The sequence below is a fragment of the Mucilaginibacter flavidus genome, assembly GCF_024055575.1.
GTDB classification, from domain to species: domain Bacteria; phylum Bacteroidota; class Bacteroidia; order Sphingobacteriales; family Sphingobacteriaceae; genus Mucilaginibacter; species Mucilaginibacter flavidus.
The window spans coordinates 57,672-115,342 of sequence record NZ_JAMXOE010000009.1 but is presented as its reverse complement, the minus strand read 5'-3'; the positions used below and the strand labels follow the sequence as shown (position 1 = coordinate 115,342).

The following is a 57,671-nucleotide window of genomic DNA, read 5'->3' as shown; positions in this document are numbered from 1 at the left end:
TGGCTGTCGTTGTACTGATAATTGCCAAAAGCATTCAGTTTGGGCAGGTAGCTCATCTGGCTGGATTTGATCATCAGACCGGATGCTTCAATGGCTTTTTGCATGGCCATAAAATCGGAACGGGTAGCAAATACGCTTTGCGTGTTGTCTATAGCCCGCAGGTTTGTTTGCGGTTCATCAGCAATGCTGTAAATTTTCCCGGTCGGCTGGCCCATTAACAGGCTGAGGTAATCAGAAGCGTTAAGGATACTGCTTATAGCTTTTGCCAGGTTACTTTCAACTGCGGTTACATGTACCTGGGCATTCAATAAGTCCGACTTCTGGATCAATCCCTGCTTGAAGTGATTGTCGGTGAAAGTATATACCGACTTTGCTGTTTGGCCTGCTTCCGCCAAAACCTTCTCTGCCTGGTAAGCCAGCTGTAGTTGCAAAAATGCTTTAGTAGTTTCGAAAGTGACATACTCCTGGGTACGCTGGGTTTTGTACCGGTAAACTTCGGTTTGCTTTTCGGCTCCCTTGCGTATGTACAACATATCGATATTGAGCAATGGCTGTTTAACCTCCATCTGTGCCATATAATCCGGTGTTGCGCCAGGATGGTTTAACAGGGTGGGGTTAAAATCATTTGGGGTGATATTAGCTTGCTGTAATTTATAACCGAAAGCGTTGAGTGGGTTGTTCGTGCTCATTGCGGTATAGGACAGATCTGCCTGTGGCAAGAAGATTGCGTCTGTTTGCCGGTAATTGGCCATAGCGATAGTTTCGTCCATTTTGGCCAGCTGGATGCTTTTATTGTTTGTTAGTGTAGCCTCAATTGCGTCATGTAGTGTCAAAATTTTGGTGTCCCCCTGGGCTAAAGCCATCGGGAGGAAGCCGATTGTCGATGCCAGGATACTGGCAAGGAACGTTATCAAATACTTATTACCGTTCATTAACTTTTTATTTGAAACAAAAGTAGTCCCGGCGAAAAAGTCAAACGGTAACATTTGTTACCCAGCACATAGAAGCGAAGATTAAATGTTCTAAAGGCTTTTTATCCTATCGAAACAAAACGGTCAAAATCAATCCTATTGTGACGAATATCACTTTTAAAATAAATAATAAAAGATACATTTGTCTTTTATTATTTAACAACTAAAAAAATGGAAGTATTAGACATTCTCGACGTCACCGTGATTGAGCCGCGTTTCAAACACCCGACGATCTTTGACAAGTTCGATTCACTTTTAGCAGGTGAAGCATTTATCATTCACAACGACCACGATCCCAAACCTTTGTATTACCAGTTATTGGCTGAAAGAGGACAGGCATTCGTTTGGGATTATTTGGAAAACGGCCCCGAAGTTTGGCAGGTGAAGATCGCCAAAAAGACTGAGGCAGAAAATGTAGAAACAATAGGTGAGATAGTAGCCAAAGACTACCGCAAGGCGCAGGTATTTAAGAACCTCGGTATTGACTTTTGCTGTGGTGGCAAAAAAACCATTGCCGAAGTTTGTCAGAAAAAAGGGATTGCCCCCGAAGAAGTAGAACGCCAGTTGGCAGCTATTAAAGGAGAAAATGCCAACAGTGAATCTGATTTTCAGAATTGGGACCTTGGTTTTTTAAGTGATTATATTATCAATACCCATCACCGGTATGTGAGGGACAACACAGCCTTTATCCTGGAGATAGCGCAAAAAGTAGCCAGGGTACATGGCGATCGCCACCCCGAATTGGTTAAAGTTGCCGAACTGTTTGAGCGAATTGGAAATGACCTTACCCTGCACATGATAAAAGAGGAAAAAATACTGTTCCCTTTTATTAAAGAACTGGCGCAGGTTTATAATACCGGCGGATTGCTGCCTTCGGCAAACTTTGGAAAGATATCAGTGCCAATACAAGTAATGGACTCGGAACATGAGCAGGTAGGCGGCGATTTTGAAACCATTCGCAAGATCACTTCAAACTACCAGTTGCCTGTGGATGCCTGCAGTTCATATACTATCTTGTTTAAAAAGCTGGAAGAATACGAAAATGACCTGCACCGCCACGTTCACCTGGAAAGTAATATTCTGTTCCCGAAAGCAATTCAGCTCGAAAAGGAATTATCTTAAAGGATAATTATATATTTTAGGTTTGTAAAATCAACAGCACAAAAAATGATACTATCCAAATCATGTGAATACGCCATCAGGGCGACCGTTTATGTCGCACTTAAAAGCAGGAAGAATGAAAAGACAGGCATCATCGAAGTTGCTGAAGCAATTGGTTCGCCTATGCATTTTACAGGCAAAATATTACAAACGTTGGTCCGTAAAAAGATTCTTTCATCTGCAAAAGGTCCCACCGGCGGTTTTTACGTTGAAAACGGAGAAAAGCTTTTCCTTATCGACATTGTCAGAGCCATTGACGGCAACGGGTTATTTACTTCTTGTGTATTGGGCTTAGAAAAGTGTTCGGAAACACAGCCCTGCCCTATGCATGACCAGGTGAAACCCATAAGGGATATGTTAATGGTTGAATTTAGCAAGAAGCCGGTTACCGAACTGGTGGAAGAGTTTCAACAGCATAATTACTTTTTGAAATAAAAAAATTTAACTCAATAAAAGACATTTTTATCTTTTATTAAAAATATGATATAAAATATATATTTTGGAAATAGAACTTAATGACTCTTTACTTGTCTCTGATCTATAATGTGATTTAAATCATATTTAAAACCAAGAGCGGTCACTTCTAAGCTCACTACTTCCTTCTACTTTTATCGTACTTAAAAAAAACAAAAATGAAAAATTTAAAGACCTTACTTCTGACGCTGCTTGTAGCAGGTATGAGCTTTTTATACGCTTGTGGTCCGTCAAACGGCGACTCTGCGACAGACAGCACTACGGCAGCTGCGCCGGCAGCAACGGCGGACATTGACCCGGCGGCCAAAAGTGACAGCAAAGGCATAGGCAAGTTCACTGATGTGAAGCTGACTGCCATTGACCCTGCCATGGCCGACAAAGGCCAGGTGGTGTTCAATGCGAAATGTGCGGCATGTCATAAAACCACCGACCAAAAGGTAGTGGGCCCAGGGCTGAAGGATGTTACAAAAAGACGCACACCCGAATGGATTATGAACCAGATTACCAACCCGGTAGAAATGGAGCAAAAAGATCCGGTTGGCAAAGCGTTGCTTGAAAAACACCTGACCCAAATGACTTTCCAGAATGTAACAGACGACGAGACCCGTCAGGTACTGGAATACCTAAGAAAAAATGATAGTAAATAAGATTTAAAGAATAAAACACGATGAAACTTTCAAACTATAAAACATTAGTGCTGGCTTTGTTAGCCGGCAGTACCATTTACAGCTGTAAGCCCGGAAAAGCCGGCTCTTCTGTTGATGCCGATGCAGCGCAAAAAGTATACGTTGCCCCCGGTAAATATGATGAAGTATATGCTTTTTTATCAGGTGGTTTTAGTGGTCAGGTAGCAGCTTACGGCATCCCTTCTGGTCGCTTGTTAAAGGTAATACCGGTTTTCTCGCAAAACGCTGAAAACGGTTATGGCTATTCGGAAGAGACGAAACCGATGTTGAATACTTCACACGGCTTCGTTCCATGGGATGACTCTCACCATCCTGAGCTTTCGAAAACAAACGGCGAGGATGATGGCCGATGGTTATTCATTAACGGGAACAACACCCCGCGTATAGCAAGGATTAACCTGGCGACTTTTAAAACGGTAGAAATACTCGAATTGCCCAATATCGGTGGTAATCACGCTTCTCCGTTTTGTACAGAAAATACGGAGTATGTTGTGGGTAACACCCGTTTTAGCGAACCGCTTGATAACAGTAATGGCGATGTTCCCATTAGCAGCTACAAGAAAAATTTTAAAGGGGCTGTATCTTTTGTTAAGGTTGACAAGGACAAGGGAGCCATGAACCTCGCATTTCAGCTAATTGTACCTCCATTTAACTATGACCTGGCGCATGCAGGTAAAGGCCCCTCACACGATTGGATATTTTTTACTTGTTACAATACAGAACAGGCAAACACGCTATTAGAGGTAAATGCAAGCCAACGGGACAAAGATTTTATAATGGCGGTGAATTGGAAAAAGGCGGAAGAATTAATAGCTGCCGGAAAAGGCGCGAAAATAACCGCCAAATACGCCCACAACATATATAACGAAAATACGCATACTGCTACGTCAGTTATGGAAACAGGAACGCAAACACTGGATGTTACCAAATTTCCTGGCCTCGTGTATTATCTGCCCTGCCCAAAATCTCCGCATGGCGTTGACGTAACCCCTGATGGAGAATACATGGCGGCCAGCGGAAAACTCGCTGCTGTTATCCCGGTTTTTTCATTCAAAAAGATGCTTGCTGCAATAGACAAAAAGCAGTATGATGGAATGATCGACGGTGTGTTACCTGTGTTAAAGTATGAAGATGTTCTCCATGGTGAAGTAAAAAAACCAGGTCTTGGGCCTTTACATACTGAATTTGATGGCAAGGGTTATGCTTACACCACCATGTTCGTATCATCCGAAGTAGTAAAATGGAAAATAGATAACCTTGAAATTATTGACAGGATACCTTCTTATTATTCACCGGGCCACTTGTCAATTGTCGGCGGAGATTCGAAAAAGCCGTTTGGTAAATATTTGCTTTCACTAAATAAAATCACCAAGGACAGGTACCTGCCAACTGGCCCGGAATTGGCTCAGGCTTGTCAGCTCATTGATATTACAGGAAACAAAATGAAGCTTTTGCTTGATTTTCCAACCATTGGAGAACCACATTATGCGCAGATGATACCGGCTGAAAAGATCCTGAAAAACCAGGTAAAATTCTTCAAGCTGGAAGACAATAAAAATGCGTATGTGACCAAATCTGAAAAGGATACTAAGGTAGTGAGAACCGGCAACCGCGTGGATGTATATATGACCGCGATCCGCTCACATTTAGCCCCCGATAATATTGAAGGGATTAAAATTGGAGACGAAGTTTATGTACACGTAACCAACCTGGAACAGGATTGGGATGTACCGCACGGCTTCGCAATTAAAGGGGCAAGTAATGCAGAACTGCTGATTATGCCTGGTGAAACCTGCACGCTAAAATGGGTTCCTGGCCTGGTCGGGATTGTTCCTTTCTACTGTACCGACTTTTGTTCCGCACTGCACCAGGAAATGCAGGGTTATTTTAGGGTATCACCTGCCGGCTCAAATGTGCCTATCAAATTCTCTATCGGCGAAAACCCGGTAACTCAATAGTTATTATTCATAGCGTATAGCGTCAACGAAAACGCTATACGCTTGTGCTAATCTGCAAATCATGAAACCGTTTACCAGAATATTGATAGTCATTAGCTGTATGCTAATGGCGAGCGCTTATGTTCTACCGCTCTGGCATATTTTGCTGGATGCACCTCAATATCCGGAGGGTTTAGAAATGAAAATTTGGCTAAACGGATTATCGGGTAACATTGAGCAAATCAACGGCTTGAACCATTATATCGGGATGAAGTTTATTTCGGTGAATGATTTTAAAGAGTTTAAGATTCTTCCTTATGTTTTTGGAGCGCTGACTTTGGTCGGCCTTGCTGCAGCTGTTGTCAAAAGTCGCAAGCTTTTATGGACATGGTTCATTGGTTTGTGCCTGTTTGCGATTATTGGCTTTAGCGACTTTTATATGTGGGAATACAATTACGGGCACAGGCTTAACCCGCATGCCGCCATCAAAGTGGAAGGGATGAACTACCAGCCACCGCTTTTTGGCTATAAGCAACTGCTTAATTTCACTGCCGGGTCGTTACCTGATACCGGTGGCATATTAGTGGGAATCGGTGGTTTGCTGGCCGCAACCGCACTTTTTTATAAACCGCGTTTATCGCCAAACAAAACCAAATGAAAACGCTGAAATCGACTATGCTCATAATGTGCTGCCTTTTGGCCGCCTGTAGCCACGCCCCTGAGCCAATTCAATATGGCAAGGATGCTTGTTCACATTGTAAAATGACTATAATGGACAAACGCTTTGCCGCTGAACTGATCACAGCAAAAGGTAAACTTTTCAAATTTGACGCAGCTGAATGCATGGCAGGCTTTTTAAAAGAAAACCCAGCTGTTGCAAACGATGCTAAAAGTGTGTTTTTAGTCAACGACTTTACTCAGCCCGGTCAATTTGCAGATGCCCGCAAGTCTTTTTTTCTGCGGGATAGTTCGTTTTCGTCGCCGATGGGTGGTAACCTGGCAGCCTTTGCTTCCAGGCTATCAGCAGAAGGCGCAAAAAAAGACAAATCAGCCCGGATTTATAACTGGATATCACTTTTAAAACAGGTAAATAATGAAGTCGCGGGTCGTTAAAATAGGGTTACTTTTTCTGCTACCTTTCCAGGTATGCGCAAATACTATAATAGTGGCTCCCCACACTAATGTTGCTACATTAAAACAAGCTTTAACGCTGGCAAAAAATGGCGACTCGATAATAGTAAAGAAAGGTACTTATGCTTCCATCAACACTGTGATTGATAAGGAACTGACTATTTTAGGCGAGAATCATCCCATACTTGACGCCCACTTCACGGAAGAGGTAATAACTATCACTGCCAGTCATGTCAAACTGGACGGATTTATTATCAAAAACTCCAAAACAGGTTCAATGCGCGACTTTGCCGGCATCCGCTTAAGTAATGTGGAATATGTAACAATCAGCAACAATATACTCGTCGATAACTTTTTCGGCATATATCTTTCCAATTGTTTACATATACAGCTGTTACATAACCTCATAACCGGATCTGCTAATATCGAAAACTCGGGGAACGGGATTCACTTATGGAAATGCAAGGAAGTTTTGATTAAGGAAAATTACGTAACCCGGCACCGCGACGGCATCTATTTTGAGTTCGCCAAAAAATGCCTGATAGAAGATAACCTTAGCGAAAAGAATATCCGCTACGGTTTGCACTTTATGTTCTCTGACGATGACACCTACCGCCACAATACATTTAAAAACAATGGTTCAGGCGTGTCAGTAATGTACACCAGGCGCATCGCCATGCTTGATAATACATTTATTGAAAACTGGGGAAGTTCTATCTACGGCGTGCTGCTGAAAGAAATTACCGATGCCCGTATTGAGGGAAATCATTTTATCCGCAACACCACAGGGATCTATATGGAAAACTCAGACCGGATAACTGTTACCCACAATGATTTTATCTCCAACGGCTGGGCCATGCGGGTGCTGGCCAGTTGTAATAAGGACCATTTCACTCAAAACAATTATAAAGGAAACTCTTTTGACGTAACTACTAATGGCACGCTAAAAGAAATTTACTTCAGCAACAACTACTGGGACAAATACGATGGCTACGACCTGAATAAGGATGGCGTTGGCGATATACCTTACCGGCCGATAAGTTTATACGCGCAAATTATCGAACAGAACCCGCAAAGCGTAATGCTGATGCGCAGTTTTATTGTAAACCTGATAGATAAAGTAGAACGTGCAATTCCATCCATCACGCCCGAATCGGTTAAAGATGACAAACCAGCAATGAAACCATGGAAAAAATAATAGCGATTAACGGGCTCAAAAAGTCATTTGGGCGCCTGGAAGTATTGAAAAACGTGGCCTGCAGTTTTGATGGCGGCGGTGTCGTTTCTGTTCTTGGCCCAAACGCTTCCGGCAAAACAACTTTAATTAAATCTATCCTCGGTATGGTGATACCCGACGGCGGCAGTATCTTATTTAAGGGTCAATCCATCTTTAATACTTTTGATTATAAAAGACATATCGGGTACATGCCGCAAATAGGTCATTATCCCGATAACATGAAGATAGGCCAGCTATTTAAAATGGTAATGGATATCAGGCAGCAGGATGCCGTGGATACCGATCTGCTAAAGGCTTACCAACTGGAAAGCATGTACCAAAAAACCATGCGCACATTGTCAGGCGGGACGCTGCAGAAAGTAAGTGCGGCACTGGCATTTATGTTTAATCCCGATGTGCTGATCCTGGATGAACCTTCTGCCGGACTTGACCCGCTGGCCGCAGAGGCATTAAAGGAAAAGATCCTGGAGGAAAAGACTAAAGGAAAGCTGGTTCTGATCACGTCACACATCTTAAGCGAGGCCGATGAGATATCTGATTACATTATGTACCTGTTTGAAGGACAAATCAGATTTTACAAGACCTTAACCGACCTGAAACGCGAAACCGGGGAGCAAAAACTCAGCAGGGCCTTAACTCAAATATTAAGTTCATCATCATGTTAAAGATCGCGAAATATATTATACTGGACATTGTGCGCAGTAAAGTATTGCTAGCGTATACGCTTTTGTTACTGGCCATCAGCCTAACTATTTTTATGTCGGATGCGGATGTGACCAAGGGTTTGGTCAGTATCACTACGGTCATACTTATTATAGTCCCGTTGGTGAGCATCGTTTATGCTACCACCTACTATTTTAATGCAGCTGAGTTTACCGAAATGCTGGTGTCGCAACCCATAAGCAGGCGCAATATCCTGATGGGAAAATTTATCGGGATCAGCAGTTCCATCCTGCTTGCCTTTATTATTGGGGTTTGCCTGCCCGTTAGCCTCTTTGCATTCTCGGCCACCGGCATTACTTTAATGATATCTGGTTGCTTGCTCACGTTAAGCTTTATTTCACTGGCGTTCTTTACATCAACCATTACCCGTGATAAAGCTAAAGGGATCGGCCTGGCATTAATGCTTTGGTTTTACTTCTCTATCATATTTGACGGGCTGGTTTTGTTGTTCCTGTACACGTTTGCCGATTACCCGCTTGAAAAAGCGATGATCGCCCTTACCGCCCTTAACCCAATCGACCTTGCCAGGATATTGATCCTGCTGCAAATGGATATCTCCGCATTGATGGGCTATACAGGAGCGCTGTATCAACAGTTTTTCGGTAGTGGAATAGGAATTGCCTTCTCGCTGGTGATGCAACTGGTTTGGATTGTTGTCCCACTATTTTTTGCACTAAGAATATTTAAAAAGAAAGATTTATAATGAAAAAACTTACACTCATATTCCTTCTAACCGTTACTTTTTCTGTGGGCAATGCGCGCGGGTTATATCAACATGAACCAGCTTCAGAAAAACTGGTGCTAAACAATGGCGCCAAATGGAAAGTGGATAAAATAACCTACAACAACGTCAACAATCTTCAGCAGATCGCGAAGCCCATCAATGCCAAATCTCTAAAAGAGTATCATATGGCAGGTGTTGCGCTGCAAAACGGGATAACTAAAATGATCCGCGAGTGCAGGATGAAAGGAACTGATCACCAGGCACTGCACAAATGGCTTGAGCCCTTGATGGAACTGGGTTCGAAACTTAGCCGGGCAACCGACGCAGCAGCAGCGGCGCGTTTATATAAAGAGACAACAGCCCAATTAAATCTTTTTAACCGGTATTTTCAGTTATAACATTTTAAAACAGTTAGCACCAAGGCTTTTAATTTTCCTGGTGCTCCCCGTTAATTACTCCCGGCCGTTTGTTTATGCAGGTTTTAAATTGAACCAAACTTGTAGCTTTTTTCTTTTGATGAATTATCCTATCATTACTGAACGATTATAAAAATCAAAGTCCATGAACAAATCCCAGAAAGGATGTGACCTCGAAAAATGTTTCCTGTGCAGTAATACCGTTCCGGAATGGCGCGAGGCCATCAACCTCCATAAACAAAACCTCAGATTCAAAAAAGGCGAAGTGATATTCAGTGAGGGGCAGGCGGTAACGGGGATTTACTTTGTTTATTCCGGCACGGCAAAGGTTCATAAAAAATGGGGTAACTATAAAGAACTGATTATCAGGTTTGCTACAGATGGTTCTATACTAGGGCACCGGGGATTGGGCAGCAAAATGGTCTACGGTGTGTCCGCCACCGCTGTTGAGCCGTTGGTGGTTTGTTTCGTTGATATCAAGTTCTTTGAAGCTTCGTTGAAAACCAATAATGATCTAAGCTACAAACTGATGGTGCTTTTTGCAGAGGAACTGGACATCTCCGAACGAAAAATGCGCGACCTGGCACATATGCCCGTCAAAGGACGCGTGGCCCAGGCCCTGTTGTCGCTGGGGGAACAGTTTGGTTTAAATAAAGATGGATGTATTAACCTTGAACTTTCCCGGCAAGACCTTGCCGCGTTTGCAGCATCAACTTATGAGACCGTGTTTCGAGTGATAATTGAATTGACAAAGGAGGATCTCGTAACTGTTAATGGGAAGCAAATCAGGATTATCGACCGCAAGAAACTCGCTGAGTTAACGACAGGCGGCTTTTAGTAAATGCATACAACATTTAGACGAATTTACACTCTAAAGTGAGCGTTTCGGAGATATAGACCACCCTATTATGTGCAGATTGTCCACCTGTTTGGCGATAGTTGGAATCAAATTTTTCTTAGCTTTATACCATCATTATTCAACCGGTCCCCTTGAGTTCATCGCTGATCTTGTTTATTATTCTGGCTTATTTTGCCCTGCTGATGCTTATTTCGTGGTTTACCTCGAGGCAAACCAAAGACAATAGTTTCTTTGACGGCGACCGCGCCTCCCCCTGGTTCCTGGTCGCATTCGGGATGATCGGTTCGGGCATATCGGCGGTTTCCCTCGTTTCTATCCCAGGCAATGTCGGGAACAACAACCTGTACTATTTTCAGTTTATCCTGGGCACCGTTGTAGGTTATCTCTTTATAGCCTTTGTGTTGACGCCCATCTATTACAAATTGAAACTGGTTTCCATTTATACTTATCTGAAAATCCGCTTTGGCAATGTGACCTATAAAACCGGGTCGCTGTTTTTCCTGGTATCGCAGTCGTTCGGTGCAGCGCTTAGATTGCTGTTGTCTGTCAAAATCCTGCAATACGCTTTTTTCGACAGCCTTCACGTCCCCTATTTTCTGACCATTGTAATCCTGCTGCTGCTCATATGGCTGTATACTAATAAATCGGGTATCAAAACTATTGTGTGGACGGATGCCCTTCAATCGTTTTTCCTTATCACGGTGATCATCGTTTCCATGGTCACTATAAAAAACTCCCTGCATTTGTCGGTGAGCGGAATGGTCGGGGCCATTATACACCATCCTTACGCTAAATTGTTCGACTGGAACATCAATTCAGGCTCCAACTTTTTCAAGCAATTTATCTCGGGGCTGCTGATCACGGTGGCACTGGTGGGGCTTGACCAGAGCATGATGCAAAAAACATTAACCATCTCTAATGTCAAAGGGGCGCGAAAAAATGTCCTGGCTTTCAGTTTTTTCATTGCGGCCGCACAAACGCTTTTCCTGGGTTTGGGTGTCCTTCTTTACACTTTTGTTGAAAAACAGGGTATCAGGCTCGAATCACAAAACGGCCTGCTGGTAAATACCGACGGCTTGTACCCTTATCTCACGCTCCATTATTTCGGCCAGATTGGCGCCATTGCTTTCTTTATCGGTGTTGTTGCCTCAACCTTTGCCAGTATTGATGCCTGCATAACAGCTTTGACTACGGCATTCAGCTACGACTTCCTGGATTTCGAAAATAAACCGCACGAACAGAAAAAGCAGATCAAAAACCGGGTATTGCTGGGTGTGAACATTGTGATGTTCGTCATCGTGATGGCTTTCTGGAGCAGCCAGGGCGCTATTATCAACACCATTTTTAAAATAGCAGGTTATACTTATGGGCCTATTTTGGGCTTATATTTAACCGGGCTGTTTACAAATATCCAATTAAAAGACAAGTGGACGCCGGTAGCCTGCGTTGCCGCCGCATTGTTTACATGGGTGTTGAACAGTATATTTATTAGCTATTTGAATTTCGATTTCGGATTCATGAATATCCTGGTAAATGCTGTGCTAACCATACTGTTTCTGTTCATCATCAAAACGAAAAAAGATGCCCACACCTGAGAAATATGTTGTAATAGAACAAACAACCGACCCTGTTGATTTTGCCACTTGCGCTGCAATCATGTCGCGGACAGATCCCTGGATTACGCTCGGTATGGGTGCTGAAGACTGTTCGAAAGCCTTCCCGGGCCTTTACCGCGAGGTGTTTGTGCTAAGAAGGGGCGATGAGATCGCCGGTTTTTTTATCATTCAGCCACAGGGTAGTTTCAAAGGCTATATCCAAACTATAGCCGTGGCTGAAGGCTACCGTGGCAAGGGTTATGGCACCCGGATATTGAAATTCTGTGAGGATCGTATCCTTAAGTACTCGCCCAATATTTTCATCTGTGTAAGTTCGTTTAACCAGGGCGCGCTCAATCTTTATACCCGATTCGGTTTTGAAAAAGTAGGCGAGCTAAAGGATTTTATAAAGATTGGATTTACCGAAATATTACTCCGCAAAACAGTAGGGCCTGCTTTCAATTATAAGGGTTCAGGTTAACGGCGTTTATTTTTCTTATATTTCGCTTTTCTCACCGTTCATTATGCGATTTTTAAAACACTCTTTAGTTGCCTCCATTATCAGTATGTGTTTAGTAACAAACTATTCGCACGCGCAAATGCAGGGTCATAAGAAACAACTGGTGCACACCGTTGATAGTATATTAAAAAGCCAGGTGAATGCCAATAAGATACCCGGGGCGGTAATAGAAATAAAAATAGGCGATGAAGTGATCGTTAAACAAGCCTATGGTTATGCTCAGAAATATGATTATAATCATCAGTTACTGGCCCACCCCGATACCATGGCCATAGGCACCTTGTTCGATATCGCTTCACTGACAAAAGTGGTAGGCACTACCACCTCGATCATGCTGCTGATTGATCGCGGCCTGGTGCATATTGATGACCCGGTTAGCAAATTCATCAAAGCCTTTGCCAGCCCGGATAAGTCTTCTATCACCATACGCCACTTGCTGACGCATACCTCCGGTCTGTACGAGTGGTACCCGATGTACTATCGCGCATCCGGCAAGGAAGAAACCTTTAAGTTGATCGGCGGGCTGCCCCTTGGATTCCCGGTTGGGGCTGGTCGCCATTACAGCGACCTTGGCTTTACGGTCCTGGGTGAGATCATTGAAAAGGTTTCCGGGATGCCGTTGGATCAGTTCGAAGAGCAAAATATATTTGTTCCGCTGGGCATGGAGCATACGATGTTTAACCCGCTTGCCAAAGGAAAACACTACAATATCGCCGCAACGTCATTTGGGAACCCTTATGAGAAAAGGATGGTATACGAGCCCTCGCTCGGGTACCAGTTCAAAGAGATCAAACACGACCAATGGGCCGGCTGGCGCCATTACGTGTTACGCGGCGAAGTAAATGATGGAAACGCCTGGTATGCCGAAAAGGGTGTGGCCGGCGCAGCCGGACTGTTCTCGACAGCGGAGGATCTTCAGAAATTGGTCGATATGCTGATCAATCACGGCAGGATCGGTTCAAAACAGTTTATTTCAGAGCAGACTGTTCAAACATTCCTTACTAAAGATCAATTCAGAAATGGCCTGGGCTGGATGATGGACCCGGAGAACCCCGTCATTGCCGGCGGACCGGCAGGTACGTTCGGGCATACTGGTTTCACCGGCACGAGTATAGCTGTTGTTCCTTCACTGAAAATTTCGGTGATCCTGCTTATTAATCGCCAGCACGAGGGACTAATCGATAACAAGGCCTACTACAACGTGAGTCCTGTTCGCGAAGAGATATTCAAAGCAGCGCTGAGGGCTGGAGAAAGGGTGAAATAGCTAAATCGCCGGGAGATCATATTTAGTTGCCCTCAATAGTTACTTAGATGTAGCAGATGAATTATTGGGTGTGGCTGATAGTCCTTCGACTGCTGCAGTCACGCAGGCTGGGCGAAAAGACAACTGCATGTGGCCGGCAAAAATAAAACTTAGTTCATGTTTCTCAGTTGGTTGAGCAACACGGCATCCCCATACAGATCCTAAAGAAATTGTTCGTTCCCCTGTCCATCCTTTAATCGTATAGCTCAGTCCCATCATTTTCCATTTGCAGTCGTTTATACCTTACTAATTCTTTATCGGATTATTGGCGGTTGAATTTTTAATTATGTTTCTGCCGGTACCAAAACAACAAATAGGTATATTCAAACAATGCCATTTATAAGGTATGTCTGCCTTTTATATTTACCAGGCGGCATACCGGTAACCTTTTTAAATATTTTCGAAAAATAAAATACATTCTCAAATCCCGCTTGTGCAGCGACATCGGAAAGTGGTAATTGCGTAGTGACCATTAGATATTGGGCACGTTCAATTCTTTTTTCATGAATGTATTGCAAAGGCCTTTCGCCCGTGTGTTCATGAAATAAACGGGAAAAATAATCAGGATGCTGGTTAGCTACTTCAGCCAGGCTATTTACCGTCAGGTCCCGGTGCAGGTTTAACTGGATATAACTCATGGCATCGAGAATCTTAACAGGGATGCGGCTTGTTTCGTGATACTTAAATATTCCGGGCGCCAGGAAACGGGAAACCAATTGCAAAAGAATACCTTGTGTTTCGGTAAAAGCAGACATGCTTTGATGATTATTTAATTCCTGGTATTCCCGGTAATAAATATTTTTCTCATAAACAATCGGATTGTCGGAGCGATTGATGCCCCTGCCCGGGTTAATTTCCAATAGTCGTTTGAAATTAAGGGTATCTACTTCCTTTGCTTCGATTTTAAAGATCTTACGGTTATTTAAAAAAAGCGAAATGCCGTCTGGCGAGTCTTCAAAAAACTGTACGAAATACTGGCTGAGGGCGTCCTGGCAGCTTAGGTTGCAGAAAGTAAAACTAGGTATTATATAAAGAAACCCGGCCTCCAGCTTTAACGTGGTGAAGACATCCGAAATTTCGCCCGCACCGGAATCAATATAATAAATCCTGAAATAGGGACTGATTACATTTTTGTAATTCCATTTACGACCAAGATGGACATGATCTACGTTTAATAATGTAAACGTATGCCTTAGCATTCTTTTTATCATAAGCACCCGTTTTAGTCTTTGTTGCAATAATAAGTAAAATGTCGGTTTTGTATAAAAAAAAGTCCCTTTAAATTAAACATTGGGGCATTTCTTCGGGCTAAATTTGATTTGCCAATCATCAACGCCCTTTAAGGATGTTGGGAGAACCAATTATTAAACGCCATGCTTCTCAATGTCCGGATTTTTTATGCCTGCTGAAGAAGGTGCAAACAGCAAATGAACAATATATTGAAACGTAGAAACCAATGAAAAGGAGAACACTTATTAAGGGAGCGCTGTCTGCAATTCCTGCGCTATATCTGCAAAAAACATTCGGGAAAAGCATTTTTTCGTCAGTTACCGAACCGCGTCTTGCATCCGGGCCATTTCAGCCGAACTGGGATTCATTAGCCCAGTACCAGGTTCCTGATTGGTTTCGTGATGCCAAGTTTGGAATGTGGGCGCACTGGGGACCGCAATGCCAGCCGGAGCGCGGCGACTGGTATGCCCGCGGTATGTACCAGGAAGGCAGCGATCAGTATAAATATCACATTCAAAAATATGGGCATCCCTCAAAATTTGGCTTTAAGGATGTTATAAACGAATGGAAGGCCGAGAACTGGGACCCCGGTGAATTAGTTGGCTTATATAAGCGCGCCGGCGCTAAATATTTTATGGCCCTGGCCAATCACCATGATAATTTTGATCTTTACGACAGCAAATACCAAAGCTGGAACTCTACCCGGCTGGGGCCCAAAAAAGACCTCGTAGGCGGCTGGGCAAAAGCTGCCCGTGAAAACGGCTTACCTTTTGGTGTAACGGTGCATGCCTCCCACCCCTGGACATGGTATGAAGTTGCACAACGGGCAGATAAAACCGGGCCTTATGCAGGTATCCCTTACGACGGCAGGCTCAGTAAAGCGGATGGCGGCGGCAAATGGTGGGACGGTTATGACCCGCAGGAATTGTATGCGCAAAAACACGCACTTAGCAAAGATAGCCTGGATGATAACAGCATGGGCCGCCATTGGGATTGGGGCAATGGGGCCAGCGTACCTGATAAGGCCTACTCCGATAAATTTTTGTACCGCACCATAGAATTAATCGACAAGTACGGCCCGGAACTGATTTATTTTGACGATACCGCCTTACCACTTTGGCCGGTAAGTGATGCGGGCCTAAAAATAGCAACGCATATGTACAATACCAGCATTAAAAAACACGGCAAACTACAAGCGGCACTGTTTGGTAAAGTACTAAATGAACAGCAGCGCAAATGTATGATATGGGATATTGAACGCGGACAAAGTAACCAGATAGAACCTTTGCCATGGCAAACGGATACCTGTATTGGCGGCTGGCACTATGATCGCCGCATATTTGATAATAAAGGCTATAAAAGTGCCAAAACAGTGGTGCATACACTGGTTGATATAGTAAGCAAAAATGGCAACCTGCTGTTGAACATCCCGGTACGCGGCGATGGCACCATAGACAGTGAAGAACGGACCGTAGTTGAAAATGTTGGTGCGTGGATGCAGGTTAACGGCGAAGCGATTTACGGCACCCGCCCATGGAAGGTATTTGGGGAAGGCCCGGCAACAGACTCGGCAGCACCAATCAGCGCGCAGGGCTTTAACGAGGGTAAAGGTAAACCATTCGGGGCCGAAGATATCCGGTTTACGGTAAAAGGTAAAACTCTTTATGCCATCATGCTGGGTTGGCCAACCGGAAATGAAACCCTTGTGAAAAAACTAGCCACAGGTGATGATACTGGTAGGGTAAACAAGGTAAGCATGCTCGGAAACGGTAATTTGAGTTTTGAGCAAACCGCAGCAGGCCTTAAAGTGAAATTGCCGGAACAAACTCATGGTAAAGATGCATTGGTTTTAAAAATAGAAGGGGCTATTTAATTCATATCATGAATTTGAAACTTTGTTATATATAAGGTACCGCCCTTTCATTGGCTGCTTTTGCACAAACTTTTAAGCTGGCATCGCCGGACAAAAAAACTGTTGTGAAGATAGCTAACGATAACCGGTTTCGACACACTGCTCCCAGTAACAGTTTAACTATTATCCGTCCTTCGTCACAGAAAACATTCAATCATGACAAAAAATAAAGCGCTTTTCCCATTTATATTGATTACCAGTTTATTCTTTTTATGGGGATTTGCTCATAACCTTGACCCGATATTGATCCCCCACTTAAAAAAGTCGTTTACGCTCACCACTGTTGAGGCTACACTGGTGGATTCCGCTGTATTTATAGCCTATTTTTTGATGGCGTTGCCTGCCGGATTAATTATGAAAAAATTTGGCTATAAAACCGGTATTATAACCGGGCTGTTGGTTTTTTCATGCGGTTCATATTTATTTATACCCGCTGCCAATACGCAGCAATACGCATTTTTCCTGGTTGCCTTGTTTATTATTGCCTGTGGATTGACCATCCTGGAAACAGCGGCGAATCCTTACGCCTCCTCGTTAGGAGCTCCGGAAACAGCTACACAACGACTCAATTTTGCGCAATCGTTTAACGGGCTCTCTACAACGCTGGCGCCTATCGTGGGTGCAAAAGTAATTCTTACCAAAGGCTTTACCCCGGCACAATTAGACAGAATGACAACAGGTGCGCGTAAATTAGCGCTTGCCGCCGAAGCATCATCTGTAAAAATGCCTTATTTTATACTTGGTAGCGTACTTGTATTAATAGCGATTCTTTTTGCATTTACCCGTCTGCCTAAAATTCAGCATCGTGAAGGTCATGCAGCGAGCAAGAGTATTTTTCATGCACTTAAACACCGCCATTTGGCATGGAGTGTTGTTGCCCAGTTTTTTTACGTGGGCGGGCAGGTTTGTGTTTTCAGCCTGTTTATCCTGTATGCGACAAAGGCAGCCGATTTGCAGGAGGAGAAGGCAGCATACTATCTGGGCGCATGCGGGCTGGCGTTCGTTATCGGCAGGTTCATCGGTACTTTCCTTATGCGGTATTACAGTTCAACAAGGTTGCTGGCCGCTTACGCAGGTATCAATATTTTACTTTGCACCGTTGCCATTTGGGGGCATGGCATGACAACTATTTATACCATCATTGTTATGTGCTTTTTTATGTCTATTATGTTCCCAACAATTTTTGCATTGGGCATAAAAGAACTGCGCGGTGATACGGAATTCGGCAGCAGCCTCATTATCATGTCCATTGTGGGAGGGGCAATTTTACCACGAGTATTTGGTTATATCAGCGATGCGACAGGCAATATCCAATACGGCTATGCTGTGCCGTTAGTTTGTTTTATAGTAGTGGCCTATTTCGGACTGAGAGGGCATCGCGTAAATGCAAGACAGGAGACATTAAGCGCGCCTGTGATTATTTAATAATGACCCAATTGACATCAACACATTGCAAAAACATGAAAAAATATTGTTTCGCCCTTGATTTAAAAGATGATCCTGAACTGATAGCCGAATATGAATATTGGCACAGAACTAAAAACGGCTGGCCCGAGATAAGAAAAAGCATTATGGATGCCGGAATCACAGATATGCAAATATACCGCACCGGCAACCGTTTATTCATGGTCATGGACACCTCCGACAATTACAATTCCTCTCAAAAAAAACAGATGGACGCAGGTAATCCCAAGGTTCAGGAATGGGAACAGTTGATGTGGAAATTTCAGCAACCGCTGCCCTGGGCAAAAGACGGAGAAAAGTGGGTGCAGATGGAACAGATTTTTCAACTTTAAATTTCAATTGCAAAATATGCGAATTATCACTTGTGAAGAACCCGGGAAACTGGTGCCAGGTCAAATAGAAAGACCGTTGATAAAAAAGCGGTATGCACAAATCAGGATCAGGAGAATAGGTATTTGCGGAACTGACCTGCATGCCTTTGAAGGAACACAACCTTACTTTAGTTATCCGCGTGTTTTAGGGCATGAACTTTCCGGTGAACTGGTTAATGCTAACGGCGCACCGGGGTTTACCGAAGGCGAAATAGTGACGTTTATACCCTATTTCAGTTGCGGCCTGTGCATCGCCTGCCGGTCAGGCAAACCCAATTGCTGTTACGCCATTACCGTTTGCGGTGTACATGCAGATGGCGGGATGGTGGAATTCCTGAACGTACCTGTCGACTCACTAATTCATGGTGAGGGGCTATCCTTCGATGAACTGGCATTGGTAGAACCATTGGCAATAGGGGCTCACGGCATAAGAAGAGCAAGTGTAAGCCCCAACGAATATGTATTGGTTATTGGGGCCGGGCCAATTGGTTTAGGTGCTATGGAATTTGCCCGCATTGCAGGAGCAAATGTAATAGCCATGGACATGAACGCAAAACGCCTGGAATTTTGCAAAAAACGACTCGGCGTTTCGCATACTATCGATGTAACACTAGAAAACGCAACCGAAAAGTTGTCTCATATCACAAATGGTGATATGCCCACAGTTGTAATAGATGCTACCGGCAGCTTAAAAGCAATCAATAACGGGTTTCAGTATATGGCCCATGGCGCCCGTTATGTACTTATCGGGTTACAGAAAGGCGAGATCAGCTTTAGTCACCCGGAGTTTCATAAACGGGAGGCAACCTTGATGAGTAGTCGCAATGCCACACGTTCAGATTTTGAACATGTAATCGCATCGATGAAAAAAGGCCTTGTACAACCCCATAATTATATTACACACCGCGTTCAATTCGACCAGGTAACAGAAGAATTCGAAACCTGGCTTGATCCGGCGAACGGTGTTATTAAGGTAATGATAGAATTACCTTGATCTCATAAAGTATGGACAAAGAAATAAAATGGCCTGAAGTAATTTTTGGTACCAGTGGCCTTGGTAATTTGTATGAGGCAGTTCCTTTTGAGCAAAAACGGGCTATTGTAAAAGCTTGCCTGCAGCATTCTGAAAAACCGGTGTGTTTTGATTCAGCAGGAAAATATGGTGCCGGCCTGGCCTTGGAAGCATTAGGCCGGTCATTAAAGGAACTTGGTGTAAACCGGGAAGAGGTACTAATCAGTAATAAACTTGGTTGGTTACGAACAAACTTAAACACGCCGGAACCCACCTTTGAACCCGGCGTTTGGCGCGACCTGAAGCATGATGCAATACAAAAAATAAGCTATGACGGGATATTGGAATGCTACCAACAAGGAAATGAATTACTGAATGGTTACAAGGCAGAACTTGTGTCGGTACATGACCCTGATGAGTACCTGGCAAATGCAAGAGATGCCGCCGACCGCAAAAAGCGGTATTGCGACATTCTTGAAGCCTACGGCGCTTTGTCCGAATTGAAAGCCTCCGGCAAAGTGAAATCAATTGGCGTAGGTTCAAAGGACTGGAGTATCATTAAACACATCACCAGCGAGGTAAAGCTCGATTGGGTAATGATCGCCAATAGCATGACGATCCACAGCCATCCAAAAGCCCTGTTGGCGTATATGCGGTCGCTCGAATCGCAGGGAATAGCTATCATTAACTCGGCTGTGTTTAATGGTGGCTTTTTAGTAGGTTCAGGCTATTATAATTACCAGTTAAAAGATCCTGTCACCGATAAAGGCCTGTTTGAATGGCGTGAAAACTTTAATCGGCTATGCGCTGAGCACGGGATTCGACCGGTAGAAGCTTGCGTCGTTTTTGGCAAAAGTGCGCCCGGCGTTAAATGCATCGCTCTCAATACTACCAAAGCCGAAAAAGTTGCAGCGAACATTGTATTAACGTCAAAAAAAATACCTGCCGAATTTTGGACAGCAATGAAGCATGATGGACTGATTGAGCCTTCCTGTACGTTCATATAAAACGATATTTTAGTCACTTTTTTCCGGTTCTGGAAATTGCCGCGTCGTTACCGTCTGTTCAGCAACGGCCTAGTCAGCCATTTTCACCCGTATCACACTGAAGGAATACGGTTTGAGCCTTAATTTTACGTGATTGTCATTAAACAGTATTTCACTTTTTAGCGGGCTAACGGTTAACGGTTTGTCCAATGAATTTACACTGGTCAGATCGTCACTTTGTAACAATGTCATCGTTCCGGTTGATCCCATTTTTATGCCGTTCACCACAAAATCAGCACTTTGCTCCTCTTTACCGGTATTCACCATTTTGATGATCAGTTCGTGTGTATGCATATCTAAAGCTGCGGTGCCAAAACATCCGTCCTGACCGGTTACAGTTTCATTGTTCAGAGTAAGCGGGACAACGTCTGTTCCCTTATTTAACGAATATAATTGCTGTACATAATAATTTGGTGTGCCGTAGGACCGCAGGTTATCAAACCAGATAAGATCAGGCGTCCATTGCCATCCTTCAACATTAGCAAAAAGCGGCGCGTAGGAAGCCATACTTACCACGTCGGCATTGCGTTCCAAACCGGTCATAAAAGCAGCTTCGGCCATGGCACATTCCCAGTTATTCTTATTTTCAGGACTACCTGTTGAAACGCTTTGCGCTGCATATTCACCTGCAAAAATTTTCGGACCGTTACGGTCATAATTATCATAGCGCTTTACATTTTGTAAGAACCATTTAGGCGAGGCATAATAATGTTCATCTAAAATAGATGCTTTAAGTTTTCGAAAGGTTTCATTTGCAAAATTAAATATATCGCCACCAGGGAATGGCCCAAGGCTGCTAACCAATTTTATCTGCGGGTATTTTGCATGAATGGCCTTCTCAAATATCTTATACCTTTCAATATACTGTTCACCCCATTGCTCATTGCCCACTCCCAGCATCTTTAAATTAAATGGTGCCGGGTGACCAAGACCGGCGCGTTTTTTACCCCATTTTGTATGAATCGATCCATTTGCAAACTCAATCAGGTCCAACGCGTCCTGAACATAAGGACCAAGTTGATTTACAGGCACCAGTTCGCAGGTGTTAAACTGACAGGCCATCCCGCAATTGATAATCGGCAGCGGTGACGCGCCTATATCCTCCGCAATCTCAAAATATTCCAGGAAACCCAGCCCGAAACTCTGGTAGTAGTCGGGAGCCGGGCGATGTGCAAATTCAGTATTCCAGCGATTGATGATCATCCTGCGGTTTGCCACATCCCCGATCGTTTTTTTCCATTGATAACGAGTATCCAGTTCACGTCCCTCAACGATACAGCCACCCGGAAAACGTAAGAACCCGGGTTTCATATCCGCAAGTTTTTGAACGAGATCGGCACGTAAACCACCAGGGCGCTGCTTCCAGGTATCCTGCGGAAAAAGTGAGACCATATCCAAATCAATCGATCCGGCGCCTTTTAATAAAACCTTAAGGCTGGCTTTAGGCTCTGTTTCTTTTGCAGTAAAACTGGCCGCATATTTTCTCCATTCTTTTGAAGATGGAGTAACTGAGGTGCTGCCAATAACTTCTCCCTTTGAATTGATCAATTCTATCTGCAGGCTAACGTTGCTCCCCATGGCCTGTTTCGCTAAAACAGAAAAATTATACTGGTCATCTTTTTTAATACCCATGCCATGAAAGCCTTCGTTACTTAAACCATAACCCTTAACTGACCTGGATGTTACATGTATAAATTTGGGATTATCGGGATTGACTGCGCCCCTGTTTAATATGAGGATACTTCCATTGGCGCCATCCTGTTTTAACTCGTTCCAAGCCATTAAAGGTTCTTTGAATTCAAACGAACGGTTTTTTACTAACTCCGCATATACCCCACCATCAGCCCCCATATTAATATCTTCAAAAAATATCCCGTACATAGTTGGCTGCACATGGGCTTTTATCTTACCTGCTTCAATGGTATAAACTTTTTCTGCACTGTTTGACTGGCAGTAAGCCGGCAAATAAAACACAGCTATGAAAAGTGTTAGAATGTATTTTTTCACGACGATAAATTTCGGTTAATTGTTTGTTTTCAGACTACTTCGTCAAAAATTTATAAGTAGTACCGGTATTAATATTTGGAAAAAGTGGTTATACGGCTTATAATAATTCAGACACCTACAACGTCTAATTAAAACCTAAGTAAAACAAAAATATTTTAATTGTGAAATAAACACTTAAAATAAAATTCAGATAATAAAAAAATGTGGAATCCTGTTCATTGCCCCGGAGGTCTGCTTATTAGATGAAATAGCCTATAAATAAGATATTTACATATCAAATAATAGCTAAACTACCCTTATATCATGAGATATCCGTCTTGATATTTTGCATGTTGCCGAATCTGAAATGTAATTCTGAAGGCCGGCTTTACTTATGGTCGTCAAACCCGACAATTTTAGTGTACGCATGTTGGTTACGGAAAATGACAATTTCCGCCGATGTCCCGCTGACCGACAGCCTTGCTTTTTGCAAATCCTGCAGGCTGTTCGTTGGCCTTTTGTTCAGTGACATAATTACGTCGTTTACCTGGAAAAATCGGTTCGGCCGGCCTGGCGCTACAGATAAAACCAAAACACCCCGGATATCATCCATTCCCGTTGCCGATTGTTCCCCGGGAGTGGTCAGCTTTTTTACTTTTGCACCCAGGAAATTAATCGTTTCACTTTCTACCGCCTGGCCTGGACCTGCAACATTAGAAAAAGTTACTTTCTTTGCTCTTTTTTTTAACCCCGGGGAAATCACACCAAAACTGTTCATTGCAATATTTTTGAAGCCAACAGAAAATGCAGCGGCGCCGGCTTTGAGCTGAAAATTCCCTTTTGCCGGGTTTTCAAATACTTGCGGCATGTATACTGAATGCTCATCAGTTTTTCTCGCCCGTGCTTCGGATAAGGAAGCAACATCAGGAAAAACGTTGTAATCAACTTCTTTCCCCCATGCGGAGATGCCGATGGGAAGATAGCCTGCACCGACGATATTATGCCTGAATATGTCATTGCTGTTTTTAAACCACACGTGGGGATGAAATGTATTATTTATCATAATATTATTTTCGACAACACGATTCACACCTTCTCTCAGCTTAATGCCTCCGTTTAAACACACGTTGTTGTAAATAATGTAATTACTGGAACCGTCATCCAGGTCAATATCCCACCCATGGTCGCAACGAAACCTGTTGTTGCGCAGGATGATTGGCCGGGTTACATCAAGCAGTGCCAATTCCGGGTATGCCGCCACAATCGAATCAAGTTTTCTTTTGTCGGGATGCCAATAGCGGTCCCGTCCCCAGGAATTAAAAGATCCATGGTCGCCGGTTTCTTTAACCGTATTAAAAACATCATTGTACTCAATAACATGACCGCCCCACGTCCCCTCACTTACATTTATACCCGCCCGGGGTACATCATAAATGGTGTTGTGGCTAACGGTGATATTTTGACACATGGACAATTCTACACCGGCAGATTGTTTTTCCACAAGTCCCAGGTTAAACATCAGGTTGTTGTATACACTGCAATCCCCCGGATAATCGTCCGTTTTGGGTCCTGGTATGCGATCCATTTTCGACAATGGAACAAACTCGTTATATTCAAAACTAGGGGAACGAACCGCAGCCGGATCGCCGACAAAACAAATCGCACTGGCTCCTGCATCCGAAATCTGGCACCCCGAAACAGCACAATTACGGTTATACATACTGAAAAATACGGCGTTACCTCCAACATTAACCAGCGTACAATTTAGCAACCGACAACTTATTGCACCTTCATACATAACGGCACCGCCCCGATAAATGGTCCAATCGCTTCGCAACAAAGGCTCTTTATTTTGCATAAAGGTCCGTGCCGTTTGGGTGAAGACCAAGCCGGATACGGTAATATTTTTAACCGGGTTTGTTTCCGTGCCGTGGAATTCAAACAGGCTGGCTATCTGTGGTGTCTCAAATCTTGCCGCCCGCAGGTCAAGGCCGGCAGGTGGATAATAATACAGCGTTTTGGCCTTCTTATCATAATACCATTCGCTGGTCGTATCCAATTCCTCAAAAATATTTTCAACAAACCGATACTTTTCACTCATACCCATGCGGCGGTTATTTTGCCATCCTCCTTCCAAAACAAGCTCCCCATTGTCATTTTTCCCGGTAATCAAGTAGTGAACATCACCCCATTGGGATGGGTGTAATGCGTGCACATACCCGCCTTCCGGCGATTTCCAGCGGGCGATACGCTGTGGTGATAACACATCCTCCGCAGTCCCGCCCAAATAATGGGCGGAAGGATCGTAATTGGGATACCGCGCCATACGCTGTAACTTCCCGTTAACAAACAACTCGTCGAACTGAACGCTTTGCGATACGGCGGCTTTCCAAATTCCATCCCCGTAAGGCTCCCATTTTAGCTGAAGTACTGCGCTGCCGCTTATAGTTACTTTTTGTTTCTTGTAACTGGTCAGCGTTAGTACGCTGCCGCTTGACCTTGAATCCCGGCTGGTAAATACAACAGGGCGGTCCAGGTGGTAAATTCCACCCATCAGGTATACGTTAATTTTACCGCTTTGGCCACGGGCTTTTTCTACTGCCCTGGAAATAGAGGCCAAAGGTTTTTCCTGCGTACCAGGAGCGGTATCATTTCCATGGGGTGACACGAAATAGTTTGTCTGCGAAAACAATCGCGCCGGACAAAGCAGCGTGACTGTAATCACCATGATCATTTTAAGTTTATTCATAAATAATATTCAGCATCCTAAAAAAAATGCTGCTATAGTGTTACTATATCTAATTCGGCATAACCCACCTCATTGCTATTTTCGGTGTTTTTCACAGCTCTTAGTTTGATATACCTGGCCTTTTCACGGGCAAATTTTATCGTTTGCCACAGGGGATTATTTTTAATATTAGGAAATTCACCATGGCTAACGAGTTTCCAGTCTGTAGCATTATCTGAAATATAAAACTCGTAGCCAGCAATAATACCGGGCCCCCACTGGCCCTGATCCGGCAGGTACCTAAACCCGGATAAACTTTCCTCTTTCCCCAAATCAATCACCAAATCAACCGGCATTTTTTTGTCTTTGCCCTGATGCCATGCTGTAGATGGGTCGCCGTCTAAAATAGCACCGGCTTTTTCATCATCAGTACCAACAATTTTCCAGCTTTTCCTTGAAATATCAAATTTTTCATGTGTCTCCGGGCTTCTTTTATGGGTAGCAGGGTCGTATACTATCGCGCGTATCTCGGGTTTACCGTCCACCAGGAAGGGGCCCTTATATTTTTTTGAACCTGGAACGGGGGTGTTACCATTTGTTGTGTAATAAATTACCGATTCCTTATCAGCTGGGGTTACAGTTATTTCACCGGCCTGGTTCCTGGTAACAGCGGGGGCGGCAAGTATCGGGGGAGCGTAGTAAGCCCCTACGTTAGCAATAACCAGGCAAGCTTTGGCATCCGTAATATGGAGCCGCACCTTGGTGGCCTTCACGGTCAGAAAGCTTACTATGCGCTTATAGCCGATAGTTGTGCCTTTTGCCATTTCCCGCCACCTGCCGTTAACGAGCGCTTCAACGGTAAAGGCTTTTACTCGTTGCCCTGATTGAATATGTTCCTGCGCCAAAAAGCGGTTAAACTTTGTTGGCGTGCCAAAATCAATGGTAAGTGAAGCCGCTTTAACACTGTCATCTGTGGCCCAGTAGGTGTTTTTATTATCATCGGTGGCGTTGCCTGCGCCAAATTCTTTGCTTCCGGCACGTACATTGGATGCCGTTGCCGGTTTGTTTTTCGCAAGGTTTACTGAGAATGCCGCTTTTACTGCTTTGCCGAAATCCAATACGCTTTTTTCATCCGTAGGATGGATGAGACCGTTCGGCATAATCGGGAAATTGAGCAGCAGGTTACCATTATGGCCAATGGAATTGTAATAGGTATCCATTAGTTGGGGCACAGCCTTCACTTTTTTATCTTCACTTCGGTGGTAAAACCATTCAGGCCGGATAGAAGTATTTACCTCAGCAGGCACCCACGCATCGCCGTTTTCCACCCCGTAATGCAACATATCATAAGGTACATCACCGGTGGCATTCAGCAGGCTCCAATTTGTTTCGCCGACAGATCCGCCCTCGGTTCCTACCCATCGCAGGTCAGCCCGTTCTCCGCCATCATTCCATATTACGATATTGGGCTGCAATTTGCGCACAAGTTTATAGGTATTGGCCCAGTCATAATAAGTTTTACGGTCAATCATACGGGTTTCGTTTGCACCGCCATAATAGCCGGAGCCACCGTTGGCGCCGTCAAACCAAATCTCGAAAATGGGGCCGTAGTTGGTAAGCAACTCCGTCAGCTGGTTGCGGAAATACGTTATGTATTCCGGCTTGCCATAGTCTGCCCGGTTTCTGTCCCAGGGTGACAGGTAAATGCCGAGCTTTAAACCGTACTCTTTACAGGCTTCTGCCATCTCACGGACCACATCCCCTTTACCATTTTTCCAGGGAGCATTTTTAACAGAGTAGTCGGTGTATTTGGAAGGCCAAAGACAGAAACCACAATGGTGCTTAGCGGTAATAATAATCCCCTTCATCCCGGCATTTTTGCAAATTCGGGCCCATTGTCGGCAATCCAATGCTGTTGGGTTGAAGAGTTTAACATCTTCGTTACCGAATCCCCAGGACTGATCGGTATAAGTATTCAACGATAAATGCACGAACGCATAGTATTGCAGTTCCTGCCATTTCATTTGATTTTCCGAAGGCACAGGTCCGTACGGCACAGGCGCATTTTTTTGTGCGTGGCCGCTAAAACACCAAAGGAAAAAGATGGTGGTAAGTACACAGGTTTTGCTTATTTTACGTATTTTCAATGTTTTATTTTTGAATTTTGAATCTGGCATTTTCTGAACTTTTAGGACTTCCGGATGTGCGATCGTCTTTTGTTTTAAAGCTAATTTATTTTTTTAGAAATGATTTGATATTTATTTTGGCCCCTGATAAACCTGGTGAACTAACGGTAAGCTTAATTTCACCGGCGCCGTGAGTACTCCTGATTACAACCAGTGCACGTCCGTGCCACGCTTTACGTGTATTTCCAATATATGGATCTGTGTCCTTCATATCCGCATTTGCAACTCCTGCAATTGTACCAGGCCCTTCAATTTCAAAATGAAGGCGGTTTGCGGCATTTGGTTGAAATATCCCATCCCTGTCAGTTATCTCTACAGTAACATAGGACAAGTCCTGCCCGTTTGCTGCTATTTCTTTTCGATCAGCACTTAGTCGAATTTTTGTAGTTTCGCCGGAAGTTTTCAAAATAGTGGATTCAACTTCCTTATCATTATCCATGCCTACGGCTTTAAGCACACCCGGCGAATAAGCCACAGCAAATTCAGCTTTAAATCCCTGTTCTTCGGTAGTTGCTTTTTCGCCAATTAGTTTATTGTTAAGGTAGAGTCTCACCTTGGGATACTTTGAATAAATTTCTACCTGGATGTTCTTTCCTGCATACCCCGGCCAGGTCCAACTTTCCCATGTTGGCCATACAGACCAAAGTGTTTCTTTAATTTCACCGGAAGGCGGGTTCGGCTCTTTAACCGCCATATAGATCTTTTCGCTTTCGTTGTAAAGCAAACTGCGGTAATGCGAAATTGGTTTCCTCCATCCTATCAGATCAACATCTCCGCAATAAGCGCCATGAAAGGGATAAAAATCGTGCTCCCAATGTTCTCCCGCCGTCTCGCCGGGATAATAATACCGGCCAATACCTGATTCACCCAGGTAGTCTATCGCTGTCCACACAAAGTCGCCAATGATATATTTATTTTTCTGAACAAGTTGCCAGTTGGCAAGTGCATCGCGCGGATAGGATTCCGTTTGAACAATTACGCGGGAAGGAACTCTTATATGATCGGCGGCGGCGCGAAACAGCTGATAATTATACCCGCATACATCATGCGCTGCCATCAGCGGATCGAATATATTCCAGTCCTGGTCCCAGGTTGTCATGGCTGATGTTACAGGGCGGGTAGGATCAAGCTCATGGATACAACCTGCGAGCATTTTAGCAGTAGCTACAGCTTGTGGTTCCTTTCGTTCTATGATCTCATTGCCAATACTCCACATGATAATAGATGGATGATTCAAATCCCGCTTTACCATCGAAGTCAGGTCGCTCTTCCACCACCGGTCAAAATAAACGGAATAGTCATATTTGTTCTTGCCTGTTCTCCATCCATCAAAAGATTCATCTATCACCAACAGGCCTAATCTATCACAAGCATTCAAAAAAGCTTCCGAAGGGGGATTATGTGAAGTTCGTACAGCATTGAAACCAGCAGCTTTTAGCAGCTCAACCTTTCGTTCCTCGGCCCTGTCAAACGCAGCGGCGCCCAGGCAGCCATTATCATGATGCGCACACCCGCCATTAAGCTTAACCGTTTTTCCATTAAGCTGAAACCCGTTTTCGGCAGAAAATTTGAGAGAACGTATGCCAAAACTGGCTTCAGTCTCGTCAACTATATTATTAATTTTTATGATATGTATTTGCGCATTGTATAAATGGGGCGTTTCCGGTGTCCATAGCAAAGGAGTCGCTACGATTATTTTTTGCGTCACTTCCTTCTCACTATTGGCCGCCACTTCAACGTTTATTCGATTATAGCCCGCATCTTTAGAATTAGCGTCCCGCAACCGGGTGTTAAGTACAATGCTTTGAGATAAACCAGTTTCGTTTTTTATTAACGTTTTTATTTCAACAGTTGCTTTTTCAGAAGAAACATCGGGGGTTGCAATTGCTAGGCCCCATTTAGCAATATGCACTGCGTCGGTAACCATCATCCAAACATGGCGATAGATACCCGAACCGCTGTACCAGCGACTATTCAACTGCTGCGAATTGTCAACCCTTACAGCAATCACATTTTCGCTATTAAAATCCAGGTAGGGCGAAAGGTCATAACTGAATGATGAATAACCATAAGGATAAATTCCAAGCGATTTCCCGTTGATAAAAACTTCAGAATTCATATAAACGCCTTCAAAATAAATGGAGACTTTTCTGCCTTTCCATTCATTGGGAGCCTTAAAAGTTTTGCGGTACCAACCAATGCCAGCAGGGAAGTATCCGCCTGCTCCGCCTGTTGGATTTTTAGGACCTATTTTCCCCTCAATACTCCAATCGTGCGGCAAATCAAGGCTACGCCAGCTTATATCGTTAAAATCCTTTGATTTTGCCGCGGTCGTATCCCCCTGGAAAAACTTCCACTTGTAATCAAAAAGCTGTTTTCGCTCAATTTTCCCTGGATTTTGAGCCTGGCATGCGATATTGCCAGCCAAAAGCAGGAACGCTGTGATTATCGTTTTTACGTTATACCCAACATTGTAAATATTATGCTGTTTCATAGTAATCTGTATTTTTTTAAAGAAAAGTTATTGAACTTTAATAATTAGTTCGGCGCCTTTGAGCGTTTCGGAAGAAGCTTTTAAGCGGATTTCCCCGGCCTGTTTATTTGTTTGAACCAGTACCAGGCAATATCCATTGAACGCCATCCTCTGACTGGCTTTATCCGGCTCGTGGCTGCTGGGGTTACCGTTACCGGTGCCAATGATTTTACCCGGCCCTTCGAGCGTAAATTTTACCAGGTTATTGGCTGTCGGGTTAACCCTTCCTTTTTGGTCTTCTATCGACACCCGTATTACAGCCACATCACAACCATCTGCTTTAACTATATTAGTATCGCTCTTAAGCGTTACTTGTGCCGGAGCTGTTGTTGTTTCAACAATGTCCCGGGTTACCAGCTTTCCGCCTTTATAACCCCGGGCTTCCAGTTTGCCGGGCTTATATACAAGCTTCCATATCAGTTTGGTATAGGGCACTGCTTTTTGTCTGCTTATTTTTTTGTCATTAAGGAATAACTCCACTTCGTCGCAGTTGGTGTAACAATGAACCTGTATGCTGTCTCCCTCCTTACCGGGCCAGTTCCAATGCGGAAAAATATGGACGACAGGCTGGTTAGTCCAGGCTGCTTTATATGCATAATAGCCGTCTTTGGGGAAGCCGCATATATCCATAAACCCGAAATGAGACGTAACACAGGGCCATTGGTATGGTGTTGGCTCGCCCCGGTAGTCGAAACCTGTCCATACAAACAAGCCTCCGAGGTACGGATATTTAACAATGTCAGCCCAGTCTTCGCCGGGCAGTGGCCCCCAGTTTGGCTGCCATAGCCCGAGGTTCGAAACATAGCCCTTTCCCCAATCGTTCTGATACTCGCCGCGGGTTGAAATAAAACTTGTGGCTTCTGTACAAAACTCAATTCGCCGGGGGTATTTTTCATGGTCTTTCACATAGGCCAATCCCTTGTCGCCATAGTTATATCCCACAACATCCAGCACATCACTATACCCGCCTTCGTTCCGTCCATGATTCATGGCAGCAGTTACAGGGCGCGTTGGGTCAATTTGATGCGTAATGTCAACCAGTGTTTTAAGTATCCTCGCGCCGGTTATCGTGCCCTGGATCCCTTCTTCATTTTCCATACTCCACATAAATATGGACGGATGGTTCCGATCCCGGTAGAGCATGGTTGTCAAATCCTTTTTCCCCTCTTCAGAACTCGACAACACGCGATTTTCGTCGAGTACAAGCAAACCCATCCTGTCGCACATATCAAGCAATTCCGGAGTCGGGGGATGATGGGAACAACGATAGGCGTTGCTTCCCATTTCTTTGAGCAGCTTTAATTTGTATTCGTTTATTTTATCAGGAAGGGCCACACCAATCCCGGCAAAATCCTGGTGGTTGCAGGTACCCTTCACCGGATAAAGTTTTCCGTTTAAAAATACCCCATTCCGGTTTATTTCGATTGTCCTTACCCCGAAAGAGGTCTCATAATTGTCCACGATAATCCCATTTTCAGAAACCTCAGTCAGTACTTTATAAAGGTTTGGTGTTTCGGGCAACCAGAGTAAGGGGTTTTGAATAGCTCCTTTTTGTGAAAATTCAGTTGTGCTAAACGGCTTGATTGCCTGCGATGAAGTTTTTGTATCGAGCACAACGCCTTTATTGTCGACAACCTTAGAAATGAGGGTAATGTTTTTAACTACTCCGTATTCGTTTTTTATATCGGTTTTTATGTCGACAACTGCTTCCGCTGGCGAAACGACCGGTGTAGTAACATAGGTGCCAAATCGGTCAACATGCACCGGGTCGGTTTTGTTGAGCCAAACATGCCGGTAAATTCCACACCCTTCATACCACCAACCTTCGTATTCGGTAGCGTCCACCTTCACAAGAATCGCATTTTCGCCTTCGTTACCGTAACGTAAAACATCTGTCAAATCATAATTTGAAGGTGTGTAGCCGCTTTGGTGATTGCCCATAAGCTGACCATTAACCCAAACCGTACTGTTTCTAAATATCCCGTCAAATTCTATAGAGATCTTTTTTCCTTTATCGGTTTCGGGTATTTCAAATTCCTTTCTATAAAAGCCTATCCCACCAGGCAAATAACCGCTTACAGCAGGCGCGCTCCCGATTGACTTATCGTTAACAAAAGTCCCCTCCACACACCAATCATGCGGAAGGTTTACTTCCTTCCAGTCTTCAGGCTTGAATATCGCTGCTTTATCCACATCAGTATAAGCAATAACGGCTTGTTTATTTGTTTCAATTTTTACGTTGATATCCGTTAACCCTCCATAACCGGCAGCTTTCACCGCGCGTTTGATAGCGATATCGCCTTTGTGAAATTGCCAGGTAAAATCAAAACAGTCCTTCGATCTTTTTGAAAGACTTGTTTGCTGCGCTATCCCCTTTATCGCGCACAGCAATAAAAAAAAGTAGATTCCACAATATTTTATTAAGCTTTTAAACATTATAACTTATATAAATTTCTATTTCCAATCTGTTGAAACTTTAAATGTTCATCCTACTATTATTCCAAAGGCTCTCAGTCAATTTCGATAAGTTCCGGCTCTTCTGACGGCAATGTAAAGCTATCGACAAATTTTTTGCCTGTCAGTATACCTTTAAAAGTGCCTTTCAACTGGATTTCAACCGCATTCCTGTTAGTATTTAGATACAAGATATGTTTCGCGTCTATTTGACGAGCCATAACACCTTCGGGTGCCCGGGGTCCTTTTTTAATACCCAGCTCATCTATCAGTCCATCAAGCAATGGATTCAATACGTCGCCCCCGGCAGGTAATCCGATGTAAATTGCCCTGCCTTTGCCGTATTTATTCGAAGTTATGATGGGGTAATCTTTATCTAAACTGGTTATACTTCCCAGAACTTCAGCGCCTTTGGATTCGATAACGTCATACCGGGTCGATTCAGTTCCAATAGTTTTTCCTTTATAATTTAATTCAATTTTTTTGCCTTTCAACCCTGCACGGGAGATTTCGTTCATCTGTTCTGTCTCTTCATAACTTGCTACCCGTATGCCAAACACATCATTTAAACGGCCCGGACGAGTGGATGCAAACACTTTCCCGCTTTCGTCAACCACAGCGGAATTGCGTGTCATAACAACCGTTCCGCCGTTTTTTACAAAATCCCGAATTTTGTTGGCTGTTGTTTCATCCATCACAGTTACACCGGGCACAAAAAGTAATTTATAATTTAATGGGCTTTTACTGATTTCAACAACGCGGGAATCCATGTTGCGGTAATAAAACAGATTCCAACAGGCCTGTAATTGTTGATCCTGTGCCTCGGGAAAATAGCTGCTGGCTATCTGGCTGGGAAATGAAAATGCTAAGCCAACTTCGGGACTGGCCTTATAAGGAAAGAATTTTTCGATCTTTTTAAACTCGGTGGCTATCTTTTTGTACTCCTCATATTTGCGGTTCGGAATTCCATCCCAATCAAGCATCCCTTCCAGGTATTGTTCTTCGCCTGCCCACATGCTTTGCCAGGTCCATCCGCAAACCATTTGATTGCCATACATGAGCGTGGCATAGGCCGATTTTCTGATGGAATTTGGCACCGCCGTCATTGTTGTAAACTCACTGCACCAGAAAGGGTTTGTACTTTCAAACTGAATACGGGATATTCCAAACAAGGCGTTCATCACCCCCCAATTGGTTGTTAACGAATTCCCGGGATAAAAGCCTGCCCCTTCACGTGCCATTTTGCCGGAATAGGCAATCTGTGAATAGTCGAAATATTTTAACGAGCTATAATACCAGGCGTTTGTATTAGTTAAGGCATTTGGCGCGTTGGTGTTAACCACGGCAATCACTTTAAAAAGCAACTGGTTGACCTCATCAGAAACAAAACGCCTGAAATCAAGCATACGTTCGGGCACATCGGTATTGTGGGTCGCAACAGGCAAACCAATTTCTTCAAACTGGTTGAGCCTTCTCGACCAGCGTTGCATGGCCCATGCCTTGTTTAAACTATCCAACGTTAAATATTTATTTTTCAACCAGGTGATGAAGCGCTGCCGCACAGTCTCCGAGTATGAAATCGGGCCGTCTCCTGATTCATTGTCGATGCCAAAAGCCAGTAATGCCGGATGATTTCCATACCGTTTTGTAAGCGTATCAGCATAGCGCAAAGCATATTTCTGATACATCGGGTCTCCGATATCCTCCATGTAACGATGATTGGGATAATGCATATCTCCATTGGCATCGACAATATTTATCGAGGGGTATTTATGATGCAGCCAGATAGGTGCCGGACGAATGGCGATATCAAGTATTACTTTGATGCCCGCTATATTCATCATGTCCATCACAAAATCAAACCATTTAAAATCGAACTTGCCTTCAGATGGTTCGTAACTATCCCATGCCAGGTGGCCCATCCGGACTACAGATAACCCGCCTGCCTTCATCAACATAATATCCTTCTTTATTTTTTCCTGATCTTTATCATCGTGGGGATGATAATTGGCGCCGACGTATAATGTTTGAGCTTTAAGGGACAACACCGCAAGCAGGAGCGTTGAAACGATCAAAAGCCGTTTGATTCTTATTTTCATTTATTTGACTGAAATTTTACTGTTTTTGAAATACTGCATGATGAATTACCTAATTGCGGGACAAATTCGCCGGCTTCAACGTTCCATGATTTTTTTAGCCGTCATAAAAAGCCAAATCCCCAACTCTTACATTTAATCGAATTGTTTTCATTAGTTTCTAGGTTTCAACTTATTGCTAATTTGCTGTTTGCTATTTCTTTAGCAGACATAGCAAATCCCGACAGAAAGAAGCATGGCGGTTAATAATTGGTTGCCCACTACATTCTTATAAGGAATTTATAATTGGTGAATCAAATTTAGTCTGAAGAAATGCCCTAATGTTTAATTTAAAGGGACTTTTTTTTATACAAAACCGACATTTGTTTATAAGCATCGGTATTACAGGAAATGATGAATATCAGGTAAAATAGTGACCAGCTTCACACGTCGCCACCAAGTTAAAACCTAAGTTTGTTTTACCCGATGGATGGAATTTATTCCTGTTTCGGTAAATGTGCGGGGGAATTCCTTCGAGGATGACAATGGCACATTATGGAGCCCGGGGACCCCGGTTCCATTTTTTAGCGGTTAAGGAGAAATACAGGCAGTGAAAACATTGAATGTGACGTCGTTTTCACCTGGACTGCATGCCATCAGTAAATAAAAATGCCCTGGTACCTTATCTGTGATATCCGATGATGTAAATTACAATGAAATGAAGGTGACTAACTATTTTATTGCTCTTATATTCTTTATCAGTGCATGTTCAGCTAAAAAAGATCATACTAACGCCGTTGTAAAGGACATCACTGTATCGTTGTATGCTTCTGCAAATGTTAAGGCAAACAATCAGTACACCGTACTATCAACGGTGCCGGGGATTATTAAAAAAATCAATATAGAGCCTGGGGATATGGTTAAAACAGGCGACTTACTTTTTGTATTGGAAAATCGCGAGGCCGTATTAAATGCAGATAATGCCCGCCAGACCTTAAATTTTACAAAGGCAAACAGTCAGTCCGACTCTGAACGACTGCAGGAAGCCAAATACCAGGTGCAGGCGGCTAAAGAAAAATATCAACTCGACTCGTCCTTTTATTACCGTCAAAAGAATTTATGGGAGCAAAATATAGGCACCCTTTTAGATTTTGATCAGCGCCACCTGGCATTTACTACATCAAAAATAAATTATGATGCGGCAGCTAAAAGCCTGGCGCAATTGAAAAAGCAACTCATGAACGATCTGGCACTGTCTGAGATTAATTATAACATTTCAAAAAAGCGGCAAACAGATTACTTAATTAAAAGTGAAATTGACGGAAAAGTATTCGATGCGATTCAAAATAAAGGCGAGCTGATCACCACTCAAACCGCGCTCGGTATTTTAGGAAAACCCAATCAGTTTTACCTGGAGATGGATGTTGATGAGAAGGATATTACAAAGGTTAAACAAGATCAGCAGGTTGAAATTACCATGGACAGCTATAAGGGCCAATCATTCCGGGGCCGGGTTAGTAAAATTTATCCGATTATGGATGAGCGGTCGCGCACATTTAAGGTTGAAGCTGTGTTTTTGAACCCTCCCGGGAAACTTTACCCTAATTTAACGGCGGAGGTCAATATCGTTGTCAGCGTTAAAAAAAACGCTGTTCTTATACCGAGGGCTTACCTGGATAGGGACAATTGCATATGGTTAAAAAATGGTGTTAAAAGAAAAGTGACAATCGGCGCGCAGGACGAAAGTAATGTGGAGATATTGAAGGGACTGGGTATACAGGAGACCATTTATAAACCCGAATAAATGAAAACAGGACTGCTTTTAAATATTGCCCTTGCCCTGTTGATGGCACGCCTGAAGCAATCAATAGTGGCTGCTGCGGGCGTTACTTTTGGCATTGCCACTTTTATAGCGCTTGTTAGCTTTATGACTGGTTTAAACAAAATGTTAGATAGCCTGATAATTAATCGCACCCCGCACATCAGGCTGTACAATGCCATTGCACCTTCAAAAACTCAACCTGTTAACAGGGCAACCGAATATGCCGGATTCAAGAACTTCATACTATCGGTAAAACCAAAGGACGAGGGAAAGCAAATTTATAACGCAGGCCGCATTATCAAAACCATCAGGGCAGATGACCGGGTTATTGACGTTGCCCCCAAAATAAGCACAACTGTGTTTTTTACAAGCGGCACCATCCAATTGTCAGGTATAATTGATGGGGTGGATGTTGACCTGGAGCAGAAGCTATTTCATTTGAATGATAATATAATTGCCGGTTCTATTGCCGATTTGGGTACAGTAAGCAACAGTATAATAATTGGAAAGGGGCTTGCAGATAAGCTCATTGTTAAGATAGGGAATGTGATACAGGTTACAACGCCTGATGGAGACAGGGCAATGTTAAAAATTGTAGGCCTGGTGCAGTTCGGAATAGCCGAAGTAGACGATGTGCAAAGTTTTACCTCGATACAGACCGCCCAAAAACTGCAAGGCAAGCCGGCAAACTACATTACTGACATACAGGTAAAATTAAAGAATATAGCGCTTGCCCCGGCAGTTGCAAAGGAATATGCCCGGCTATTTGATGTAAGTGCAACTGATGTACAAACCGCCAATGCCCAGTTTGAAACCGGCACCACCGTACGAAATACGATAGCTTACAGCGTGAGTGTGACCTTGCTGATCGTCGCCGGGTTTGGGATATACAATATATTGAATATGCTGATCTATGAAAAAATGGATTCAATCGCAATATTAAAAGCCACGGGATTTTCGGGTAAAGATGTTAAAGCGATATTTATCCGGTTATCCATGGTGCTCGGGGTAATTGGCGGCATTATTGGGATACTATTGGGGTATTGTTTATCGCTTATTATCAGCCATATCCCATTCGAAACTTCCGCATTGCCAACTATCAAGACCTACCCGGTTGATTTCGGGGTCAGCTATTATTTAATTGGCATAGCCTTCGCGCTTACTACAACTTATTTAGCCGGGTTGTTTCCGGCCCGCAAGGCGGCAAAGGTTGATCCGGTTGTAATTATAAGGGGGAAATAATGGAAACAACGATTTTACAAGCGGTCAATATCAATAAGTATTTTTTAGATCCGGTGCGTTTTCGTGTGCTTACAGATATCAGTTTCTCTATCGGCCGCGGAAGTTTTGTTTCAATTACAGGCAAATCAGGTTGTGGCAAATCAACATTGCTGTATATCTTATCCACTATGGATACAGATTATGAAGGCGAATTATTATTAAACGATGAAGCACTTCGTCGAAAAAATGACGCTGAACTTGCCATCGTACGTAATCAAAAGATCGGGTTTGTATTTCAATTTCATTACTTGATTGAAGAATTTAATGTGCTGAAAAATGTGATGCTGCCAGCCATGAAACTGGGTAAATACACTAACGAACTGGTGGAACAAAAGGCAATGCAGCATTTAAAAATGTTAGGAATATATGACCAGGCCCTGAAAAATGTGAGTCAGCTGAGCGGTGGCCAGAAGCAGCGTGTGGCTATTGCGCGTGCGCTTATCAACGACCCGTTAATCATTATGGGTGATGAACCCACAGGAAATCTGGATAAAAAGAACAGCGATGTTGTTTTTGGAATTTTTAAAGACATTTGCCAGGAAAACAAACAGACTATTGTGGTAGTAACCCATGATCCGGATTTTGCTAAACGGGCCGACCGAACCATCCGGATGGAAGATGGAAAAATTATTACATAGCCTGCTTTTATTTTGTTGCCCTCAATCATAACGGCTCATTGCAGCTATTCAGGCAAATTCACGTAAGCCACGATATAAGTTTAACAAGGTCGGCTTTTTCAATTGTGACGAGCATCATTCCGAACACTGATTCTTATCATGCACTAACAGTTTTATCTTCAATTACTTTGCAGGTAAAATCTCAGTTATGACCAGCAAAAAAAATGGCGATACTCCAATACCCAAAGCCCCCCGGTACAACCGAAACCGGAAGTAAAGCCACTGGTTGAACCAGCTACGCCAGGTACCCCGGTTGAAGCCCCCTTTGTAAAGCCAGAGGAACGGCCTGGTGAAATATCGCCGTACAATTTTCCGCCGCCGGGAGAGGGCATCTTTCCGGAAATTTTTTGAACCAGTTTGAGGACGCCGAATTCATAAAACCATGAAATCAACAACAGTAAATCACGTGGCCTCCACCGAAACTTTGAAAACGATCTTTGAAAGAAGAGCGGTTAGGAAATACCTGCCTGACATAATAAGTGACGATATTCTTGAAAAGATAATTGATGCGGGCCGGATGGCGCCGTCGGCCATGAATGGGCAGCCGTGGAGATTTTATATTGTTACCCACAAGGATACGATTGCTTTGTTTTCAAGAGAAATTGCAAAAATCACTTCGAAAGTAGTGCTAAAAGCCGCAATCAAACATCCGATAAAAGCAATCAAAGCTCTTTTACATTTTTCACCCGGATCAATTGGACTGGAAGGTGAAGACCCTATATTTCATGGTGCACCGGTTGTTATTTTTATCACCGCGCCAAAAGATGATGAATGGGCCGGGCTTGATATCGGTATGTGCGCACAAAACATAATGCTGGCGGCAAAATCGCTAGGATTGGATAGCTGCCCTATCGGGTTTGCGAAATATATTGAACAAACACCTGTTTTGCACAAATTGGAAGTGCCGCGTGGAGAAGAAGTGCAGCTGGCCATTATTTTGGGCTATGGCGATGAAAAGCCTGAGCAGCATCCCCGGTTAAAAAACAATGCGATCTTTATTGACCGGATGGAATGTTGTTAGTGACGCCACACGGCTTGAATAACCTATAAATGATTTGAGCCATGGGATGTACCTGTAAGCGATATTTTGCTTATCACTGCCATCCTATGCCCCAATTAAATAATACTCATTTACTAATTCATTTTGGAAGGAAATACCAGCAGGGGCACCTTCAGTTCGGACAGGGCTTTTTTAGTTTTACTATGTGTAAACAGCCGGGCAAAAAATGGGCGCTGATGATGCAATAGCGCTAACAGCCCGGCCCCGGTTTCGGTACATAAATGATTCAACCTGTTAATTACGTCCTCCCCTCCGGCTTCGTGATAAGTTAATCCCTGGTATTTCAATTTGGTAAGCTTTTCTTTGAAAGCAAGTGCTTTGGCGCTTTGACCTGCCGCTTTCTGATCGGGTTTAATCACATGAATGATTTCAAGTTGATAATGGAAGAGTTTACCCAGCTTTACCAGGTAATGAATCGCCTTAAAGTCCGCCTCATCAAAATCTGTTGCGAATACCGCTTTGCGTATTTGTTTTAGGTCGGTTTTTGCAGGAACAATAAGCACCGGCCGGGTGACATGGTTTACTATTGAATTGGTGTCATCTCCGTATAAGGCGTCATCCCGGTCATGCGAACGCGCGCCCATAACAATTAGTTCAACCTCGTTTTTAACCAATATATCGGCTACATCCATTTCCAGGGAGCAGTCGTTTAATTCGAAAGATATAACAGGTTTACGGTTATCGGGCTCCAACTCACAGCTGAAGTATTCCAGGCCTTCTGTTAGTGATTCCAAGCCGCGCAAGCTGCTCTTTTTTCGCTCTGTAAACTCGTCTATAATCCATCCGGCACCTCCATAGGATGACATTGTTGCATAGTCAATATAGGTATTGAATAATAACAGGTCAGTATGCAACTTCCCGCTGAGCATTAATCCGGCTTCTGCGGCGCAAGTTGCGTTAGCAGAAAAATCAGTGAGCACCAATATCTTTTTCATGACATTTTTTCGTTGAATGAACTCCTTCATCAAAGAACCTGAATTTGACTGGTTTAATTAATGACCGCAGTCAAACTTTCCACTGATCGTGGTCATCAGCACCTTGGATACGCCACCTGTCCAACTGATCGCTAAACGTTCGGAGGTGCAACCCGAAGTAAAACGAACGCAAATTATACTTTAATCGTGATGATCATCAGTTAGTATAATGATCGCATTCATTTATTCGCAGGCATCACAACACATGGTTTCACCTGACGAATTATAATTTTTATCGAAAATCTGCCCTGAGGGCATAAAAAAAGCCCTTTTACAACTGTAAAAAGACTTTTAGAATTTGGGTCGGTAATGGGGCTAATTACGAATCAGTTTATAGCTGATTTACAGAAAATAGCCCGGATTTGAACACGTTGATCGTGCGAATCTCGAACCGGTCTAAAAATTATTGTATGGTCGTTTTTATAATTTATAGTGGCCTTCATACTTTTTACTAGAAAAATACCTGTCCGCAATCAGCGCAATTGGCAGGCCAATGGTTATAATTAAAATTCCCAATCCGATGGCTATTCCACCAATTTCCATGTGACTCCAGCCAATGCGGCTTAAAGGGACTATGACTAAGTGGGTGATAAGCCAGGCAATCAGCGCGAACACAACAGCAACCACATATTTGTTCTTTAAAAATGAGATAAACATGGGGTACATGACAAAAAGGACAGCCGTAATTGAATAAGCTATCAGGTAGTGAAAAAAAATCCCTGCGACAACCATTTCAAATCCCCCGGCAAATGCAGCTTTCCCGAATACTCCGCTTGCAATAAATTTAAAAACGGTTGCGGCCGGCATTTTGTGAGCCGACAGGATAGCCGCCACAGCATCAAGTGTACCTGTTAATAAACCAGCCCATGCAATAACTGTATACTTTCCGGGCTGTTTTTTGTCGTCGATTTTTTCCATTGATGTGATGATTAAAGTTGTCTGCATAAAAGTAATTGAAATATTTTATAAAAATATTTCAAAGCTATACAAGTTGGTTCATGTCCATTCCCAGTTTAAAACAGAAGCTTGTATATTTTCCCAATACCTGATTGCTAAAACATATAATCTGCATGAAGAAGATCAAAAAATGGATTCAAGACCTTAAGGTGCATTCAAACCAGCATACTGGCGATTATTGGCAAATTATTCGCTTTTCATTTATGATTAAAGAAAAACCTTAAAAAACATCAACAACTTCGAACTGCGTTTTTGGAGGCAAAAACGACTGTTAATGCATTAATATACAAAAAGTTATATTAAATAAAAAAAGAGGCAATCAAAAACTGACTACCTCTTTAAGGGTCGATAATGGGGCTATTTTCAAATAACTTTATAGCTGATTTAAAAAAAATAGCACGAATTTGAGGACGGTAATGGTGCAAGGTCGAACCACAAAACTATTGCGTGTTTATCTATATTAAATTTTTTGAGGCCCGGAAACCTCAGTCAGTTTTTCGTTAAACCTATTCAATTGCCAGAAGACGGATTGCTTAAAATCTTGCTGGGGCGGTTGCAATATCGTCAAAGAAATAGCCCTTCTCCGAGAAAATCTGTGATGCCCATACCTAGCGGATGATCTTGCGCATCAGGGTTGCCAAAAGACTAGTGTCATTACTATACTTTCTTTTGATCTCAATTTTCTTGCCGGTGCTGTCAGTGTATTTAATATCCTCGCTCAAGGGCTTTTTGAACAAAATATGTAAAGCTATCACCCCAATTCCCGCCAGTGAAACGATTAGTTCGGGAGTAAGAACGACATTCTTCTTGCCGCTTGTCTTGATAATCTTACTGACCATATCGCGGTATTCTACGGATTGCTCAGCCGTATTAATAAGTATAACACGAGCAAACTCTTCAATTTCGTCCATATGCGCCAGATAAAGCTCCGCATCGTTGTTATCCGTTTCTTCAGCTACATCGCCGGCAACAATCGCACTGACCGACAACGCGGCTTCAATTACTTCGGACCTGTTCAATTGACTAATTTGTTCGATCATTTTTTCCATAAGGCTAAATTACGCCTTTTATTACAAAAGGTGCCCAAAAATAAAAATGCGCAAACCGATCCCTTACGGCCAGACAAGCCAAACGATAGGCATCTCCACGGCTGACAGCTTCGGCGCGAAATTGGTAAAATTGCTCCAGCCAAAAGATTGCTGCTTCGTTGTGAATATCCCATTGGGGGCTGATCATTGTTAAAGTACCTTTAGCAAAGACCGCCTGTTCCAGCCCTTGATGTATCCCACCTTTTTGAATGGTCACCAAGCCGCTTGAACAAGCCATTGACACAAAAAGTTCAGGCGTGTTTTTAAGTCGCTCCAAATCTTTCCAGGTCAACAGAAAGTTTTTAAGAAATTGATGGTGACCAGTAGTCATTATTGGCGGTGGAAGATGTTTCCGATAAGCCAAACATATACCCCGGCCTTCAGTGCTATTACCAGATGCACCATGACAGAGAAAAACTACTTCGTCTGCCTGCTTGAGTTTGGTCATCACCACTTTCAGTGTCGCTTCAGTACCTAACGCAGAAACAGTTTCTTTGCCCATACTTTTAAAGTCCGCCAAAATCTTTTCATGTGTTTGGACTCGTTGTACATAGTCATCATTCGCCTTTGGTACCGAAACAACCATAACCTGACCTTCTCGCTTGGTGGTAGATTTCAAATGGCTCAATATCGTCACATTAGGCACCTGCGTAACATTATACACTTCCATCAAATACTGACCTTGGTCACTTCGAAGTAATTGCAATGGCAGATTTGCGAATGCCCGTCCCGGGCAAAAATGAATATGTTTTGTCGTACTACCTAAACAATTAACCACTGTTTTATAAAGTTGAGCTAGCATCGTATTGAAAGACCGAAGCTGTTGATCCAAAAATTCCGGAAAACCGGGAGATACATACTTAAAAGCCCGGACCACCTGGGCTTCTATTTTAGCGATGGCTTCCACCTCAAAAAGTTCTGGAAATAGCTGCAACCTGCCGCTGTTACTGTTAAAATGCAGTAAATGAACATACGGTCCCAATTCAAATACGACAAAGATGTCAGTATCCGGTGCTTTTTTAGAAAGTTCTTCGGTGAGCCTTTCTTGGCTTATCCTCTTACGCCGCTGAGCAATCTTTACCGCGATCTCCTGACCATATTTCAGGTCCACAGCAAGCAATAAAGCTTGCAAAGGAAGCAGGTTAAGCTCATAAAGGTGGTAAGCTATATGGACAAGTTGTTCCTGCATCTCATTAACGGATGTCAGCCACGCAGCAGCAAACTCCGCGTTATCTTGGGCTGGAATCTCTTGGTTCAGTGTTCTTAAAGTAAGCAAGAATTTTGAGGCCGCCGTTTCGAAATCTCCTGTTTCAAAATGAAATACCAATGCATAGTACATAGCCCTCCAATCCTGACCTAATAAGATATCCGGATGTTGCAAAGAGAGTTGCCGCGCCTTGTCCAATTCCTTATCACGTAGGTACTTGGAAAACAACAGCACAATTGTCATTTGCTTGTGGAGATTACTGGTAGAACCGACCCAGGCTTCTACTTCTGTTAGTGCTTGTTGTTCAGCTTCTAACTGGTCAATATATTTGTCCGATAGCATTAAGAAGATATTGAACATCTGGAACTTTAGGGCATCTTGAGCTTCTTTCATCTCCCTGAAGGCGATTGACAACTGTAAATAGGCCTGTTCTTCCTGCTGTTCCCTGATATAGGCCCAGGCAATCAGTGTAATAATCAGATAATGCTGAACATCAGTAACGGCTTTACTTTTTTCGTAAGGCAATAACAAAGGCAGCGCCTCCTTGCTAATATTGGCGATAATATAAACTTCAGCCAAGATCATCTCCAGGCCAAAATCCCCCGCTTGCAGTTTCAGTTGTTTGCGTCCGAGCGTTATTGCTTTTTTATAATTTCCTGTACGTTTATACAAAGTCATCTGGCGCGGTATCAGAACCTGATGCCAGTAAGCCTTCTCTTTTTCGTCAACATCATTACTTAACAGGCGGGTTTCGGCCAGTCGGCAAAAGTGAAGTGCTTGTTTCGTGCCAGCGTCGGCGTAAAAATGAGAAGCCTCAATATAATAAGCGACCTCTAACGAACCAGGCAATGTCGAAAGTTTTCCGGCAAATATATTCTCTGTATTGTGGACGATATCAGCAATGAGTTGTGAAGACAGATTAACACGGTAAGCTTTCGTCACGGCAATGTGCGTAATCATATACGCCACCCAAAAACCCTGAGCTTCATACGCATCCAGTACTTTTACCGACAACTCCATAGCTGTCCCGAAATTGAAGCTTCGCAGCAGCATGCAAAGATAAGTATGCAAGATATCTGCATTGTGATGAAGGACCGCCATATCACCAGCTTTTTGTACGTCCAGTTCAAGCAACGTATATAAATCAGTAGAAGGCTTGATCGGCTCACCACTGCCGTTCATCAAACGGGTAAAGTTGGATGCTGCATTGCCTAAACGCTGCGACCAACCATAGTGTTTCATGATCTCTAAAAGGCGGCTCAAATGAATAGCCTGCTCATTGGCCGCAGCCGCAAAAACGATATCCAAACAGCGGTCAATCACCACATCAGCTCCAACAAATAATTCCAGTATTTCGGCATTTAGTATCAACTGGCCAAAGTCAGTTGGATAATTTTCTTTAATGGAAGCCTCGTGTTTCCATACAAACAGCACCTTCATGACGAAATCGTCGACACGCGGATTTTTCTTTCCCGCCAAAAAGCAACCTATAGCAAAGGCGTATTCGCAAATCCACAACGCTTTGACGTCCTGCCAGTGAACACCCTCGGGAATACCAGCACAATTATCAGCCATCTTGGTTAACACTTGTTCTGTAAAACAAGCACTTGGAATTCCTGATTCCATACGTAAGAATAAAGCAGCGATCTCATTTCGCGTCATGCATTCCCTGATGAGCTCTCCGATTGTCGAAAGCACAATTTGTTGATAGACCTCTTCAATAGCCACAGGCTCACCAAACTCATCTTTTGCTTCGAATCTTACGCCCAGATATCCCCCGCAGAGTGCTAACATTCCTTGCAATTCAAACGGAGTATAGCTTTTTCGATCCATTATGCCATTACTTTTCGATATGTCGAAGCTGGAGAATAGTGGCTTTAAATCAGCGACGACCCAATTTCTAAGCTGAAATCGAAATTCAAGTTCATCCGTCAAGTTTTGCAGTACCGGATTTTCGACTTCGCGACCAACGTCACTGCTAAAAACAAAACCCTTACCACTACCGCTATTCAAAACAGAAATCTCAGTAACCAGATGAACAGACGCTTTACAAACAGGGCATATAAAGAGGTTAAATTTGCCGCTGATGAGACGAAATATCTCCGCATTATCTTTCGGATACAAGAAGTCACGAGGCCCAGGAATTACTGAAAATGGAATACTGCAATTCGGGCAGATGATAACGACCGAGGGATCACCTTCGCTGACGGATTTATGAGGCATAGTTTAGGGACATACTTAAATAAAAATTAAACCGATATTACACCATATTCAGAAAAAATGCTCAAATAACAATCTTAAGCATTATCGGGGAAGCGTAAATTTCAGTGTGAAGTTAACGACATCGCATCAAGCCAAAGAAATTTTCGATTCTTTATATCTCATTGCTAAAACATATAATCTGCATGAAGATGATCAATAAATGGATTCAAGACCTTAAGGTGTATTCGAACCTGCAAACTGGGGATTATCGGCAAATTATTCGCTTTTTTGCATCCGCAAACAAATAATGCTACAAATGTAATAAGACATATAGGTTTCATTGCAGGATGTTTTTTTTGACACAAATATATCTATATGACACAAAAAAAGCCTCCCATTTTCATGAGAGGCTATCCGGGTAAATGATGGGGCTCGAACCCACGACCCTCGGTACCACAAACCGATGCTCTAACCAACTGAGCTACATCTACCGTTTTGGAGTTTGCAAAAATAAGAATCTCCGGCTGATTTGCAAAGTCTTTTTTTGATTTAGTTTTTGCGAGGTTTAAATGTTGTAAAGTTTGAATGTCGGCGCCTGCCTCCGTAACAACTTTGTAAACTTAATCAACCCAATTCAACTCTATCAACTAAAATTACAATCTACTTACCCTTAAAACTTTAAACATATATAGCTTTGTACCATGGCAGAGCAATTGGTTGAATTAAACGTGACGGGGATGCATTGTAACAATTGCGCCCTGAGTATTCATAAACTTTTGGAGAAGAAAGGACTGCAAAATATTTTGGTTGATTTTGCCGGCGAGGAGGTGAAGTTTTCGAATAACGACCACATCGCGCTTCCCGGTATAATTAAAGACATTGAGGGTCTCGGCTTTAAGGTGGTCGACGACCCGGCAACCCAAATAACACCATTCTACGAAAAAATAGAGAATAAATTTGTTTTCTGCGCCGTACTTACTGCTCCTCTTTTATTGCACATGGTTTTGCCCTGGCACTTTCTGCACAACCCAATTGTTCAGTTACTACTTTGTCTGCCTGTTTTCCTGGTGGGATGCCTGCATTTTGGCAAAAGCGCTTTCAATTCAATACGCGGTGGTGTGCCAAATATGGATGTGCTGATATTTGTGGGTTCGACAGCCGCATTTATTTACAGTTTGGTTGGCACAATTGAAAATTTAGGCGAGCACTACGAGTTTTACGAAACCTGTGCCGCTATTATTACGCTGGTATTGCTGGGTAATGTGTTGGAAAAGCGGTCTGTTACACAAACCACCTCGGCGGTGAAAGATCTGATAAAGATTCAGTTGGTAAATGCCAACCGCGTGATTAACGGTGGAATTGAAATTATCAGCGCAAAAGAAGTGCGCCCCGGCGACACTTTACAGGTGAACCAGGGAGATAAAATACCTGTGGATGGCGAGGTGCTTTCTGGTAATGCATCAGTTGATGAAAGTATGCTCACGGGCGAAAGTATCCCGGTTGAAAAAGAAAAGTACAGTTCTGTTATTGGTGGCACAATTGTTCAGCATGGCAATATCAGGATGCTGGCAACCAAGGTTGGTTCAAATACTATACTGTCCCAAATAATTGACCTGATGAAAAAAGCACAGGCGGCAAAACCACCGGTACAAAAACTGGGTGATAAAGTTGCCGCTGTATTTGTGCCGGCTGTTATCCTGATTTCTCTGCTAACATTTGTGCTTACTTATTTTGCCGGGCATACCGGTATGCAAACGGCTTTAATGAATGCCATTGCTGTACTGGTAATTTCGTGTCCCTGTGCAATGGGCCTGGCCACTCCTACTGCCGTGATGGTGGGTCTGGGTCGTGCGGCAAAAAATGGCATCCTGATAAAGGGCGGTGACACTATTGAAGCAGTAGCAAACACTAAATACGTGGTATTTGATAAGACAGGTACGCTTACTACCGGGAAATTCCGGGTTAATGATATAAAAATTGCAGGTAAAATAAATCCGGAACTGGTACGTGGCGTCATAATGGCAATTGAGGAGCGCTCAAATCACCCGATTGCAAAATCGCTGGTAAGTGAATTGAAAACATTACCGATGGCCAAAGTAATTTTAAAGGCTGTTAAGGAAGAAAAAGGACTGGGCATGCGTGCCGAGGATGTGGAAGGCAATCATTATTTTTTAGGCTCAGGAAAGGCTACCGACGAAAGTGGATTTAACCTGTCGCTCTATAAAAACCAAAAATTGCTGGCTCAAATTGATGTTGATGACGAAATAAAGCCTGACGCAGCGGCCCTTATTGCTCAACTAAAAAAAATGGGTATTATCCCTGTTTTATTAAGCGGCGATAAAAAAGCCAGGTGCTTAAAAGTTGCACAGCAAATTGGCATCACCGATGTGCACGCCGAAAAGCTGCCTGATGAAAAACTGAAAGTGATAGACATCTACAAGCAAAAAGGCAAAACTATAATGATAGGCGATGGCATAAACGATGCCCCTGCCCTAACCCAGGCCGACGTTGGTGTATCAATGAATGACGCCAGCCAGGTAGCCATACAATCTGCACGGGTTGTGCTTTTAAACACCGACCTGCATTCGGTTATCAAATTTTTACAGGTAAGCCGCCACACGCTGCTTACCATCAAACAAAATCTTTTCTGGGCATTTGCATACAACATAATAGCTATCCCTGTAGCAGCACTGGGCTTTTTAAATCCGATGGTTGGCGCATTCACCATGGCCTTTAGCGACGTGGTGGTAATTGGAAATTCGTTAAGGTTGAAGCGGAAGAAATTAGGCCCCCCAGCCCCCTAAAGGGGGAGTAAAAAATGCCGTTTTAATTATTAAAACGTTTAATTTTACTTAATTTTGTTCCCCCTTCAGGGGGCTAGGGGGCATATGATTGAAATTTTTACAGACGGTGCATCAAGCTGTAACCCGGGGCCGGGTGGTTACGGGGTAATTTTACGTTCGGGTAAACATTACAAAGAGCTTTCGGAGGGTTTCCGTAAAACTACCAATAACCGTATGGAATTACTGGCCGTTATTAAAGGCCTTGAAGCTTTAAAATCGCTCAACCAGGATGTTACAATCTTTTCCGACTCTAAATATGTTATCGACGCCATCGAAAAACGATGGGTGAACGGCTGGCTGCAAAAAGGCTTTGCCGGCAAAAAAAATAAAGATCTTTGGTTACGCTATCTCGAAATAAGCAAGCTGCATAAGGTAAAATTTGTGTGGGTACGCGGTCACAATGGGCACCCTGAAAATGAGCGCTGTGATGTGCTGGCGGTGATGGCCGGAAAACAGAAAGGGTTACTTATCGATTCTGTTTTTGAGATGGAGAATGCTAAGGCAAACCTGCTTTAGCAAGTTGGCAGTATTGAGTACGCAGTTGGCAGTTAAAACGGTTGCAAACTGTACAACGGCAACCACAAACTACTTTCCCCCTAACTCAATAATCTGCAAATCCTGTATTTTATCCACATTAATTGCAAACCTGATTAGCGTGCGCACCTTTTGCCAGCCCTGTTTTCCCGCAGCGCCGGGATTAATGTGCAGGCAGTTGATTTTCTTATCGTAAATAACTTTCAGGATATGCGAGTGCCCGCAGATAAACAGCTGGGGCGGGTTGGTATAAATCTCCGGTTTTACCAGCGGACTGTACCTATCAGGATAGCCGCCGATATGGGTAATCCATACATCCACATTTTCGCATTTAAACCGCAGGTTTTCGGGGTAGGTTTTACGGATATCGCCACCATCAATATTGCCGTAAACACCTTTAAACGGCTTAAACGCCGCCAGCTTATCGGCAACTTCAATACTTCCAAAATCGCCGGCATGCCAAATTTCATCACATTTTTCAAAGTGTTTAAAAACTGCATCGTCAAGATAGCTGTGAGTGTCGGAAATGAGGCCTATTTTGGTCATTGACAAATATTAATAATTCAGGAAGAATGGCTGCAACAATATTTTGTATTCGCTGGTGTAAACTCCTGCGGCTTCGTAAATAGTTATGTTAGTTATCTCGGTTGTCTTCTCTTCAAACCCAAAACACACTATCTCCCTGTGCGGCTCTGAATGTCCGAACGACCGTATACTGATCTCCTTTTGCAAATACATTCCATTTTGAATGGCTAGCGACTTTATCAGTGCAACGGTCTGTACAGGTAAAATAAACCAGCAGGCTCCAGTCGGCAACAAATGTGCAGATACATCTTTCACCAAGCTTTCAAAAAAATCCGTATCGGTATGTTTTGCCAGTGTTGTTTTTGCTTTTGGTGATTCCAGCGAGTTAATAAAAAATGGCGGATTAGATACAATAAGGTCATACTTTTTAACGGGATGTTCATCAAAGAAAGCCCGAATGCTGGCAGGGAAAACGGTCATCCGGACACTGAATGGCGAATTTGCAAAATTATTGCCGGCTGTTTTAGCTGCGGATGTATCAATTTCAACCGCATCAATATGCGCATTGGTAAATCGTTGTGCCAACATCAAAGCTATAACCCCGGTGCCCGTTCCAATATCCAATATCGACGATGGATTTTCAGCTAAGACCATAGCGCCAAGCAATACGCCATCTGTGTTTATTTTCATGGCGCAACCAGTTTGGTCTACACTAAATTGCTTGAATTTGAACATACTTTAATTTACCAAACGCGGCAGCCTTTAAACAAGCGATGACAACATTAATTTCGGCTACCTTATATCCGACATTTTAGCATAACAGCACTGTGCATATGTAAATGCGCTGTCAATCTCAAAAACCTTAGTTTCGGTAACAGGTGCGCCGTTTAAGTTTTTAAAACTATAGGTATGCACTATTTCCCATCGTCCGTAGGCTCGCAGTGGTGCTTTTGCTCCCGGAAACATCCTGTCTTTTAATTTAACAACTTCCGAAAATCCATGGCTTTTGTAGCTGCCCGGATCTGCCAGGTGTTCATTTAAATAATTTCGTACCAATTCTTCGGCGGTACTTTGCCGCTTATCACATGAGGTAAAAAGAAATAGAAATGGGATGATAAATAGTAGTTGCCTGGTTTTTACTTTAATCACTTTACAAATTTTTAACGTTTCCAAATAGCGTGTTGCCTTGTTATATATTGAAGCTGCAAAAATAACAGAATCGGCATATTTAGTGCACGAATGACACCACATAACTTACCGCAAATTGTGACGGGTAGCTTTTTGAAGGCTGAATGACCAATTCTTCATCCTTTTGTTTCCATACCACGTCCCCTCCGCCTAACAACTTAATACCTGCTATTTTTCCATTCCCTGCTTTCATTCCCAAAGCTTTTATGGCGAGTTGTCCGTCCGGCAATCCTAAAGCAATAACGTATAAGGCATCGCCCTTAGTAGTAAAACGCACATCTCGCCAGGTAAACGGTTCTTTCTGATCAGCAAACGAGCCACTTGCAGATTTGGTTGGCCCCTCACCATATTCCTTCCATGGGCGGGTACCGTATATGGCTTCGCCATTAACCTCAAGCCACTTGCCGGTGCCCAACAGCGTTTGTGTTTCGCCATCGGTAATAGTACCATCGGCTTTTGGGCCGATGTTTAACAGCAGGTTGCCGTTTTTACTTACTATATCAATCAAATTAGTCACCACATAGCGGGCGTCTTTAAAGGTATTGGTGGTCGTATAGCCCCACGATTGGTTGCCGATGGCATCATCCGTTTGCCAGGCTTGTGGCCGAATGGTGCCCAGTTTACCCCGCTCCAGATCAAGCACCGCAACCCCATCAGGGAAGGAGCTGTTTTTATAGTTGATAACAACGCCTTTGTTCCAATCTAACCCTTTATTATAATAAAACGCAGCAAACGATTTGCGGTAGGGCGTTAGCGCAGGCTGCTCTATCCACCAGTCGAACCAAACCAGTTGGGGTTGGTAGTTATTCACTAGTTCGATGTCGCGCATCAGCCAATCATTCATATACTCTGGCGACATGGTTTCATTTTCCTCATGCGCAGGGCCATAATAATCATTGAATTTAGGATCGAGCACATCTGAGTCAAATTTCTTACCGCCATTCATAAAAAACCAATGCTCGATTCGGTGCGATGATAAACCAAAAACAAGGCCTTGCTTTTTTACCTCTGCGGCAAGTTCTCCCACTACATCACGGTGCGGGCCCATATCAAAGGCATTCCATTTGGATAGCGAAGTTTTATACATCGCGAACCCATCGTGATGCTCGGCAACGGGCACTACGTATTTGGCGCCGGCTTTTTTAAACAAAGCCACCCAGGCCTGCGGGTCGAACTTTTCTGCCTTAAACATGGGGATGAAATCTTTATAACCGAATTTACTCGGTGGACCATAGGTGGCGATGTGATGCTTATACTCATCCGAACCAACCTGGTACATCTGCCGCGGGTACCATTCCGAGCCAAATGCCGGCACGGAGTATACACCCCAGTGTATAAATATCCCAAACTTGGCATCGCGGAACCAGTCGGGAGTTTTGTATTTAGAGAGTGATTCCCAGTTGGCCTGGTACCTATCCTGTGCAAACACCGTTTGGCTAAAAGCGAAGATCACTAAACAAATTGAAATAGTTTTTTTCATGATTTTCATGGGATAAAATATTAAGGTTGATATTTTGATTAAGCCTAAAGGTTTCCCTTCTTCATCTCCCCCACCGCATAAGTCGCCGCCCTGGCCGTCAACGCCATATACAAAATAGATGGGCTTTGGTTACCCGTACTGGTCATACATGCGCCATCGGTAACAAAAACGTTTTTACAAAGGTGCAGCTGGTTCCACTCATTTAGTAATGATGTTGCAGGGTCTTTACCCATGCGGCAGCCGCCCATTTCGTGGATATCCAAACCCGGATTCTGTTTATTTTCATAAGTGGATACGTTTGTGCAGCCGGCCTTTTCCAGCATTTCTTTGCTTTGGGCCAAAAAGTCTTTTACCATCCGCTCATCATTGGCATCATACTCAACCGATGTTATTAATAGAGGTATCCCCCACTGGTCTTTTTGATCGTCGCTTAGCCTTACGTGGTTCGTTATTTTAGGAACTGTTTCGCCTTGCATATACATATAAACCGTCCAGCGGCCTGGTTCGGTAAGCGAATCTTTGTAAGTCGCCCCTATTTCGCCGTTCTGTGTTTCCACAGGGCCTCGTTCGCGGTTAGCACCCATAAAGGTGGTGAAGCCGCCAAAATAATCTGTTTCCTGCGTATTTAAGTTACGGTAATTAGCCAGAATCAATTCAGTTGGATTGCGGCCATAATAATAACTATCTAAATAGCCTTCCATTTCGCCACCGACCGATGCCCGGTAATTCTGGAATGCCACGTATTTGCCAAGCAAGCCATTGTCGTTCCCCAGGCCGTTAGGGAAACGCTTTGATTTTGAATTCAGCAACACTAAATTGCTGTTTAGCGCCGAAGCATTTAAAAATATAATGCGCGCAAAATAATCAGTTTGCTCTTTTGTGTTGGTATCAATAACCCTCACCCCTATTGCCTTACCCAATTTCTCATCATAAATAATGGAATGCACCACCGAAAAAGGCCTGATGGTTAAATTACCGGTGCGCTTAGCCCATGGCAGCGTTGAACTGTTCGAACTAAAATATCCGCCAAACGGGCAGCCGCGCATGCACAGATTACGCGCCTGGCATTGTACACGGCCCTGGTCTAAGTGTATTTGGTTGGGTTTGGTTAAGTGTGCCCAGCGGGCATGTACCAAATGCCTGTCGGGGTAATGTTCGTTTATTTTTGTGCTGATGGCTGCCTGCACCACATTCATATCAAACGGCGGCAAAAATTCACCGTCAGGCATCGATTCCAGCCCGTCCTTATTACCGCAAACACCGATGAACTTCTCGACGTGCGAATACCATGGCGCAACGTCGTCATATCCTATAGGCCAGGCAATACCATATCCATAACGCTCTGGATTAGTAAATTCATACTGGCTCCAGCGCTGGCAGGCGCGACCCCAGGTAAGCGATTTGCCGCCAACCTGGTAGCCCCTTATCCAGTCAAAGGGTTTTTCCTGTATGTAGGGGTGATCTTTATCTTTTACAAAAAAATGCGCGTTGTCTTCGCCGTAACCGGCAGCTTTGCTTATCAACGGATCTTCTTTTAACATTGCCGTTGTCATCCGGCCGCGATGCTTAAAGTCCCAGGGCGGCATGTTGGCGGTAGGATAATCTTTCACGTGTTCCACATTGCGGCCGCGCTCCAGCACCAGTGTTTTTAATCCCTGTTCACACAATTCCTTGGCTGCCCAGCCGCCGCTAATGCCCGAGCCAATTACGATAGCATCATACGTGTTTTTATCAATTCCTTTCGACATGTATTATAGGTTTCACCGCCCTGGTCAAAGCGTTACGCAATTTATTACTAAATGATGTGTTTAGGAAAATAATCTTTGTCTTGTGACCACAGAAATTAGGGTGTCATCCCGATGCCATGATAGGGAAATTTCAGTTTAGCGTTCCATTTTTCCACGCGGAACACCCGGAACGCTATGAAACACGCTCATTATCAGGCGCTCTAATTTTACCCATTCGCCAAATAACCGATGCTATTTGATAAATTTCACAAGGTCACACAAAAAACGCTTGGCCTTAACGGCATCATTTCTCATAAAGTTCAACCGGTAACCCATCCGGGTCGGCAAAAAAAGTAAAACGTTTGCCGGTAAATTCGTCTACTCTTATCGGTTCAATTTCAACGCCGAAGCTTTCGATATGGGCTATTGCTGCTTCGATATCATCAACCTCAAAAGCTAAATGCCTTAACCCTGCAGCCTCGGGCCGGGATGGCCGCGCAGGCGGATTTGGAAAAGAAAAAAGCTCAATTTGGTACTGGTTACCCACTTCCAAATCGAGCTTGTATGATTGTCGCGCTTCGCGATAAACTTCGCGCACTATTTTTAAACCGAGCACCTTGCTGTAAAAATGTTTGGACTTTTCATAATCCGAACATATTATGGCGACGTGGTGAATACGGTTTAGCTTAAGCATGCTGTGGGCTATTTTTTCATTAGGCAATTTACAAACCGGTCCTGCGGGAGACGCAAATATTGCGTCTCTACAAAATCGTTTTGACTTTAGACTCCCGACTAAAGACTTCGGACTCTTCCCTTACGCTCCTAATATCTCGTGCAGCACATTATTATACACCATCTTAATATCGGTGATGTGCCCAAACAGTTCTTCATCAACATTTAAAAAGCCGTTTGATACGGTTCCTAACAGGCTGAAATCAACCTCGCTGGTGGCCATCATTTCAATAAAACGCTCCTGGTCGGCTGGGGCAACGCTAACTACTACCCTGCCTTGTGCTTCACCGAATAGGAAAGCATCTTTACGAATAGCGCCGTCAGTTTCAATGGCAAAGCCCAAACCGTTTGGCATGGCCGATTCAACCAATGTAACGTACAAACCACCGTCAGCCACATCATGCGCTGATTGGATTACTTTATGCTGTATCAGTTGTTTTACCACCTGGTGCATTGCATATTCCTTATCCAAATCAAAATATGGGGCAGGCGCTTTTGTTATTTTATGGTATGATGCCAGGTATTGCGACGAGGCAATATCATTTACCGATTCACCTATCAAATAAATCAAATCATCAGGTTGTTTAAAGTCCGATGTCATCATGTTGTCCAGGTTATCCATTACGCCAAGCATACCGATGGTAGGTGTCGGAAATACCGGGCCGTCATCTGTCGACTGGTTATAAAAGCTCACGTTACCACCTGTTACCGGGGTTTCAAACTTTCGGCAAGCTTCGCCCATGCCTTTTATGGCGCCCACAAACTGCCAATAAACTTCTGGTTTGTATGGGTTGCCAAAGTTAAGGCAGTTGGTTATGGCAACCGGCTCACCACCTGCGCAGGTTATGTTACGCGCTGCCTCGGCAACTGCAATGGCAGTTCCTTTTTGCGGATCGGCGTATACATAGCGCGACTGGCAATCTACTGTAATTACTATGGCTTTATCAGTATCTTTAACAGCAACCACAGCAGCATCGCTTGGGCGATTGGTTGTCATGGTGGCTGTGCCTATCATCGAGTCATACTGGTCGGTTACCCAACGTTTTGAGGCAATATTAGGGTGACCGATCAAGTGCTCGGCAACTGCAATTAAATCAGCAGGCTCGGCAACATCCTCAATTTTAAATTTCTGATTTTCGGCGAAGTAAGCAGGTTCGCGATACTCGCGTTCGTAAACCGGGGCGCCGCCGCCCAATACCAAATCATCGGCAGGCACATCGGCAACCATTTCGCCGTTCATATAATATACCAGGCGTTTGGTATCGGTTACCTCGCCTATTATAGCGCAATTTAAATCCCATTTATCAAAAACGGCTTCCACTTCAGCTTCGCGGCCCTTCTGCACCACAATCAGCATGCGCTCCTGCGACTCAGACAGCAAAATTTCGTAAGGCTTCATGTGTTCCTGGCGCATTGGTACTTTATCTAAATAGATAATCATACCATGCTCGCCTTTAGCCGACATTTCGGAGTTAGAGCAGATAATACCTGCCGCGCCCATATCCTGCATACCTATAACGGCACCGGTTTTTATAACTTCAAGTGTGGCTTCCAATAATAGCTTTTCCTGGAACGGATCGCCTACCTGTACTGCAGGTAAGTCGTTAACAGAGTCTTCAGTGATGTCTTTTGACGCAAAAGCTGCACCATGTATACCGTCTTTACCTGTGGCTGAGCCCACGATATAAACCGGGTTGCCAACACCATAGGATGTAGCCGACACAGTTTCACCGGCTCTAACAATCCCGGCTGAAAACGCATTAACTAAAGGGTTAACGTTATAGCAATCGTCAAAAAATAATTCGCCACCCACGGTTGGGATGCCGAATGCATTGCCGTAGTGGCTGATGCCTTTTACCACGCCCTTAACCAACCATTTGGTACGGTCGAGGCTTAAGTCGCCAAAGCGCAAGGAGTTTAGCTGTGCAATCGGCCTCGCACCCATGGTGAAGATATCGCGGTTGATACCGCCGACACCTGTTGCTGCGCCCTGGTATGGCTCTAAAGCCGAAGGGTGATTGTGCGATTCTATCTTAAAGGCACAGCCAACGCCGTCGCCAAGGTCAACTAGTCCGGCATTTTCTTCACCCGCTTTGGCCAGCATACGCGGACCATCTTTTGGCAAAGTTTTTAGCCAGGTGATGGAGTTTTTGTACGAGCAGTGCTCGCTCCACATTACCGAAAAAATAGACAATTCGGTAAAGTTGGGCACACGCCCTAATATCTCTTTTATACGTTCAAATTCTTCGGGTAGTAAGCCTAAATCTTTGGCGGTTTCAACGGTGGTTAATTCCTGGTGCTCCAATGTAATATCGTTTTTTTGAAAGGAAGCACAAAATTAGGAAAAAAGGTTGGAAAATCAGTCCGAAAGTCCGGAAAGTCCTCAAGAAAAAGTCATTTAATACCCACTGTCGCCTGTAGCTTGTCTATTTAGACAAGTACTTTTGGTAAGATTATTAAACACCTTTTTTGCGACTGCGCAATTGCCTTCGCCATGCTGCCAACGAAATTGATTTACCGGTAATCATGTCGTCATATTTGATCGTGTAGTTACGGGCATCAACTTCATACCAGTCATAAGTACGCAACTGGAAGCCCAGGTCTTCGCTGATGCTAACCTTATAATAGTTCTCAGTCTTT

General features: G+C 43.6%; 46 protein-coding genes and 1 tRNA gene (2 of these 47 cut by a window edge). 25 read left to right on the top strand and 22 right to left on the bottom strand.

Annotated features, from left to right (window positions below; translation table 11 throughout):
* On the bottom strand, positions 1-932 hold the 5' portion of the coding sequence (locus NAF19_RS15110; protein WP_252790901.1) for a TolC family protein. 412 nt of this gene lie to the left of the window's left edge; only the first 932 of its 1,344 coding nucleotides appear in the window; it begins with the start codon at positions 930-932; the stop codon falls past the left edge of the window.
* Positions 933-1,142: 210 nt separating this feature from the next.
* Here NAF19_RS15110 and ric point away from each other — a divergent pair, with 210 nt between their 5' ends.
* The 14 genes from ric to NAF19_RS15040 all read left to right on the top strand — a co-directional run bounded on the left by ric (position 1,143) and on the right by NAF19_RS15040 (position 13,698).
* Positions 1,143-2,093 carry an iron-sulfur cluster repair di-iron protein gene (ric, locus tag NAF19_RS15105; protein ID WP_252790900.1) on the top strand — a complete coding sequence of 317 codons (951 nt, stop codon included), beginning with the start codon at positions 1,143-1,145 and terminating at the stop codon, positions 2,091-2,093.
* A 45-nt stretch (positions 2,094-2,138) separates the two neighbouring features.
* The gene (locus NAF19_RS15100) at positions 2,139-2,567 is read left to right on the top strand and encodes an RrF2 family transcriptional regulator (protein ID WP_252790899.1); all 429 of its coding nucleotides are present in this window, start codon (positions 2,139-2,141) and stop codon (positions 2,565-2,567) included.
* A gap of 197 nt (positions 2,568-2,764) precedes the next feature.
* A complete protein-coding gene (locus NAF19_RS15095; protein WP_252790898.1) occupies positions 2,765-3,253 on the top strand; it encodes a c-type cytochrome in 489 nt (162 codons plus the stop codon).
* Between the two features lie 20 nt (positions 3,254-3,273).
* A complete protein-coding gene (gene nosZ, locus NAF19_RS15090) occupies positions 3,274-5,250 on the top strand; it encodes a Sec-dependent nitrous-oxide reductase (protein ID WP_252790897.1) in 1,977 nt (658 codons plus the stop codon).
* 61 nt (positions 5,251-5,311) lie between these two features.
* Positions 5,312-5,887 (top strand): hypothetical protein, encoded by a 576-nt coding sequence (locus NAF19_RS15085; protein ID WP_252790896.1) that lies wholly within the window; start codon positions 5,312-5,314, stop codon positions 5,885-5,887.
* Positions 5,884-6,342, top strand: a complete 459-nt coding sequence (locus tag NAF19_RS15080) for a nitrous oxide reductase accessory protein NosL (protein ID WP_252790895.1) — start codon at positions 5,884-5,886, stop codon at positions 6,340-6,342. The genes NAF19_RS15085 and NAF19_RS15080 overlap by 4 nt, the downstream gene beginning before the upstream one ends.
* A complete protein-coding gene (locus tag NAF19_RS15075) occupies positions 6,323-7,558 on the top strand; it encodes a nitrous oxide reductase family maturation protein NosD (RefSeq protein ID WP_252790894.1) in 1,236 nt (411 codons plus the stop codon). The genes NAF19_RS15080 and NAF19_RS15075 overlap by 20 nt, the downstream gene beginning before the upstream one ends.
* Entirely contained in the window at positions 7,546-8,262 is a 717-nt protein-coding gene (locus NAF19_RS15070; protein ID WP_252790893.1) for an ABC transporter ATP-binding protein, read from the top strand. The genes NAF19_RS15075 and NAF19_RS15070 overlap by 13 nt, the downstream gene beginning before the upstream one ends.
* Complete coding sequence (locus NAF19_RS15065) at positions 8,256-9,023, top strand: ABC transporter permease subunit (RefSeq protein ID WP_252790892.1); 768 nt, start codon at positions 8,256-8,258, stop codon at positions 9,021-9,023. Before NAF19_RS15070 ends, NAF19_RS15065 begins: the two co-directional genes overlap by 7 nt.
* A complete protein-coding gene (locus tag NAF19_RS15060) occupies positions 9,023-9,442 on the top strand; it encodes a hypothetical protein (RefSeq protein ID WP_252790891.1) in 420 nt (139 codons plus the stop codon). Before NAF19_RS15065 ends, NAF19_RS15060 begins: the two co-directional genes overlap by 1 nt.
* 163 nt (positions 9,443-9,605) lie before the next feature.
* Positions 9,606-10,298: a Crp/Fnr family transcriptional regulator gene (locus NAF19_RS15055; protein WP_252790890.1), complete on the top strand. Its 693-nt coding sequence runs from the start codon at positions 9,606-9,608 to the stop codon at positions 10,296-10,298.
* A gap of 152 nt (positions 10,299-10,450) precedes the next feature.
* On the top strand, positions 10,451-11,914 hold the full coding sequence (locus NAF19_RS15050) for a sodium:solute symporter (protein WP_252790889.1): 1,464 nt from the start codon (positions 10,451-10,453) through the stop codon (positions 11,912-11,914).
* Positions 11,901-12,395, top strand: a complete 495-nt coding sequence (locus NAF19_RS15045) for a GNAT family N-acetyltransferase (protein WP_252790888.1) — start codon at positions 11,901-11,903, stop codon at positions 12,393-12,395. The genes NAF19_RS15050 and NAF19_RS15045 overlap by 14 nt, the downstream gene beginning before the upstream one ends.
* A gap of 85 nt (positions 12,396-12,480) precedes the next feature.
* A complete protein-coding gene (locus NAF19_RS15040; RefSeq protein WP_252790887.1) occupies positions 12,481-13,698 on the top strand; it encodes a serine hydrolase domain-containing protein in 1,218 nt (405 codons plus the stop codon).
* Positions 13,699-14,060: 362 nt separating this feature from the next.
* On the opposite strand, the gene NAF19_RS15035 is transcribed toward NAF19_RS15040, so the two are convergent.
* Positions 14,061-14,948, bottom strand: coding sequence for a helix-turn-helix domain-containing protein (locus NAF19_RS15035; RefSeq protein WP_252790886.1), 888 nt, complete (start codon positions 14,946-14,948; stop codon positions 14,061-14,063).
* Between the two features lie 245 nt (positions 14,949-15,193).
* Here NAF19_RS15035 and NAF19_RS15030 point away from each other — a divergent pair, with 245 nt between their 5' ends.
* From NAF19_RS15030 to NAF19_RS15010, 5 genes are all read left to right on the top strand, one after another.
* Complete coding sequence (locus NAF19_RS15030; protein ID WP_252790885.1) at positions 15,194-16,840, top strand: alpha-L-fucosidase; 1,647 nt, start codon at positions 15,194-15,196, stop codon at positions 16,838-16,840.
* A 195-nt stretch (positions 16,841-17,035) separates the two neighbouring features.
* Positions 17,036-18,304, top strand: a complete 1,269-nt coding sequence (gene fucP, locus NAF19_RS15025; protein ID WP_252790884.1) for an L-fucose:H+ symporter permease — start codon at positions 17,036-17,038, stop codon at positions 18,302-18,304.
* A 35-nt stretch (positions 18,305-18,339) separates the two neighbouring features.
* Positions 18,340-18,675 (top strand): L-rhamnose mutarotase, encoded by a 336-nt coding sequence (locus NAF19_RS15020; RefSeq protein WP_252790883.1) that lies wholly within the window; start codon positions 18,340-18,342, stop codon positions 18,673-18,675.
* A gap of 16 nt (positions 18,676-18,691) precedes the next feature.
* Complete coding sequence (locus tag NAF19_RS15015) at positions 18,692-19,708, top strand: zinc-binding alcohol dehydrogenase family protein (RefSeq protein WP_252790882.1); 1,017 nt, start codon at positions 18,692-18,694, stop codon at positions 19,706-19,708.
* 11 nt (positions 19,709-19,719) lie between these two features.
* The gene (locus NAF19_RS15010) at positions 19,720-20,733 is read left to right on the top strand and encodes an aldo/keto reductase (RefSeq protein WP_252790881.1); all 1,014 of its coding nucleotides are present in this window, start codon (positions 19,720-19,722) and stop codon (positions 20,731-20,733) included.
* Between the two features lie 69 nt (positions 20,734-20,802).
* Here NAF19_RS15010 and NAF19_RS15005 read toward each other — a convergent pair whose 3' ends face one another.
* The 6 genes from NAF19_RS15005 to NAF19_RS14980 all read right to left on the bottom strand — a co-directional run bounded on the left by NAF19_RS15005 (position 20,803) and on the right by NAF19_RS14980 (position 34,758).
* Entirely contained in the window at positions 20,803-22,779 is a 1,977-nt protein-coding gene (locus NAF19_RS15005; protein ID WP_252790880.1) for an alpha-L-arabinofuranosidase family protein, read from the bottom strand.
* 367 nt (positions 22,780-23,146) lie between these two features.
* A complete protein-coding gene (locus NAF19_RS15000) occupies positions 23,147-25,507 on the bottom strand; it encodes a PDZ domain-containing protein (RefSeq protein WP_252790879.1) in 2,361 nt (786 codons plus the stop codon).
* A gap of 32 nt (positions 25,508-25,539) precedes the next feature.
* Positions 25,540-27,663: an alpha-L-fucosidase gene (locus NAF19_RS14995; RefSeq protein WP_252790878.1), complete on the bottom strand. Its 2,124-nt coding sequence runs from the start codon at positions 27,661-27,663 to the stop codon at positions 25,540-25,542.
* A 55-nt stretch (positions 27,664-27,718) separates the two neighbouring features.
* A complete protein-coding gene (locus NAF19_RS14990; protein WP_252790877.1) occupies positions 27,719-30,166 on the bottom strand; it encodes a glycoside hydrolase family 2 TIM barrel-domain containing protein in 2,448 nt (815 codons plus the stop codon).
* Positions 30,167-30,193: 27 nt separating this feature from the next.
* Positions 30,194-32,641, bottom strand: a complete 2,448-nt coding sequence (gene galA / locus NAF19_RS14985; protein ID WP_252790876.1) for a beta-galactosidase GalA — start codon at positions 32,639-32,641, stop codon at positions 30,194-30,196.
* A gap of 74 nt (positions 32,642-32,715) precedes the next feature.
* Complete coding sequence (locus NAF19_RS14980; RefSeq protein ID WP_252790875.1) at positions 32,716-34,758, bottom strand: beta-galactosidase; 2,043 nt, start codon at positions 34,756-34,758, stop codon at positions 32,716-32,718.
* Between the two features lie 694 nt (positions 34,759-35,452).
* On the opposite strand from NAF19_RS14980, the gene NAF19_RS14975 reads away from it, so the two are divergent.
* The 3 genes from NAF19_RS14975 to NAF19_RS14965 are packed head-to-tail and all read left to right on the top strand — an operon-like array spanning position 35,453 to position 38,475.
* Complete coding sequence (locus NAF19_RS14975) at positions 35,453-36,538, top strand: efflux RND transporter periplasmic adaptor subunit (RefSeq protein WP_252790874.1); 1,086 nt, start codon at positions 35,453-35,455, stop codon at positions 36,536-36,538.
* Positions 36,539-37,798, top strand: coding sequence for an ABC transporter permease (locus tag NAF19_RS14970; protein ID WP_252790873.1), 1,260 nt, complete (start codon positions 36,539-36,541; stop codon positions 37,796-37,798).
* Positions 37,798-38,475 (top strand): ABC transporter ATP-binding protein, encoded by a 678-nt coding sequence (locus tag NAF19_RS14965; protein WP_252790872.1) that lies wholly within the window; start codon positions 37,798-37,800, stop codon positions 38,473-38,475. The genes NAF19_RS14970 and NAF19_RS14965 overlap by 1 nt, the downstream gene beginning before the upstream one ends.
* A 185-nt stretch (positions 38,476-38,660) precedes the next feature.
* On the opposite strand, the gene NAF19_RS14960 is transcribed toward NAF19_RS14965, so the two are convergent.
* The gene (locus NAF19_RS14960) at positions 38,661-38,846 is read right to left on the bottom strand and encodes a hypothetical protein (protein WP_252790871.1); all 186 of its coding nucleotides are present in this window, start codon (positions 38,844-38,846) and stop codon (positions 38,661-38,663) included.
* Between the two features lie 50 nt (positions 38,847-38,896).
* On the opposite strand from NAF19_RS14960, the gene NAF19_RS14955 reads away from it, so the two are divergent.
* Complete coding sequence (locus NAF19_RS14955; RefSeq protein WP_252790870.1) at positions 38,897-39,535, top strand: nitroreductase family protein; 639 nt, start codon at positions 38,897-38,899, stop codon at positions 39,533-39,535.
* A gap of 113 nt (positions 39,536-39,648) precedes the next feature.
* Here NAF19_RS14955 and NAF19_RS14950 read toward each other — a convergent pair whose 3' ends face one another.
* The 5 genes from NAF19_RS14950 to NAF19_RS14930 form a co-directional block, all read right to left on the bottom strand.
* Positions 39,649-40,509, bottom strand: a complete 861-nt coding sequence (locus NAF19_RS14950) for a universal stress protein (RefSeq protein WP_252790869.1) — start codon at positions 40,507-40,509, stop codon at positions 39,649-39,651.
* A gap of 459 nt (positions 40,510-40,968) precedes the next feature.
* A complete protein-coding gene (locus tag NAF19_RS14945; protein ID WP_252790868.1) occupies positions 40,969-41,466 on the bottom strand; it encodes a hypothetical protein in 498 nt (165 codons plus the stop codon).
* Between the two features lie 647 nt (positions 41,467-42,113).
* Positions 42,114-42,554: a hypothetical protein gene (locus NAF19_RS14940; RefSeq protein WP_252790867.1), complete on the bottom strand. Its 441-nt coding sequence runs from the start codon at positions 42,552-42,554 to the stop codon at positions 42,114-42,116.
* A gap of 4 nt (positions 42,555-42,558) precedes the next feature.
* Positions 42,559-46,023, bottom strand: coding sequence for a CHAT domain-containing protein (locus tag NAF19_RS14935; RefSeq protein WP_252790866.1), 3,465 nt, complete (start codon positions 46,021-46,023; stop codon positions 42,559-42,561).
* A gap of 396 nt (positions 46,024-46,419) precedes the next feature.
* Positions 46,420-46,493, bottom strand: a tRNA-His gene (locus tag NAF19_RS14930).
* A 210-nt stretch (positions 46,494-46,703) separates the two neighbouring features.
* Here NAF19_RS14930 and NAF19_RS14925 point away from each other — a divergent pair.
* A complete protein-coding gene (locus tag NAF19_RS14925; RefSeq protein ID WP_252790865.1) occupies positions 46,704-48,806 on the top strand; it encodes a heavy metal translocating P-type ATPase in 2,103 nt (700 codons plus the stop codon).
* An 84-nt stretch (positions 48,807-48,890) separates the two neighbouring features.
* Positions 48,891-49,361, top strand: a complete 471-nt coding sequence (gene rnhA / locus NAF19_RS14920; RefSeq protein WP_252790864.1) for a ribonuclease HI — start codon at positions 48,891-48,893, stop codon at positions 49,359-49,361.
* Between the two features lie 69 nt (positions 49,362-49,430).
* Here rnhA and NAF19_RS14915 read toward each other — a convergent pair whose 3' ends face one another.
* The 8 genes from NAF19_RS14915 to NAF19_RS14880 all read right to left on the bottom strand — a co-directional run.
* A complete protein-coding gene (locus NAF19_RS14915; protein ID WP_252790863.1) occupies positions 49,431-49,925 on the bottom strand; it encodes a metallophosphoesterase family protein in 495 nt (164 codons plus the stop codon).
* Positions 49,926-49,934: 9 nt separating this feature from the next.
* Positions 49,935-50,594: a tRNA1(Val) (adenine(37)-N6)-methyltransferase gene (locus NAF19_RS14910; protein WP_252790862.1), complete on the bottom strand. Its 660-nt coding sequence runs from the start codon at positions 50,592-50,594 to the stop codon at positions 49,935-49,937.
* Between the two features lie 102 nt (positions 50,595-50,696).
* Positions 50,697-51,053, bottom strand: a complete 357-nt coding sequence (locus NAF19_RS14905) for a hypothetical protein (RefSeq protein WP_252790861.1) — start codon at positions 51,051-51,053, stop codon at positions 50,697-50,699.
* Between the two features lie 79 nt (positions 51,054-51,132).
* The gene (locus NAF19_RS14900; RefSeq protein ID WP_252790860.1) at positions 51,133-52,572 is read right to left on the bottom strand and encodes an alpha-L-fucosidase; all 1,440 of its coding nucleotides are present in this window, start codon (positions 52,570-52,572) and stop codon (positions 51,133-51,135) included.
* 44 nt (positions 52,573-52,616) lie between these two features.
* Positions 52,617-54,320 carry a GMC oxidoreductase gene (locus tag NAF19_RS14895; RefSeq protein ID WP_252790859.1) on the bottom strand — a complete coding sequence of 568 codons (1,704 nt, stop codon included), beginning with the start codon at positions 54,318-54,320 and terminating at the stop codon, positions 52,617-52,619.
* Positions 54,321-54,603: 283 nt separating this feature from the next.
* Complete coding sequence (gloA2, locus tag NAF19_RS14890) at positions 54,604-54,993, bottom strand: SMU1112c/YaeR family gloxylase I-like metalloprotein (RefSeq protein ID WP_252790858.1); 390 nt, start codon at positions 54,991-54,993, stop codon at positions 54,604-54,606.
* A 120-nt stretch (positions 54,994-55,113) separates the two neighbouring features.
* A complete protein-coding gene (purL, locus tag NAF19_RS14885; RefSeq protein WP_252790857.1) occupies positions 55,114-57,336 on the bottom strand; it encodes a phosphoribosylformylglycinamidine synthase subunit PurL in 2,223 nt (740 codons plus the stop codon).
* 151 nt (positions 57,337-57,487) lie between these two features.
* A protein-coding gene (locus NAF19_RS14880; RefSeq protein ID WP_252790856.1) for a hypothetical protein crosses the window boundary here: on the bottom strand, positions 57,488-57,671 show its 3' end. It continues 203 nt past the right edge of the window; the window shows 184 of its 387 coding nt (coding positions 204-387); its start codon lies beyond the right edge, outside the window; the stop codon is at positions 57,488-57,490.

Excerpts from the sequence above, each read along its gene's own strand:
- ric (WP_252790900.1), top strand. The coding sequence starts at position 1,143 with ATGGAAGTATTAGACATTCTCGACGTCACCGTGATTGAGCCGCGTTTC.
- NAF19_RS15100 (WP_252790899.1), top strand. The coding sequence starts at position 2,139 with ATGATACTATCCAAATCATGTGAATACGCCATCAGGGCGACCGTTTAT.
- NAF19_RS15095 (WP_252790898.1), top strand. The coding sequence starts at position 2,765 with ATGAAAAATTTAAAGACCTTACTTCTGACGCTGCTTGTAGCAGGTATG.
- nosZ (WP_252790897.1), top strand. The coding sequence starts at position 3,274 with ATGAAACTTTCAAACTATAAAACATTAGTGCTGGCTTTGTTAGCCGGC.
- NAF19_RS15085 (WP_252790896.1), top strand. The coding sequence starts at position 5,312 with ATGAAACCGTTTACCAGAATATTGATAGTCATTAGCTGTATGCTAATG.
- NAF19_RS15080 (WP_252790895.1), top strand. The coding sequence starts at position 5,884 with ATGAAAACGCTGAAATCGACTATGCTCATAATGTGCTGCCTTTTGGCC.
- NAF19_RS15075 (WP_252790894.1), top strand. The coding sequence starts at position 6,323 with ATGAAGTCGCGGGTCGTTAAAATAGGGTTACTTTTTCTGCTACCTTTC.
- NAF19_RS15070 (WP_252790893.1), top strand. The coding sequence starts at position 7,546 with ATGGAAAAAATAATAGCGATTAACGGGCTCAAAAAGTCATTTGGGCGC.
- NAF19_RS15065 (WP_252790892.1), top strand. The coding sequence starts at position 8,256 with ATGTTAAAGATCGCGAAATATATTATACTGGACATTGTGCGCAGTAAA.
- NAF19_RS15060 (WP_252790891.1), top strand. The coding sequence starts at position 9,023 with ATGAAAAAACTTACACTCATATTCCTTCTAACCGTTACTTTTTCTGTG.
- NAF19_RS15055 (WP_252790890.1), top strand. The coding sequence starts at position 9,606 with ATGAACAAATCCCAGAAAGGATGTGACCTCGAAAAATGTTTCCTGTGC.
- NAF19_RS15045 (WP_252790888.1), top strand. The coding sequence starts at position 11,901 with ATGCCCACACCTGAGAAATATGTTGTAATAGAACAAACAACCGACCCT.
- NAF19_RS15040 (WP_252790887.1), top strand. The coding sequence starts at position 12,481 with ATGTGTTTAGTAACAAACTATTCGCACGCGCAAATGCAGGGTCATAAG.
- NAF19_RS15035 (WP_252790886.1), bottom strand. The coding sequence starts at position 14,948 with ATGATAAAAAGAATGCTAAGGCATACGTTTACATTATTAAACGTAGAT.
- NAF19_RS15030 (WP_252790885.1), top strand. The coding sequence starts at position 15,194 with ATGAAAAGGAGAACACTTATTAAGGGAGCGCTGTCTGCAATTCCTGCG.
- fucP (WP_252790884.1), top strand. The coding sequence starts at position 17,036 with ATGACAAAAAATAAAGCGCTTTTCCCATTTATATTGATTACCAGTTTA.
- NAF19_RS15020 (WP_252790883.1), top strand. The coding sequence starts at position 18,340 with ATGAAAAAATATTGTTTCGCCCTTGATTTAAAAGATGATCCTGAACTG.
- NAF19_RS15015 (WP_252790882.1), top strand. The coding sequence starts at position 18,692 with ATGCGAATTATCACTTGTGAAGAACCCGGGAAACTGGTGCCAGGTCAA.
- NAF19_RS15010 (WP_252790881.1), top strand. The coding sequence starts at position 19,720 with ATGGACAAAGAAATAAAATGGCCTGAAGTAATTTTTGGTACCAGTGGC.
- NAF19_RS15000 (WP_252790879.1), bottom strand. The coding sequence starts at position 25,507 with ATGAATAAACTTAAAATGATCATGGTGATTACAGTCACGCTGCTTTGT.
- NAF19_RS14995 (WP_252790878.1), bottom strand. The coding sequence starts at position 27,663 with ATGCCAGATTCAAAATTCAAAAATAAAACATTGAAAATACGTAAAATA.
- NAF19_RS14990 (WP_252790877.1), bottom strand. The coding sequence starts at position 30,166 with ATGAAACAGCATAATATTTACAATGTTGGGTATAACGTAAAAACGATA.
- galA (WP_252790876.1), bottom strand. The coding sequence starts at position 32,641 with ATGTTTAAAAGCTTAATAAAATATTGTGGAATCTACTTTTTTTTATTG.
- NAF19_RS14980 (WP_252790875.1), bottom strand. The coding sequence starts at position 34,758 with ATGAAAATAAGAATCAAACGGCTTTTGATCGTTTCAACGCTCCTGCTT.
- NAF19_RS14975 (WP_252790874.1), top strand. The coding sequence starts at position 35,453 with ATGAAGGTGACTAACTATTTTATTGCTCTTATATTCTTTATCAGTGCA.
- NAF19_RS14970 (WP_252790873.1), top strand. The coding sequence starts at position 36,539 with ATGAAAACAGGACTGCTTTTAAATATTGCCCTTGCCCTGTTGATGGCA.
- NAF19_RS14965 (WP_252790872.1), top strand. The coding sequence starts at position 37,798 with ATGGAAACAACGATTTTACAAGCGGTCAATATCAATAAGTATTTTTTA.
- NAF19_RS14960 (WP_252790871.1), bottom strand. The coding sequence starts at position 38,846 with ATGCCCTCTCCCGGCGGCGGAAAATTGTACGGCGATATTTCACCAGGC.
- NAF19_RS14955 (WP_252790870.1), top strand. The coding sequence starts at position 38,897 with ATGAAATCAACAACAGTAAATCACGTGGCCTCCACCGAAACTTTGAAA.
- NAF19_RS14950 (WP_252790869.1), bottom strand. The coding sequence starts at position 40,509 with ATGAAAAAGATATTGGTGCTCACTGATTTTTCTGCTAACGCAACTTGC.
- NAF19_RS14945 (WP_252790868.1), bottom strand. The coding sequence starts at position 41,466 with ATGGAAAAAATCGACGACAAAAAACAGCCCGGAAAGTATACAGTTATT.
- NAF19_RS14940 (WP_252790867.1), bottom strand. The coding sequence starts at position 42,554 with ATGGAAAAAATGATCGAACAAATTAGTCAATTGAACAGGTCCGAAGTA.
- NAF19_RS14935 (WP_252790866.1), bottom strand. The coding sequence starts at position 46,023 with ATGCCTCATAAATCCGTCAGCGAAGGTGATCCCTCGGTCGTTATCATC.
- NAF19_RS14925 (WP_252790865.1), top strand. The coding sequence starts at position 46,704 with ATGGCAGAGCAATTGGTTGAATTAAACGTGACGGGGATGCATTGTAAC.
- rnhA (WP_252790864.1), top strand. The coding sequence starts at position 48,891 with ATGATTGAAATTTTTACAGACGGTGCATCAAGCTGTAACCCGGGGCCG.
- NAF19_RS14915 (WP_252790863.1), bottom strand. The coding sequence starts at position 49,925 with ATGACCAAAATAGGCCTCATTTCCGACACTCACAGCTATCTTGACGAT.
- NAF19_RS14910 (WP_252790862.1), bottom strand. The coding sequence starts at position 50,594 with ATGAAAATAAACACAGATGGCGTATTGCTTGGCGCTATGGTCTTAGCT.
- NAF19_RS14900 (WP_252790860.1), bottom strand. The coding sequence starts at position 52,572 with ATGAAAAAAACTATTTCAATTTGTTTAGTGATCTTCGCTTTTAGCCAA.
- NAF19_RS14895 (WP_252790859.1), bottom strand. The coding sequence starts at position 54,320 with ATGTCGAAAGGAATTGATAAAAACACGTATGATGCTATCGTAATTGGC.
- gloA2 (WP_252790858.1), bottom strand. The coding sequence starts at position 54,993 with ATGCTTAAGCTAAACCGTATTCACCACGTCGCCATAATATGTTCGGAT.